This window comes from Treponema saccharophilum DSM 2985 (assembly GCF_000255555.1).
Taxonomy (GTDB): Bacteria; Spirochaetota; Spirochaetia; order Treponematales; family Treponemataceae; genus Treponema_D; species Treponema_D saccharophilum.
The window spans coordinates 1-57,671 of sequence record NZ_AGRW01000030.1 but is presented as its reverse complement, the minus strand read 5'-3'; the positions used below and the strand labels follow the sequence as shown (position 1 = coordinate 57,671).

Below are 57,671 nucleotides of genomic sequence, written 5' to 3'. Positions count from 1 at the left end.
GCGGAAGATTCGACAAAGGCTCAAAATGCCCAGGCCTATGTTCCGCCTGCGACGAGTTTTCACCCCATGGTTACGATTCTCGGTGTCTATCTTCCCAACAACGACATGATAGACTTGAAGATTCCCTACTTCATGCCTATGGTTCATGGACGTTTTTCACATAGGTTCACGGAGTTCAGGAAAAGCCCGGAACTTGAGTTCATCGCGGACGGTGAAATCGCTCCTCTCTGGCTCAGGGCGGGCGCTCAGTTCCAGTTCAAGCCACTGCCCTTCCTCACTCTGGCGGCAGGAAGCGACATCGGAACGTCGTGGGGATTGAATTTGGGATTTCTCGATTTGGATTTCATTGGGAGATACGACGGCGAAAAGAACGAGTACGAGTATTTTACGCCCTTCACCCACTGGACCTACGACTTCTGGGCGAATGCGGCGGTCAACTTCGACATCGGCTCGCTTTTCACAAAGGGAAAGCAGCATTTCATAGTCGGAGCAAGCTACAAGGCAATCTACAAGGGCATGACGGGAATCTCAAACGGAGAAATCTGGCTGGACAAGGGAATCGGAGAGAACGCGAACGGACTTTCCTATAGCGCGACCGCCAACATGAACTACATCGTTCCGAACAAGTATTTCAACTCCGTGGGATTTTCGGCCACCGCTTCGGGCTATTATTCGGAATCCTTCTTCGACGAAAAATACAGAATCTCCGACCCGACCTTCGTGGATTTGACCTTCACCTTGAACGCCTCGGCTTCAATCGGGCCAAGAAACCGCTTCCTGCTCATGCTTCCAGTTTCCGGGAAAAGGAACTTCTGCGACGAGAAGGACCTGAGGCCGATAACGGAGCCGGACGGAAGAAAATGGCAATGGGACGGAATCATTCTGACTTTCACGCACATTTTTTAGGGAAAAGCGGCAGGCAGGGGGTATAATATGGACATGATAAAGATTCTTGTAGTTGAAGACGACAATGACTTGAACAGGACGATGTGCTCTTTCCTGTCGCAGAACGGATACGAGGCGCAGGGCTGCCTTTTGGCGAACGATGCCTACAACGCCATGTACAACAAGATGTTCGACCTGATAATCTCCGACATCATGATGCCCCAAATCGACGGCTTTGAATTCGCCTCGACCGTGCGGAAAATCAACCCGACAGTCCCGATAATCTTCGTTACCGCCAGGGACGATTTTTCCGCCAAGCAAAAAGGCTTCGAGGCCGGAATCGACGACTTCATGGTGAAGCCGATTGATTTGCAGGAGCTGCTCCTTCGGATTTCCGCGCTGATGAGGCGGGCGAACATCGCCCAGAGCAAGAAAATCACGGTGGGCTCTTTTTCGATGGACGCTGACGACAGGAGCGCATCCAATTCCGGGGTGGAAATCAACCTGACGGCGAGGGAATTCAACCTGCTCTACAAGCTGCTCTCCTACCCCAAAAAGACCTTCACCCGCGTCCAGCTCATGGACGAATTCTGGGATGCGGACTCGAACGCGACACCACGGGCGGTGGACGTCTACATCACAAAACTCCGCGACAAACTTTCTGCCTGCAAGGATTTTGAGATTGTCACAGTCCACGGGCTCGGCTACAAGGCGGTCTTAAAATGAGTGAAGAAGTCGAAAGGAATTCAAAAAACAGTCCAAAAGAAAAAAAACATTTTACATTCAGCGTTTTCTCCTTCAGGAACTATGCCTTCGTTTTCCTCGGAGTCTGTATCGTAACCACGGTTTCAATCATAGTCTTTTTCTGGGACGCAGATTTGCCCTTTTCAAAAAAATTCCTCTCTGTTCGTGCGATTGCGGGCTTCATCAATGTTTTCGTAATGAGTTTCATCTTCACGCTCATAATCCGCCTTCACAGAAAAATCGAAATCGAACGGCCCATCAAGCAGCTTTTGAACGCAACGGAATCCATCCGCCAAGGGGATTTTTCGGTGCAGATTCCAAGGCGCAAGCATTTCAGGAACGAAATCGACGTTGTAATCGACAACATAAACCTGATGGCAAGGGAACTTTCGGGCGTTGAGACGCTCAGGCTGGACTTCATCAGCAACGTGAGCCACGAACTGAAGACCCCGCTCTCGGTCATCCAGAACTACGCCACCATGCTGCAGGAGCCGAACCTGCATGAGGAGACCCGCCTTGAATATGCGAAGAGCATCACCGCAGCCAGCCGGAACCTCACGACGCTCATAACGAACATTCTGCGGCTGAACAAACTTGAAAACCAGCAGATTTTCCCCGAACGAAAGGAATTCAACTTGAGCGAGCAGATAACGGAATGCCTTTTGGACTTCGAGCAAATTTGGGAAGACAAAAACATCTCCCTTGAAACCGACATCGACGACTCGATTCTGGCGAAGGGAGATTCGGAGCTGCTCTCCCTAGTCTGGCACAATCTTTTTTCAAACGCATTCAAGTTCACGCCGGACGGGGGAAAAGTTTCAGTAAGCCTCAAAAAAAGCGGCGGACTCTGCCAGATAAAAGTGAGCGACTCAGGCTGCGGCATGGGCGAAGAGACAAAAAAGCACATCTTCGAGAAATTCTACCAGGGCGACAGGAGCCACGCGCAAAAAGGCAACGGACTTGGACTCGCCCTTGTCAAGCGGATTCTCGACATCACCGGCGGCGAAGTCGAAGTGCAAAGCAAGGAAGGAGAAGGCAGCGAATTTTCAGTTTTGATATAAGGGGCCATTTTTGCCCCGCCCGCCTCACGGCAGTCAGTGCATTTTCGCATGGGCTTTTTTGCTTTCATTGACTACCAGCCCCCTTATTTGTATTATATTCCTATCTGTTTTATAGGTAAATATCTGGAGGCCTACTATGAAAACTATCGAAACTAAATCAGCACCGGCAGCAATCGGTCCTTACTCACAGGCAATCCTTGCAAACGGATTTTTATATACTTCAGGACAGATTCCTTTGAATCCTGAAACAGGCACAATCGAGGGAAGTGGCATTGAAGCACAGGCAGAACAGGCCATAAAGAATCTTGGAGAAATTTTAAAGGCAGCAGGAAGTGACTTTTCAAAAGTCGTAAAAACAACCTGCTTCCTCGCCCACATTTCAGATTTCGCCGCATTTAATGCAGTATACGAAAAGTACTTTGTCTCAAAACCTGCCCGCAGCTGCTTTGAAGTGGCAGCTTTACCAAAGGATGCCCTTGTTGAAATTGAAGCAGTGGCCGTTGTTGAGTAAAAAAAGCCAGATTTTACATCTCCGCAATTTTTCCCTGAAGTAAAGCAATGTATCTCACTTTTGTCTCCCAATCCATTCATCAAGGAACTTCATCTCTTCTTCTGTATGAAACCAGTGCTCGCCGCCCTTCATTACAGTAAGAGTTGCGCCCTGCTTTTCGGCAAAATCCTTAATCGTTTCAAGCGAAGTGAGGTTATCATTTTCGCCATATAAAATTGAAGTGGGAACCAGCCAGTTCAGAGGATGCTCCCTCACATAGCACAAATATTCCCAGGAAAGTTCTTCTCCGAAATCCGTGGGAATGATTTTTCTTTGCTCAAGTTCCGCTTCAGTCACATTTGCCCACTTCATCATATCGCAAATCAGTTTCTCCATATTCACAACCGGCGAAATGAAATATGCTTTTTCAATCAGCCTGTTCAGATTCGCATTCATACTAAAAAATGCACCGATACTGTTTGCAATCAGAATAATGCCCTCAAACTCTGTTTTGAGACTAACGACTACCTCGTGAATTTCCTTCCCCGTTTCCCAGGGAGAAAAAGTCTTACAGGGAACTTCGAAAAACTTCAGTTTTTTGAAGTTCTCACCTTTAAAATCGCGTTCAGCGAAGGCTGAACGACGGGTGTCGCGGGAAACTGACAAATTTTTTCGTGACACCCTATAATCCAGCCCAATCACTTTGCAATCTGGAAAGAGCCTTTCATAATGGGTACTTTCAGATGCATTTCCACCCTTTCCGTGGATGTATAAAACTGTTTTCATTTATTTCCTTTTCTTTGCTTCTGGCAATTCAGCATACATACCTTCCAGAAGTTCCTGAATCAAAGCCTTATCATCAAAACTATCAAATACATGCATCAGAGTTTTCGAGCCTTCATACGGATAACGCAGTTCGGAATCTGCAAGCAGTCTGTCCGATGTCGTTGTTCTCTTCAAAAACAGCTCATCACCGCAAACGTCACCTATCAGCTTTCCTTTAAAATATAAGGTATCCGCCCATCATAGATTTTATGACAATATCGCCAGCTTCAGAAAAACAGTCGCGAACATATTCATTAAACTCATTCACCATGATTTTTCCTTTTCTGCTTTAGAGCAAAAAGCAACCTTCTCTAATATCCAAAAACTTGTGGCAGTTTCTTTTGGTGAAACAGTATTTTTAATACTGTGAAACAAAGTGTTTTGTACTATGAAACAGTCTGTTTATTACTTTGAAACTGTTGACTCCCAGTTATATTCTTCTGTAAAACGGGTGTATGCCGGCTTTTCTGCAATTCCGTGTTTCTCAAAAATATTTTGAAAAATTTCCTGCTCTTTTGGCATTACAGCTACTTCTTCTCTGTAAAATCTGTAGTATTTTGTATGGCCGAATCTGGTAAGTAACTCTTTTTTTACTTCCTTTGCTATTTGATATGGCAAATCATTTAAGATATTTTTAATGCCCCAGGCAAGATTTATTTTGTTTGTACTATTAAAAAACTTGCAATCATGGTTTGCGGCAGGAAAAAGTTTTGGATTCAAAACTTTAATGGTGATATTGTCCTCGGAAATTTCCAAAAAAGAAAGATAGCGCAGACATTGCATAGATTTTTCACATTCAGAATTTGTGCATAGTGTGTAATCTCTGGGAATTGAAAGTACCATATAAATATATTTATATTTAAAAACAAAATATGCAAGTAAAATAGTTTCTTATGTGGGTAACTTATAAATAGTAATTCCCCATTTTCCTGTTAGAAATTGCAACAATTTTTATAAATCATGGCGGGAGTTTTTCCGTCTTTCATTCTGAAGCCTCGCCCTGATTTTCCGCATTGCCTTTCTGGAAGCTGTAGCCGCTCGTGTCGTGCTGGAACTGCCCGTTATGTTCGATCTGATGACGATTTTTTGCAGCTGAATGCGCCACAAAAATAAAGAAAAGCTGCAGGTATTGGAAATCGGTTCTGGTGAAAACGGTCTTTATGGACGCTCGCTTGCAACAAAGAAAAACTGACGTTAAGCATAAATAAAAACCTCCGCTTTACATGAAGTAAAACAGAGGTTTTCTTATATGAAAAACGTCCATTTGTGACAAAGAAAAACTATAGTTTTACTCCATTTGCTTAACACGTCGCTTTGCGTCGTTATTTTCTGGAATTGATTTGCTTCAGGCATGCACCCAGAGGGGATTCAATTACCATCCCATCTTTTATTTTCTGAATTCAAGAATCTGTTTAACAATCGCGACAACTTCTTTTTGCTTATCCTTTGATAAATCTTCTAATGCTTCGATAGTGGAATGATATTTTTTGAACAGTTCAATTTGATGGGATTCATCTTCTGCAGAAGCTTTTTTATCATTTTTTAGTTCTGGCAAATCAAGCAGATATTCAAGCGATACATTAAGAGCCTTTGAAATCCTAAGTGCATCAATTGCAAAAGGCTGAGAATCCCGTTCTATCGCGCGGTTGACTGTTGACATGGGAACACCGCTTTTTGCGGACAATTCTTTTCGTGTTAATCCCCTATAATCTAATTCACTTTCAATTCTTTTCCAAAAGCCCATATAAATATCATATAAATAACTGTCGCATGGTTCTTGAAATAATCGACAACTGTTTATACAATTCTTAGAACGACAAGTATTTATTTTTACTTATTTGCGACTCTTGTTACTATGGAAAAACTTATAGATTTTAACAGTTATCCAGTCTCTCTTGTCTTGGCAAGTCTTCTTAAAGACAAATCTACGGGCAAAAACATACTATTCGCCACAAATTCCTATAAAACAGCATCAGGAAAACAAATCAAAGAAACAGACCAGATTACTCTAAAACTCATAAAAAATGATTTGGCGGCAGCAATACAGCCTCGTGTGTCAAAATCTGAAGAAGAACAGGCGGTGCGCACACGTAAAAAGGCAGAAGTTTTTACGCCGGCATGGGTCTGCAACAAGATGAACAATCATTGCGATGCTGAATGGTTCGGCCGCGAAAATGTATTCAACACTGAAAAAGGACAGGACTGGATTCCGACTACAGAAAAAATTCAATTTGAAAATCCTAAGGACTGGCAGAAGTACATAAATTCAAAGCGCCTTGAAATAACTTGCGGGGAAGCACCTTATATTGTCTCCCGCTATGATGCGACTACAGGTGAAATTATTCCCATTCACAAAAGAATCGGAATCCTTGACAGAAAACTGCGAATCGTAAGCGAGAACGCACAGAATGAAGACGACTGGCTCAAATGGACTTATCGTGCCTTTCAAAGCGTGTACGGTTATGAGTTTCAGGGAGACAACCTTCTTATTGCGCGGATAAACCTCTTGAACACATTTGTTGATTACATGCAGCAACATCTGCAAAGGAATCCAGATAACAAAGAACTAAAAAAAATCGCAGGGATAATTGTCTGGAACTTCTGGCAGATGGACGGAATTACAGGAACTATTCCATTTAGAAAGCCAAATAAAGAAGACAGTCAGTTGTCTCTCTTTGATTTTGAACTTGGTCTCAACGACAGCGAACCTGTAGCCGTTGACTGCAAGATATATGACTGGACTGCTAAAAAAACACTTGCCTATAAAAGCATAAAAGGAAACAGAATATGAAATTTGATTTTTGCATTGGAAATCCACCATACAATGAAGATTTCGAAAAATCAGGGGACAACGGAAATTTTGCAAAACCTGTTTACAACATCTTTATGGACGAGGTTTTTAAGATTGCTGACAAAGTAGAGCTTGTTCACCCAGCAAGATTTCTATTCAATGCAGGCTCTACTCCAAAAGACTGGAACGAAAAGATGCTGAATGACCCTCACTTTAAAGTATTGGAATACGAAGCAAACTCTACGAAACTATTTGCAAACGCAGACATAAAAGGCGGAATTGCAGTGACATACCGTGACAGTAGCAAAGAGTTCGGAGAGATTGGAACGTTTACAGCGTTTCCTGAATTGAACGGAATTGTTCATAAATCAAAAGCAAGTTCTGAAAAAGAAAGTTTAGCTTCTATAATTTACACTCAAGTCAGATTCAATCTTGAAGCACTATTCGCAGATTATCCCGAGTTAAAAACGAACATTGGTTCTGACGGAAAGGATAGAAGATTTAGAAATAATGCATTTGAAAAAATCTCTGTATTTACAGAACAGAAAACAGAGAAATCTGACATAAAAGTAATTGGTATCTTAAAAAATAAGCGGACATGGCGGTATATAAATAGGCTTTATGTTGATATAGAACACGAAAATTTAATGAAGTGGAAAACACTTGTACCCCGAGCAAACGGTTCTGGAGCGTTAGGAGAAGTGTTATCTACGCCGTTGATTGGCGAGCCGTTGATTGGCTATACACAGTCTTTTATTGGAATAGGTTCTTTTGAGACAGAATTTGAGGCTGAAGCAGTAATGTCGTATGTCAAAACAAAGTTTGCACGAGTCCTTCTAGGTGTTTTAAAAGTTACGCAAGATAATGATCGTGGTGTTTGGAAACTCATCCCCCTCCAAGACTTCACAGCAAACAGCGACATCGACTGGACAAAATCAATTCCAGAAATTGACAAACAGCTTTACAAGAAATACAAGCTCTCAGCAGAAGAAATCAATTTTATCGAAACTCACGTGAAGGAGATGGCATAAAATGAAAGAAGCAATGAACAAACCGAACATAGAAACTTCAAAAAAAGTTGTACCGATGATTTATGCCTACACAACTCCCGGAATCACCTACCATGACGGCTACATAAAAATCGGTTACACAGAGCAGGACGTGGACGAGCGCATCAGGCAGCAGACGCATACAGCCGGAATAAAGGCTCAAAAAGAATGGTTCGGCACTGCTATTTTTGATGACGGAAGCGGAGAGACGTTCATCGACAAGCAGTTTCACGCATACCTCAGAAAAAACGGAATCAAACAGCCGCAGGACGAAGGCAACGAATACTTTGACAAAGACGATGAAAACGAATGGTTTCATATTTCGCCCAATGATTCAAAATTGCAATTCTATGACTTCCGCTCAAACCGTGGAATCGGCGGAGACATTAAGGAAGTTTCGCTCTATAAACTCAGAAAAGAACAGGAAGATGCAGTAAATCAGACGCTTGCCTACAGCAACGACAAAACTGACGGAGAATTTCTTTGGAACGCAAAGCCGCGTTTTGGAAAGACGCTTGCATCTTATGACTTTGTTCAGAAAAAAGGCGCTTCAAACGTTCTTATCGTTACAAATAGACCAGCAATAGCAAACTCATGGTATTCAGACTACGAACAGTTTTTGGGCAGAAAATCCGGCTACTATTTTGTAAGCAATGTTGACGGAATCAAAGAAAAACCTTTGGTTATAAACTACGATGAGTTTTCTAAAATCAACGAGTCAAATCCCAAACTCATAGAATTTGTTTCATTGCAGGATTTAAAAGGCTCAATCTATTTCAGCGATAACGCAAACGCAACTGACAAGCTGAAAGAACTTAAAGAAATACAATGGGACGTTCTTATAATCGATGAAGCTCACGAAGGTGTTGACACTTACAAAACAGACATTGCCTTTGACCACATAAAGCGGAATTTCACGCTTCACCTTTCGGGCACTCCGTTCAAGGCTCTGGCAAACAGCAAGTTTGAGGACAGAGCAATCTTCAACTGGACTTATGCTGACGAACAGGAAATGAAAGAAAAATGGGATAACGCACGGCAGGAAGAAAATCCTTATGCGACACTTCCAAAACTCAATCTCTTTACTTATCAGATGTCAGAGATTATCCGTGATGAGCTCAAGCAGGGCGTAGAAATTCAGGGCATAACTGAAGAATATGCCTTTGATTTGAACGAATTCTTTGCGGTAGAAAACGGAAAGTTCAAATACAATTCTTCCGTAGACAAATTTTTAGATGCGCTTACAACGCAGGAAAAGTTCCCGTTCTCTACACCGGAACTTAGGAATGAACTAAAGCACACATTCTGGCTTTTGAACAGAGTTGAAAGCGCAAGACTGCTTGCAAAGAAATTGAATGAGCATCCGACATTCAAAGATTATGAAATCGTTCTTGCAGCAGGTGACGGCAAATTGGACGACTCTGATGAAACGATGAAATCCTACGATAAAGTTAAAAAGGCTATCGCTGAAAACGACAAGACAATCACTTTGTCGGTAGGACAGCTTACAACTGGAATTACAATTCCAGAATGGACAGCCGTTCTCATGCTCAGCAACATTAAATCTCCAGCTTTATATATGCAGGCGGCATTCAGGGCGCAGAATCCTTGTCTTTTCAAATACTGTGCAGAAAGCTTTAGAAAAGAGAATGCCTACGTATTCGACTTTGACCCGGCACGCACGCTTACAATTTACGAGCAGTTTGCAAACAACTTGAATCCGTCAACAGCAACAGGCGGCGGCACAAGTGATGAGCGGGAATCAAATATCAGAAAACTGTTGAACTTTTTCCCTGTAATCGGTGAAGATGAAAACGGCAAACTAGTTGAGCTTGATGCAAGAGAAGTTCTTTCAATCCCGCGAAAAATCCGCTCTGTTGAAGTTGTCCGCCGTGGCTTTATGAGCAATTTCCTTTTTCAGAACATCAGCAATGTATTCTCAGCTCCTAAAGAAGTGCTGGATATAATAGAAAAGTTTGAGGCGATTGAAGAGCCAAATGCAAAAGTGAACCTTACTCCAGAAGTAAAGAAAGACCTTTCGCTTAACGAAAACGGCGATGTTGAACTGTCGGAAGATTTTGTTATTGGCAGGACTTTGGACGTGTTCGGTGAGAAAATCTATGACACTGCTATGGAAGAAAAGGTTGAAAATACATTTTTGCAAATTGCTGAGCAACCGACAAAAACCGACGCTGCTCTTGAAAAATTAAAGTCTTTCGTAAAAGAGAAAACCGTAAAGGGCGTTGTAGAATCAGCACAGTCCGCTTATGGCAATGACATGAGAAAATCAGACAGCAAGCAGATTGAAAGCAAACTCAATCTTGAAGTTGACCGAATGGTTGACAAGCTGCACGGAAACTACAAGATTCAGGAAAATGTTCTTGAAAAAGAACGTGTGAAGGCTCAGCAGAACAGACATGAAAGTGGAAAAACGAGCGAAGAAATAGACAAAGAATTTGCTCAGAAAAAGCAGGCGGTTCTTGAAGATTTCCAGAAAGATTTGACTAATGCAATACAAGAGTTTGTTGACACATCTGCACAGACAACAGTCCGTACTGTGGAAACAAACAAAAAGGAACGTGAAAAATCACAAATTGAATCGGGTGTACGTGACCATCTGCGCGGCTTTTCGCGCACCATTCCGTCGTTTCTTATGGCTTATGGCGATGACAGCGTTACACTTGCGACTTTTGACACGACAATTCCCGGCAATGTATTTGAAGAAGTTACAAGCATAACTCTTGAGCAATTTAAATTTCTGCGTGACGGCGGTGACTATACGGAAGCGGAAACAGGAGAGGTAAAGCATTTTGAAGGGCATCTTTTTGATGATGTTGTTTTCGATGATTCTGTAAAAGAGTTTTTGGCACTCAAAAAACGTCTTGCCGACTATTTTGACGAAAAGAGCATAGAGGATATTTTTGACTACATTCCGCCGCAGAAAACAAATCAAATCTTTACACCAAAGGATGTAGTTAAACGCATGGTGGATATGCTCGAAAAGGAAAATCCCGGCTGTTTTGATGACAAAAACAAAACTTTTATAGATTTGTATATGAAATCAGGACTTTACATCACCGAGATTGTAAAACGCCTTTACCAGAGTGAAGAGATGAAAAAGCAGTTTCCAAATGACAAAGAGCGGCTGAAGCATATCTTTGAGAAGCAGGTTTACGGACTTGCGCCGACTGAAATCATCTATAAAATTGCAACAAGTTTTATTTTAGGATTTGCAGATAATACGGATGAACTAAAGCACAATTTCAGGCAGCTGGATGCTCTTCCCTATGCAAAAGACGGAACCATGCAGCAAAAGTTGGACGAAATGTTTGGCAAGTAGGTAAGGAGTGCTGGTAGAGCAGAACATGACCATTTCTGACGGCATTTCTGTAAGCCAGACAAACGCGCTCCGCCAAAAAAAAGCCTTACTCGAGCGCTTTCAGCTTCTCTTTGTCCTCGTACATCTCTTTGTCGGCGCGCTCGAATATATCCGAAACAAAATTGTCGTTCTCAGGATTGTATTCGGCCATTCCGGCAGCTATGATTACCCCCTCGCCTTTCTTCTTGTTCTCAAGAACTTGGCGGCGCAATTTGTCCATAATCTCGTGCCTGGCTGAATAATCATTTCCGCGAAGGAATACGACAAACTCATCTCCGCCAACCCTGAACACAGGACTGTGAGCGAAAAACTCGCACAAAAGCTGCGCTGACGAACGGATATATTCATCTCCGGCAGTATGTTCCCGCGTCTTTTCCAGAGTTCAAGTCTTTTTCAGAAAGTGAAAGCCCGTAATCCCAAATGGCAAAAGTTGAAAGGTCAAGTTTTGCGCCGGTCAAGTCGCAATTATATTCCACGACGATTGCACGCGGTTTTGAGCCGTCCATTCCGATTGTGCCGATGACGCTCACGCCAACAATCGCCTCGTCCGCGCTCACGCTTTCTTTTGGTGTGCTGGCACAAGAAAAAAGCATAAGTGCTGAAAGTGCCAATGCCGTTTTTGCAAAAAATCTATTCATATTCAAAACGCTCCTATTTTGATTGGCTAAAGAGCCAGTCGCGGATTCCCTCGTAGTTGTAAGCCAGGCTCCAGGTGTACATGTGGCTTCCGCCAGCGATGACGTTGAAGCGGATGTCCGCGTCTTTTTTGAGCATTGCGCTTGTGTCCGCGTTGCGCTCATCTTCGCTTGCTTTGCCGTTCCACATACTTTCGCCGAGAGCGACCTTTGAGCCAAGATTTTCCAACAAGTCCACCGCCGCTTTCATCGCAGGATACGCTTTTTCATCGCCCTCGCAAACAACAATCCAAAGCTTTTTGTCTTTCATCGCCTTCATTTCTTCCACGTTCCACTGACCCGCTACCAAAAACTGAGCCGCAAACAAATCTGGGTGCTTGTCAGAAAGCGCAATGTTCGTCATGCAGCCCTGCGACTGTCCCGTGCCGTAAATGCGTTTTTCGTCGACGGCGTAAGTCTTGATGACGCTGTGCAGAAGGTTGTCCACCGCCGTCAGTCCGACCGTCCAGACGTATTCGTCGGTCGTGAGCGCGCCGTATTTTTTTACCACATCAAGCGGATACTGCACCGCCACGACGATAGCCTTGTGCTTTATCTGCTCGTCCTCGCTCGCCCAAATCGTGCCGCCGTTTCCCTGCGTCAAAGTTGCCGTGTCGATTGAAGTGTCCGCGCTTGCGTCTGGCACAAAAAAGACGAGCGGATATTTTTCTTCGTCGTTGTATTCTTCGGGCAGATACACGAAATACGGCAGCGTGATTCCCGTTTCGCTGTCGGTGAATGTCTTTTTCGCAAAGTCTTCTATCACGAGTTCCTTCGCCGATGTCGAAACGAAAGCCTCCGCGCTTGCCTTGAACACAGTGCCGTCAGTCGCCTTAATATCAGCTTTTTGAACGACTTTTGCGCTCAAATCCACAGGAGCACCATCATCTTCAAAACGAGGACCGTTGCCCTCTTTGGCGTTGCCTGCCTCCTTCTTTTCGCGAGGTGGCATTTTTCCGTCAGTTTTGTCCCATTTATTTTCATAGACAAGGCGGATTTTTACCGTGTTTCCCTCAAAATCCAACGCTTCGATTTTTCTTCCCTCAACGCTGTATGTTTCGAAGGTTACTGAAGAAGTGTCGATTTCTTTTGCGTATTCCAAAATGACAGCAGACACTTTCTGACCGTCACCGAAACTTTCCGCGATTGTGCTGACAAGAGGTTTTGATGTTGTTTGTGATTGATTTGATGCGCAGGAGCAGACGAAAAGCGCACAAGACAAAAGTGCCGCCGCCCCCAACAGAGTGTGTTTCATAGAGTTCTCCTAAAACGAAACGGTTGACCAAAATGATTGGGTAGCGACAGACTCCCGCAACGAGCTAAATGATGAACGTATTATAAAGGCTTTCTGTCGTTTTCGTAAATAAAAAGTTTGTTAGACAGCATTTTTTTCATTTAAAGCTCTTAACTTCAAAAGTAAAAGAAACTTGCAATCGCTACTGTTGCAACATTTGACTTGCAGAGCAAAATCCTTCTTTTATTTTGTCCGCAATCTCTTCCAAAGACTCTTCACTGTCATAATAGCAAAAAACACTTTCATCTTTTTCAATCGACAATATGTTAAAGCTCACATATCTGTACGGAGCAAAGTCTGAGCGCTCAACAAGTAGTTCTCCTGTGCATTTTTTCCATTCGACAATCGCTCTGAAGCACTCTTCATTGTCAATCAAAACTTCTTTTTGACAAGCACTCTGATATTTTTGCGTTTCGCTAAAAAAGGTGCTTTTTGCTGTTTTCAATACGCTTTGAAAATCCATATTGTCAATGTATTCCTTTATACAAAAAAAGCACCAAGCTCCGCTAAATCGCGGTTGACTTGCCTTGACGCAAGATAGCCTGGTGCTTGCAATTTCATTGTTTATCCTCGCGGACGCACACCCTCATCGTCATCGAAAGACCTGCGCGCACGAGGGCGGTGAGCCTGTGCTGTCCGTTTAGAAGCTCGCCTGTCGGTGTGATTATAATCGGAACGCCGCCTTTCTCGCGCCATCTTCCCGCGCGCATATCTTCCTCAAAATCGCGAACACGCCTTTCATCAATCGGGCGGTTCCCGTCGTTCTTGGAAAGATAGAGAAGAGCCAATTCTGGGGTTACGAGCCGATACAAAACGACTTATTCCCTGGATTCGATTTCATCATCAAGTTTTCTTGAGTAATCCTCGCAATCCATAAAAGGCTCAGTCTGTTCCTTCGAGCCGTAAATCTCAAAGAATGAGCGTCTGTCTCCCTTAAATCCCTCAAATGTCCAGTCGCTTTCGTCAATCTCGCATTCCTCGGACATAAATTCTTTCACCTCTGAAATGAACGCCCTGACGCATTCTTCCTTGTCGATGAAATCCAGGTCATCGATGTTGACAGAAACTTCTTCTCCGGACTCATAGAAGACAAGATTAGTATCTTCAATAGACTCATCATCAGAAAGATGAGAAATCAGCTGACCGCACAAAACTATTTCTCCGGTCTTTGCGTTTTTGAACATTCCGCAAAGATGTCTGTACGTTCCGTCGTCCAGATGAAAAACGGCTGAGCCGCTGTCGCGCTCATAAGGCGGGAATGTCGAGTTGTTGAACTCGTAAACTTTGTATTTGTCCTTTACCTTTCCGTCAATCCAGACTTTTTCGGTATAAGAGTTCGACCAGTCGCTTGACTCGCTATAATCTTCTTGTACGCTTGCCACAAGCCGTGCGGCATTTGCTTCTTTTGCTGCGTCCTCAAGCCAGTCTACATCGCTTGGAATAGAGGTATTTTTTATGTCCAAGCCGTCCGCATACCAGCTGTCGTTCGGAACAAACGAGTTGCCCGACAGCAAAAACGGAATGTCAGAGCCGTCGCCGTTTTCTCCGTTGAACCAGTCGTAGTTCGCCTTGCACCAGTCGTATGCATTTTTTGCCGCGCTTGAGTCCTCAGAACCGTCTCCTGTGTAAAATTCGATTCTAAAATAACCATAACCTGCACTCATATTTGTTTTCTCCTTATTTTGTCAGCATACATAATATAAACGAATTGGGCACAAAAAATTTTTTTTAAGAAAAAAAATCTTGTTGGCTTTGTTTGCGCTGTCTTCGTTTTTAATCGCCTTTGCCATTCTCCTGTTTTCGTAAATAAAAAGTTTGTTGGACAGCATTTTTTTAATTTTTGATTGTGTGCAGAATTTTTGGGAACAATACCGTTCGATACCGTTTTATTACTCCGCCAAAAGCCTTACTCAAGCGCTTTCAGCTTCTTTTTGTCCTCGTACATCTCTTTGTCGGCGCGCTCGAATATATTCGAAACAAAATTGTCGTTCTCAGGATTGTATTCGGCCATTCCGGCAGCTATGATTACACCCTCGCCTTTCTTCTTGTTCTCAATAACTTGGCGGCGCAATTTGTCCATAATCTCGTGCCTGGCTGAATAATCATTTCCGTGAAGGAATACGACAAACTCATCTCCGCCAACCCTGAACACAGGACTGTGAGCGAAAAACTCGCACAAAAGCTGCGCTGACGAACGGATATATTCATCTCCGGCAGTATGTCCCCGCGTATCGTTGATTTGCTTTAAGTTGTTCGTATCGCAAACAACAAGCGCGAAAGTCAGATAATAAAGTCCGTTGTCCATGTTTCCCTGCACAGACTCTTCAAGCTCATTGTAAGCGGTCCTGTTCTTTACGCCTGTGAGTTCATCGCGGCGAGCAAGTTCTTTGGCAGTTCTTAGTTCTTTCAGGTGTCGATTTTCTTTTTTGATTTCATCGTCCACATTTTCAACGCCGATTATAAAATGCGTTCCGTCGCTGCTTTTACGGACTGTCATTCTGGTGTACTGGGCTTTTCCCGAGGCGATTACGCGATAAGTTATGCTGCAATCTTTTCGGTTTTCCATTGAGGCAATCATGTTGTCTTTGCTTACGAAGGCGCTGACTTGCTCCCAATCTTGCTCGTGGATAACGTGCGGTATGTTTTCGATACATTCGCCGAAAAAATCCGCTCCTGTCTTGTTGATTTCCAGCTGCCCGTAGATGTTGTTGACCTGATAGCAGATGAAAGAGTTTTTTTCAATGTCCACATAGTAAATTTCGTCGTAGTTTGAGGCAAGGCTTTCGGCAATCTGTCCGAATGTGATTGTCTGCTTTTGCTTTTCTTTTTGGGCTTTTTCGGCGTTGAGCTCGTCTTCTATGTCTTTTTCATAGAAGATAAGATACTGCCCGTTGCTTTCTCGCATCATCGTAAAAAGGAAGAATCTCGGCTCGTTGTTTACCAACACCCTGTATTTGAACGAAAAAGACTTCCTTCCTTCAAGGTTTTTCAATATTGTTTCTTTGCTGTAAAAGCTTTTTGCATATTCCCAGTCGTTAGGAAAAACGCATTTCTCAATGCTTTCCAATGCGTCTTTAAAGAAATTCTTTCCGGTTTCCACCGCGTCCATGCTCCTGTATTTTTGGCTTTTTGAAAAACTCAAGTATTCACTTGTCTCTATATCGATATAAAAAATGGCTTCGTAATCTTCTGCCATAACCAAAGCGATATGGTCGTGCATCATTTTCTCTTTTTTTTCGTTTGCCTGCACAAATGTATGAACGAGGCAAATTCCAATCATAAGCCCTGTGGCATAGAACGGGAAAAAAGCATTTATAATCTGGAATGTGAGGAAAAGGCCAAGAACCATGCTTGTTGCGGCAACCGCCTTATACCTTGTTTTTTGCCATTCTGTGCTGTTGTGGGCAACGTGCAGCATATAAGCGGTGATTACAGCATAAAAGGCAATTTGAAGAAGGAACGAGAGATTTCTTCCGACTTCTCCGATATATTCGTTTTTGTCGTTATAAGAAAACATAAAATGGTAGGAGCGGTTTAATATCAGACAAACCACTCCGATTACGAACACAGCCCACACCGCATGAATCATAACCCTACTGCGCCAGCCCCTGCTGTCAAGATATGCCACCATGTATCGAGTCCACGTTAACATGGTCAAAAGCATGAACATAAAATAAAAGACGGTCAGATAATATATATACGGAAAAAAAGCCTGAACTTCTTTGTGCTCGTACAAAATTCCCCATGTCATATCCACAAGAACGTAGCAACATGAGGCAAGAAGAAACCAATTGTAACGAACCTGCACAAGATTTCGTTTGCCTTGCGTTTTATCATTAAATCCATAATTCGTGAACAATTCCCAGTTCAATATTAAATTTAATATCAGCACTGCAGCCGGGGTTATCGCATATAGCATTCGGGGTTATAACCTCCATATATTCCGAACTTTTCTGAATTATTCATACTTTTTTTAATGGGCAATTTATGTAAATTATATCATGATTCTTATTGTTTTTTTTACAAATTCAAAGGATTTCTGATGGCCGGCAGATTTTTTTCCTTTACGATTGCCAAAAACTCGTTTATCCTTGACGGCACACACCAGCAAGGGCTGCGGGAGAAACATGATTTTATATTTTTCAGCGACCGGAAATTGCAAATACGTGGCGGAAAGAATAGCGGGATTCAGGACGATGGGGCGGTCTGGAGTTCCGTCTGCCCCAGCTCCTCCATCAGCGCGACCTGCCGCCCGATTCTTTCTCGCACGAGGCGGACGAACGGCTCCGGTTCTACGGCGCGTACCATCGGGCCGAAGCTCAGCACGCGGATGACAAGCTCCGTCTCGTCCGACGCGTCGTATGTCACGGTGAGCCGGTATGTTCCGCCCGACGTTTTTGCGCACGATTTCTCGAAATGAGCGAATGCCATCATGACGCGCTCAAGGGCGTTCCGCTCGTCGCGGATTTCTAGCGTGACGCTGCACGGTTTGCTGACGATGCCGCCGGCGCTTTCCGTGCCGTTTTCCGCGATTTCGCATTTTCTGATGCGGGCGATGTTCATGGTGACGCGCGTCGAGCGGATTTTCGAGACGATTCTGAATTTGTCGTCCTTCTGCGAATATTCGATTTTGCCGGGCGCGAAGCAGAATTTCTTGACGCGTCCGTGCGCGCATTCGTACTCGACGGAAAGTTTTTTCCCGCTTCTGATGGATTCCATGACCGTGCGGAAATTCGCGGCGTACTGCTCGTCATCGTAGGGGTCTCCGTCAGAATATTTGTCGTACAGGAAGAAGAATTCGCCCAAAAAAAGCGGCTCCGTCTCCGCCAAATTCTTCCCGATTCTCGCGATGTCCTCGTCGCGGACAAAAAGGCGGAACCGTTTGTCGAGGCAAATCGACTTGAGCCACCGCCGCTGCAGTTCCGAGAGCGGCATCGTCGGCGGGAAGCGGAGCGCCGTCGTGAAATCGCTTTTTATGAGCGCCCATTTTCCTTTTTCGAGCGACGGGATTATCGTCGTGACGCTTTCCGGAAACGCCGATTCCCTTACGATTCTGAAAAGCGAATCCGGACTGAGCGTGCCTTTCTGCGCCTCGCGTATCGCAATCGACACGGTGTTGTAGTACGCGCTGTAAATTTCGCTGAAAACCATCAATCCTCCTTTCCGCCTCCGGCGTACAGGCTCATCATGTCGGCGATGTCCTTGTAGAATTTCCGCGTGACCCCGATGTCGTCGCATTTGAATTCGACAATCCGCGAGATGAACGTCCGCGCCCACGGAACAATCTCCATCGGGTCGAAAATGTCCGCGTCGAACTGCGCCGTCTGCCCGTCGGTTATCGTCACCGTCCCGCACCGCTTCTCGCGCTCAAGCCTTTTCAGGATGAATTCCTCGCCGCGGGAGAAACGGACGCGGAACATGACGTGCGAAGTTGCCCCGGCTCCTTTTCCGTTATTGCCGCGGCGGATTGCGCAGCCCCAGATGTGCTTCCGTATCGAGCTGAATTCTTCGGCACGCCCGTCGAACGCGCCGAAGACGTTCCCCGCCTTCATAGAGACGATGTAGTCGAACCGCATCGCGACGAACTGCTTTCCTTTCGGACGGAACGCCATCAGATACATGCGCCCGTCCTGAACGCTTTCGTAAATCATCATCGGCACGACCTCGCTTCTGAAAACGCGCCCGTGCGTGTTGCGCTTCTGCTCGACGAGGAGCGAGCGTTTTTCCTGTATCGCCTCGAAAACAGTGCAGACGAAATCCGATTCGATTGACGACGTTATGTAGTGGTGCTTGAACTGGAACATTCCGCCGCCTTCGTCTCCCGTTTTGTCGAGCATGAAGCTTCCGAGAACACCGCACGGCGCGATTTCCGAGAAGAACGACACCGCGTCGAGGAGCCCCGACAAGTCAGTGTCGTCCTTGCGATAATACATCATCGCCTTCCCTTCCTTTTCCGAGCCGACAAGACCGAGCTTCTCGTATTCGCGGAGCTTTTTCCGAAGCGTCGATTCCTCTGGGAGAAGCTCCTGCGAAAAGCCGTCGAGATAGCGCGCCGATATTTCATCGAGAATCGCGGAGAGCGTCTTCCGCACAAAAACTCCGCACGACTTTTCCGAAAGGATGTCCATAACAATGAAGTGGAGCGAGATGTCCATGTCCGTGAACGATTTCGCCGTGAAAATCTTGAAAAGCGGGTTTCTCTTCGTGTGCCTGCTGTCTATCGAGACGAAGCTGACTTTCCCGCATTCGTCCGTCCTGAACGACATGTAGCCGGAAAGGTAGTTCTCCAGCCTGCGCTTCGCGTCGTCGTATGTGCGCGCGCTTTTTCCGTCGAGACAGCCGCGCCCCTTGAAGCCGTAAATATAGAAGCTTCTGACATACGCGCGGATTGTATCAAGGTTCTTTATGAGTTCCGAATACGCCATTTTTTTTTCGCCTGACGGTGTGGTATTATATGGAAAAAAAGCGGAAAACGCGAGGAAAAAGAAGGAGCGGAAATGGACTGCACATTCAGCACGGCCGAAGGTAAATTCAATTACCGGGTCGGCGCGATTATCAGGAACGGGAACAAAATCCTTATGGCGCGGAACCCGAACGAATCGCGGGAATTCTATTATTCGGTGGGCGGGCGCGTCATGCTCGGCGAGACTGCGGAGGCGGCGATTTTGCGCGAGCTGAAGGAGGAGACGGGTCTTTGCTGCGAAATCGAACGGCTCGCCGCCATACACGAGAATTTTTTCGTGGACGGAAAAGGCATTCCGTTCCACGAAATATCGCTTTTCTTCCTTATAAAAATATCCGGGGAGCTTTCGGCGATTCAAAACGGGCACCATACGGACGGCGGACCTTCCGGCGAATTCCTCGAATGGCTCGACGTGTCCGGCCGCGCAGAAAAGGTCGTCTACCCGGATTTTTTCATGACGACAGATTTTTCGAAGGAACGCGGCGTCCTCCACTTCGTGACGCGGGAGATTTAGGTTCCGGGCGTCATGCCGAACGGCTTTCGCAGGAAAGCTTGTTTCGGCATCTCTTGTATTGCAAGATGCTGAAAGCATTTTCGAGCGAAGTCGAGCACTCATCGACTCCGCCCCCTCTTCCGCTATCTGTAAAAGACCCACGCAGAAAAATCGTACTCCCTGAACAAGGCGCGGTCTTCGTTGTACTGAAAATCCAAGCTCGTAAAGTAAAAGGCCGTTTTTTCGTCCGGGGTGTACCACAGGCCGTTTTTAGACTGATTCTCTTCCTGATGGTCGTCGGAAACAAGCGAAAGGAAAAATTCAGTAAGATCGTAGTCGCCGTTTTGAGTCGGAACGGAGATTTCTTTGATTTTGTGTGCGTATGTCTCCCAATTTCCAGTTTCTTCATTTTTGCCATGGGAATTGCCGTACTTGTAAATCCCGTTCATCTGCCTGAAGCCAGAGATGTCTATAGTATCTTTATCATCGCCGCCACGCATATAGAAACGCTTTATGCTTTCATCCTCGCGATTCTTTTTGATTCCAAAAAGCTCCTCAAATGAAAGCTCCTCTTTTTGCTTTCCGTTTGAAGTCTCCGCTTCCTTGAAAAACCATTCCGGCTCTGAAATCTGGCTAGTAAAACACATGTAGCAATAGCTTGAATTCAAAACCTCCCTGTCCTCGTCGGTGATTGCGCTCTCAAGGGCGGCACTGTCGTAGGAAGCGAGGCGGTCGTTCTGGAAGTCGAACAGCTCGTATTTTTTTAGGACATTCATCATCCGGCCGTACTGGCTTTTGTAAGCCATGTTTATGAGGTTGAAGGGAGTCACAGAATCAAAAAGTATCAGGGCAGAAAGAAGCAAAAGCGAATATTTCGTGAATTTTCCTTTTTTGAAGAAGGTCGAAAGAATCGTCAAAACGGAAAAAACGATGAAGAGCAGGCTCGAATATCGGTAGCCCGTGAATCCGTACGCGCCCACCCTGACAGCGTACGCGTAAATCTGAACGCAAATGAGCGGAATAAAGGCGAACGCACCGAATCTGTAGAAGAAGCGGACGGCGGGCAAATCGTCATACTCACGGAGAATGAAAAAGAAGACGATGTAGACGCACGACGCCACTGAAACGAACCAGTTGATTTGTCCGTTTGGAAGTTCCATCAAAACGAGCGCCTTCAGAAGATACGCGTACAGAATCAAAAGAAGGACTGCAAAAACCGGAAGCATTATGTAAAGCACGATGATTTTGAAAGCCCTGCCGGAAGATTCTTCGTTCCGCCTGTAAAAAAGATGGAAGACAAATGAATTTATCGCGAAAATCAAGAAACTGAACGCAAGGCAGCACGTGTAAATTTCATTTTCACTTGTGCCAAGAATCAGATTCTGCACGGCATACACAAGAAGGCAAAGTCCTCCCAAAAGCACGAGGGACATGAGAGCGCAGAAAAGGAAGTGCTTGAACACAAGGGCAAAATAAGCGCGTGGATTTTCCTTCGGAATAAAAAGAAAAAGAGAAGATGCAATCACGGCAAAGCCGATTCCAAAATAGTAAAGCTCAGAATAGACATCGTTCCCGAAGCCTTTTGACTCGGCAAAAAATCCCAAAAGTCCGCCCCCCAAAGCAAGGGCAATCTGAAAAGCGTATTTTTTTAGAGCGGAAAATCTTTTTGAAAGAAGCGTGGCAGGAATGGCAAAGACCGCGCCCATCGTAAAGCCGTAGCAAAGCTCCTCGAAAAAACCGTAGTAGATTTTGTCGGAAAACTTTTCCACATCGTAAATGTAAAGGCACTCCGAAACAAAGGCCAGGAAAGTCGCGGCGAACACGACCTTCTGTTCAGAAAGATAAACGAGCGCATCCGAAAACACGGCGCGGATTTTTTGAGCAAGGGATTTCTTTTCCATGGGGAAAGTATAGCGTTTTTTGGCGAAAAAAGCGCGGGGATTACTTGTACTTTATGAGCAGTTCCGTGCGGCGCTTCTCATGTCTTTCCGACAGAACGTCGTAGTCGAATTCCTCGTATTCTGAGACGGAGAAGCCCGACCGCGCGCTTACGAGAGCATCGTCGGCCTCAAGAAGCTTTCTGTGCTTGTCTGCGCTGTATTTGTGAGCGTACCAGTGCGGAAAGTTTCCTTTTTTCCCGGAGCGCACAAAATCGTAGCGGAGAAGGTCGTAAAGCAGTTTTTTGTCGAGAGCGCTGTTGCAAAAATCACTTTTTTCACTCTCAAGAAAATCATTCATAAGCTCAAACCAATACGATTCTTTCCGCGCCTGAACGAAAGCGTCTTTGCTTCTTGCGTAATCGACAAATGAAAAAAGGAAAGCCCACGGGCTTGTCTGGCTGAAAATATAGTTCATCGTGTATGAGAAACTTCTCTTGTTCCAGTATGCGTCCGTGACAATCTCCATGTCTTTCAAAAAAGCGATGTCGCCAAAAGACAAATGCGGTGTCGCAAACGTTTCGTAAACAGGGCTTTCCATCCATTTCCAACCGTTTTCGCTGGCGTATTTTTCCATCACAGTGCCGCCCAGGATTTTGAGAAATCCAAGTTGAAGCGCGTCTGGGCGAAGGCTCATCACAAAATCGTAGCTTTTTCCGAAGCTTTCCAAATCTTCGAACGGAAGACCCGCAATCAAATCAAGATGCTGGTGTATCGTTCTAGGAATGCGCTTTATTTTTGCGGCGAGTTCTTCCGTGTTCGCCGAGCGGTTTATGGCTTTGAGCGTCTTTTTGTTTGCGGACTGAACGCCCATCTCAAACTGCATCACGCCTTCTGGGACGTTTTGAAGAAAATCGAGAGCTTTTTGTGAAAGATACTCGGCTTCAATTTCAAAATGAAACATCGTCTTTTTGTTGTGATGTTTTAGAATGTAATCCCAGATTCCGATGTAGCGCTCCTCGTCAAGATTGTATGTCCTGTCGACGAATTTGACGAGCTTTATATTGTTGTCGAGGAAAATCTGAATCTCCTCGCATGTGCGCTCAAGGCTTTTGAACCGCACGCGCTTTTCCACGGAAGAAAGACAATACGCGCAGCTGAACGGACAGCCTCTGCTCGACTCGTAATAATAGATTTTGTGGTCTTCATCGGCTTTCCCCTCAATCATCTCAGGGTACGGGAACGGAATGTCGTCCAAGTCCTCGATAAAGGCTCTGTTTCCTGTGAAGAGTGTCTCTTTGTTTGCGCTTCGGCAATAAATGCCTTTTATCTCCGAAAGCCTTGAAAGAACGCTTCTCGCTCTTCCGCTGCTTTTTTCTATCATATCCGTGAACGTGCGTTCTCCCTCGCCAAAGACAACGAAATCCAAGTCTGCGATGGCGCTCAGGTACTTTTTTGCGCCATAGCCAAATTCTGGCCCTCCAGCGCCAAGAATGCAGTCAGGAAGAACTTTTTTGATTTCTGGAAGGAGCTTTTGCACATATTCAGCATTCCAGATATATGTCGAGAACTGAATCCAGTCTGCGTTAAAAAAAGCGATACTGCGCAAAACTTCGCCAATGGGCTGGTTTATCGTGTATTCTGCGATTTCGATTTGCGGTTTTGTCTCGCTGTCTGAAAAATATTTGTCTGCATAATTTTTCAAATCGCGTATTGCGATATTCGTGTGCATGTAGCTTGCGTTTACTGAAACAAGAAGTATTTTCACCGCAGCAGTATATCAAATATCCATGAATTTGGTATCCTACGGGACGGCGCGTTCCCCCTGAAAAGCGCCCTGAATTCCCGGAGGAAAACAATGGAGAGAAAGAAGCCGGACCCGATGACGGTTCATCCGATTGAAGGGTACGAAAAAGAGATTTACGTCAAGCCGACGCTCAAAAATCCGCAGATTACCGTCGGCGACTTCACCTACATCGCGGACTCCGACTTCGAGAGCCACGTGACGCATCTCTACGAATGGAACCGCGACCGCCTCATAATCGGGAAGTTCTGCCAGATTGCCGCGGGCGTCGAATTCGTGATGAACGGCGCGAACCACCAGATGAACGCGGTCTCGACTTTCCCGTTCTACACGCTTGAAGGATGGGGCGCGTATCCGCCGAGCAGGACGAACATGCCGCTGAAAGGGAATACCGTCATCGGCAACGACGTATGGATTGGGCAGAACGCGGTGATTTTGCCGGGGGTGCATATCGGCGACGGCGCCATTGTCGGCGCGAACGCGGTTGTTGGAAGCGATGTCGGCGCGTATTCCGTCGTCGTCGGGAACCCCGCGCGGGAAATCAGGAAGCGGTTTGACGACGAGATGATTCTCCTCCTCGAGAAGCTCAAATGGTGGGACAAAAGCGTTGACGAAATCGACCTTCTCATCCCGACGCTGACGAGCGGCGACATCCCGAACGTAAAGGACGTCATACGGCGCATCCTTTCGGAAGAAGGGAAAGCGGAAAGCGCGTTGATTTCGGCAATCAAAAGGAGGGATTTTTCGGAGGCGAAAAAGCTCATCCTTTCCGGAGCGGACTGCCTCGCGCGCGACAAATTCGGCGATTCGGTCTTGTGGAACCTGACGTTCCAGTGGAATTATTGCGGGACGGAAACGTCAAAAGAAGACGAAATCGCGCTCCTCGATTTGTTCGCCCTTGTGCTGCAGCGCGGTGGGGACGTGAACGAGGTGAGCTCATGGCAGGCGACGCCGCTCATATGGGCGACTCCCGACGGCATTGAGGAAATCCCGCTGTACGGGAAGCTGCTCAGGCTTATGCTCGGCTACAAGCCCGACATCTACAAAAGAGCCGGCTCGTTCACGTGCTTCGAAATTGCGACGCAGGACGACGACGTTCTCGGGATGCTCGCCGAAAGAGGCCTCCTGAAAAGCGGGGAAATCCCCGAATGGGCAAAGGAGCAGGCCGACGCCGTCATACGGAAAACGGAGGAACGGCGGCGGTGAATCACAAAAAGTACGTCTTCATCATGCCCTTTCCCTTCACGTCGATTTCCGTATTTTTGCTGTACTCGTAGCGGCTCATGGTCTGGACTTTCGTCATCTCCGTCACGTGGATTCTCATCGGAAGCCCCGTGCTTTCCATCCTGCTCGCGACGTTCACGGTGTCACCCCAAATGTCGTAGATGAACTTCGTCTTTCCGATGACGCCTGCGACGAGCGGGCCTGAATTTATCCCGAGCCTGATTTGGAGCTTGATGTTCGACGTCTCGTTGAACGCGCGGACGTCGCTCAGAAGCCCCTTCGCGAACCGAATCATCCTGAACGCCCCGTCGTTGAAATGCTCCAGCGTGAGACCAGCCGCCGCCATGTAGGCGTCCCCGATTGTCTTGATTTTCTCGATTCCCTCGCGCTGCGCGCGCTCGTCGAACATCGAAAACATTTTGTTGAGCATCGTGACGACTTCTTCCGCCGTCATCTCGCCGCTTATTTTCGTGAAGCCGACGATGTCGGTAAAAAGGACGGTGACGTTCGGGTATTCCTTCGCGATGGTGCTTTCCGGATGCGCCGAAAGCTCCTTCGCGATTTCCTTCGGGAGGATGTTCAGGAGAAGATGCTCCGAGCGGTTCTTTTCCGCCTCAAGCTCCCTCGTGCGCTCCTTCACGGTGCTCTCAAGCTTGCGGTTCTCCTCCTCGACGCGGATGAGCTTTCCCTCGAACAGCATGACCGTCGTCGAGATGATGAAAACGACGAAAAGCAGCGCGAGGAAAATGTCGAAGAACGTATTCGTCAGCGGCTTCAGGACGCATGAGTAGGTGAACACGATTTCCTGCGCGAGCGGCTGGTAGTCGTGCGGCGTGTACATGATGCAGCCGAACCCGAGCGTCTTCAAGGGCGTAATCCTGTAGAAATCCTCGCCGTGGATGTTCTCCTTGTCGCCTTCATGCGGTTTGTTGACGTTCAGCCTGCCGCCGGAAAGGGAGAACGTCCCGTTCCACGGGCCGGGGTCCACGGAGGAATTGTCCGGAACGGAAATCGAGAATTTCCAGTCGGTTATGATGGTGCTTTTCATGTTGTTGAAAATGACGCCGTCGTACTGCGCGCCCGTCCTTCCAATGTCATCCCCGTCAACCCATTGCTTTTCCGCGTTGCGCGAGAACGTCACGCACACCGATTTTTCCTCGTCGTTCTCGGTATACGGTTTTTCGATTGTCAGTTTTTTTTCCGGAAGCGACACGCCTTTTATCGAGACGATGACGAGGACGAAAATGATTCCCCCCAGGCACAAAGAAAGCGCCTGCCAGAAGTGGCTCCGCACGACGCGCTTTTTGGATTCGGTCGAGACGGCCTCAGTTTTGTAGACGGGGCCAGCGATTAAGGCCGAGCGGTTCTCCGAGCAGAATTCAAGCTCCAGAAGCTTCATCGAGGAATAGAACAGATGGAGCGCGCCCAACCCGAACGAAACGTTCATCCACGGGAAGCCGTAGCTGACGAGAATCAGGGCGACGCTGAGCAGCGGAAGGCTGAAATAAAGCAGGAGCGAAACGAAGACATTCAGCGCGAGCTTTTTCCTGTTCTGCAGAAGCATCGTGAAAACGATAATCTCCGGCAGGATTCCCAGAACGACGCTCAGCGGATAGAACGTGCTTCTGTGGTACAGGTTTTTGTCGTCGAAATAATAGAAAAAGTCCGTGAACTGGCTGACGACGATGAGACAGAAATTCACGGCGCACAGGCAGAGGACTATGAAAAGATGGACGGGTATCCCTTTTTTCATGGAATCCCGCGGCGCCAAAAGAATCGAGAAATTCAGGCGCGACTGCTTTATGAATTCGCAGACATAAAAACAGAGGAAAAACGACACCGACGCATTGCACACAAAAACGAAAAAATTGCTGAGGCGCACCATGTAGAATCCTACCGCGGTGGTGTTCCCCCGATAAAAGTAGGCGAGCGCATCCGACAGGAGCATGAAGCCCGTGAAAAATTCGACAAAGACGAGCGTCCGCCTGCCGTTCTGCTTCAGCTTATGCCCCGAGCACAAAAAAATTCCCGTCTGAAAGCAGAAGAACGAAATAAAAAGAAGCGATGATATGCTGATGAATCTTGTAAAGTCGGACACGTACTACAATCCCCTGATGAAAAACGCTACCGAATATTATAGTGGAAAAAAGCTACTTTTAAAGGGAAATATCAAAACGTGTTTTTCCGTTTCCCGACCTGAGCTTTTTAATTTTCAATCGGCAAAAAAATCGCTACACTATATGCAGGGAAAAATCAGTATGAGAATGAGAAGTGTTTTTTTTGCAATAACTTTGTTATGTGCAAGTGTCGTTTCGGCGTTTTCGGCGGACTCCGGGTATTTTATCGGAGACGGCGGAAGCGGTAAGAGGGTTCTTGTCTATTCGTCGAAGCTTGAGAACGGAAAAAGTTCCGATGAATGGATTGTCGAGAAAGTGAAGCGCGATTTTATCAGCGATTTCGTGAATTATTCGAACATCGACGTGATTGATTTCGGCGAGAAAGCGACGGTTATGAAGCTGCAGAAGGATTCTGAGACCGCGTATTACTCGGCGGAAAATCCGCTCGAGCTTGGAAAGGCGATTTCTGCGAAGTCGTACATAAAGCTCGTATGCACGAAAAAAGAATCCTCGTACAGTTTGGCAGCGACGCTCACGAACATCGAGACAGGACGAACAGAGGGCAGCTTTACGTCTCCGTTTTATTCGGAAGGCGACTTCGTTACGAAAGCACACGGAGAGGCTGCCGCAAAACTGCTCGAGGCGCTCGGGGTAAATCTGACCGCGGCAGGTAAAAGGCTTTTGCAGTACGGTTCTATTTCCAATTCCGTCGAGGACGCGGCGGAGAATCTTGAAACATACAAAGCCGAGCTTGCGAGGCTGGAAAAGGAGCAGGCTGCCTTGATGAAGAACCGCAGTTCCGAAATCGACAAGGAAGCCGAGAAAGCCCGCATCGAAGTTCAGAAGGCGACGCTTCTGCAGCAGAAGAAAAACGAGGAGGAGCGCCTTTCACGGCTTCGCGACGACGAGAAGCGGAAGCAGGAGGAAGCGCAGCTTGCAAAGGAGCGAAGCGCAGAATCGCAGAAGAAAATCGTCGCGCTTTCAAAGGAAATTGAGGAAAAGGCAGCGAAAATCAGGCAGCAGAAAGTCGATAACATGACCGCGCTGCAGATGATTGACGTCATCGAGGGCGAGAAGCAGGTTCTCCTCGCGAACGAGAAGTCGATAGATTCCAACATTGCCGCTTTCAATGCGGAGCAGGACAGGCTGTGCGAAAAAGAGACGAAAGAGCGGAAGTCACAAAAGCCGAGAAAAACCGAAATCAACGCGGACGGCTCGCTGAACGATGTCGGAAAGCAAATCCTTGAAAGCGACCTTGAGTCGATACGGAACAAGTACAGCAATCTGAAACAGAAAAACGAGAATCAGCTCAGAACATCCGCGATGCAGTCCGAGGAAAACCTCAAGGAAAAAATCTCTTCCGACATCAAGAACCTTGAGTCGAAGAGTTTCACGACCGATTCCATCCAAGGCTCCGACGTGTACTTCCGCGTGGGAAGCTATGACGGCTCCTCCGATGCGCAGGGCTGGAATTATACGCTTTCGTTCGTCTTTGGCGGAAAGACCATTTTTTCCACAAAAGGGCTTTTGAAATACGAGAACATCACAGGAAAGCCTGTTCCTTCATATCCGTCCGCCAATGCCTCCAACCGCGAGGCGAAAGTCAGGGCATACAACGACTATCAGGACGATGTCGAGGCGTACGACAGCTTTTTCCGAATGAACGTGCCTTATATCCGTGCCGTGCTGACGTATTCCGTGAAATCTTCAGGAGTGGACAAGCCCTCCGAGTACATCGTTTACGTCAACAGTATCAGCCTCATCAATGTCCAGAGCAATTCGCAGGTTGCCGGCGAAAAATCAAGAAACAATGTGTACGCGTATGCTCCGTCAACTTTGGTAGACTGGACTAAATTAATCGCCAACAAAATAGAAAACGGCAACATTGTCTATGAGGCTTTTAAAGGCGACAAATCACTGACCAGCGTAACCATTCCAAGCGGCGTTACGACTATCGGCGACTATGCGTTCGATGGCTGCACATCGCTCACAAGCGTAACAATTCCAGACAGCGTTACGTCTATCGGCGACAATGCGTTCCGGTACTGCACATCGCTCACAAGCGTAACAATTCCAGACAGCGTTACGTCTATCGGCGCCTATGCGTTCTTCAATTGCACATCGCTCACAAGCGTAACAATCCCAAGCAGCGTTACGTCTATCGGCTACGAAGCGTTCTATAGCTGCACATCGCTCACAAGCGTAACAATCCCAAGCAGCGTTACGTCTATCGGCGGCGAGGCGTTCAAAAACTGCACATCGCTCACGAGCGTAACAATCCCAAGCAGCGTTACGTATATCGGCTGCGGTGCGTTCTATAACCGCACATCGCTCAAAGAAATTCACTTTACCGGCACAAAGGCTCATTGGCTGGTACTTTACGGGGCTGATAGAGATGTCATCGTACATTGTTCTGACGGTGATGTCGACAAAAACTGGTATGAGAGCATAACAGATATCGTAATACCGAATGGTGTTACGTCTATCGTCGCGTGTGCGTTCGAAGGCTGCACATCGCTGACAAACGTAACTATCCCAGACAGCGTTACGTCTATCGGCTCCAATGCGTTCGATGGCTGCAAATCGCTGACAAACGTAACAATCCCAAGCAGCGTTACGACTATCGGCTACAAGGCGTTCGATGGCTGCAAATCGCTGACAAACGTAACAATCCCAAGCAGCGTTACGACTATCGGCTACAAGGCGTTCAAAGACTGCACATCGCTCAAAACCGTATACTATGCCGGAAGCAAGAAGGACTGGAAAAAAATTAAAATTGACAACGATGATAAAGGCAACAAGCCGCTTTTGAAGGCAGAAATCATCTACGGCAAAAAGTAGATTTTGAAAAAGAATCGAACCTAAGAAAATAAGAGATGACTGACCGTATTGAATCAGCCATCATCTGAAATCACATTCGCCATCGGGAACGAAGCAACTCGTTCCCGATTTGTACTATATGTTCGATGCGGCATATTACGCGACGAGCAATTCCGGAACCGACAAAGAAAGTCACAAAACAGTGAGCATAGACGAAAATACGCTTGCGTTCCTGAATACGGTGGGTATCGGCCTTCCGTTCTATGTTGACAAATCGGATGATGATTTGGTTGCGTCATGGGAATTCGACATCCGCTATACGATTGCCTTGATTCCAGGAATCGGCATGAACCATTCGATTTCCGCCGGAATTCGTTGTTGCTTTCCGAACGTAAAGATATTTGATGACTAAGCTTGTCGGGGTTGGTCAGAAAATATATGCTCTGCCTGAAAATCGGTTGATTTAATTTTGTCGTGCCGAACGGATTTCCATGAAAATCCGATTCTGCACGACAAAGCACGGGCGTTTTTTTGTTGTCACACGGATTTGCTCAGACCTAACGGTCTTCACTTTTTTGGGACAACAAGCCGGCACGACACATCGCGCTTCCACGCCCGTGCCTTTTTTCATACTTTCCGCGCCGTTCCGGCGAATCCGGCGGATTTACGTCGCGCTTATCTCCAAGAATTCCGCCTTTCCGCGAAGGCTTGGCGTTTCGCCGGCTTTCAGGAAGAAAATGTCCTCGGCCCGAAGCGCGAATTCGTCTTTCCCCGACGAGATTCCCGCGTTTTTCTCCGCCCCAAGCACGAAAAGCAGCCGGTCTTTTCCCGCGCCAGTCTCCGGCAAGCCGGATTTTCTAAGGGCGAAATACCGGCAGCTGAAATCCCCTGAAAAAGGACGGACGGAAAGCAGGCCGCCGCTTTTTATGACCTGAAGCGATTTTTCGACATGAAGCTCCCGCCCGCGGTTGTAATCGTAGAGCCGGTACGTTATGTCGCACGACTGCTGAACTTCAAGGAGCCGGATTCCGCCGCAAATCGCATGGACGGTGCCTGCGGGAATGAAAACGAAGTCGCCTTCTTTCACATTCACAAAATTCAAGTACCGCTCAAGCGTTCCTGCCTTAATTGCCGCGGAGACGTCCTCCATCCGGACATCCTTTTTGAGTCCGTACACGAGGCGCGCGTCATCTTCCGCATCGAGGACATACCAGCATTCCGTCTTGCCGCGCTCGCCCTCCCCCTCAAGCCTCATCGCCTGCTCGTCGTCGGGATGGACCTGCACGGAAAGAGAGGCATCGGCCTGTATGATTTTCACGAGAAGCGGATAGTCTTTTCCCGCCGCCGCCGCGAAATTCTCCTGGAATCCGGACGGATGGACGGAGGCAATCCAGTCCTCGTAGCCCCAGATTTTGTCAAAATGAATCGGATTCAGTCTGAGCATGTTTTCTCCCGTTTATTTTATCGTATCGTGCTTTTTTATGAATGATATCACGTCGTCAACCGTAGTGAAGCACAGCGCGGTGTTCGTGTCGGCGGCCCCATAATAGATTGCGATCCTGTTCGTCGCGGCGTCCACCAAAGCAGCGCACGGGAAGACGACGTTCGGAACGAATCCGCGCTCCTCGTACTCCTCCTCCGGAGTGAGAAGGAAATTACCGCAGCGGTGGAGGACTTTCGAAGGGTCGTCGAGGTCGAGAAGCGCCGCCCCCATCGAGTAGACGAAGCCGGAGCATGTTCCCGTAACGCCGTGATAGAACAGCAGCCAGCCTTCCTCCGTCTCTATCGGCGCGCACCCCGCCCCGATTTTTACGGACTGCCACCATTCGCCGCTTTTTCCCATGACCCACTTGTGGTTCCCCCAATGAAGCAAATCGCTGCTTTCGGAAATGAAGATGTCGCCGAACGGCGTGTGCCCGGAGTCGCTCGGACGGGTGAGGATGAGGTAGTTCCCGCCCACTTTTCTGGGAAAAAGGACGCCGTTCCTGTTGAAAGGCAGGAACCCGTTTCCCTTTGACGTGAATGTCCTGAAATCTGTCGTCGTCGCGATTCCGATTGACGCCCCGTGGAAATTCGTGCACCAGACGATGTGGTACGTGTCGCCGATTCTTATGAGCCGCGGATCATAGGCGTAGCTCGGGCTTACGTCGTTTCCGTTCTCGTCGGTGATTCTTATCGCGGAGTCGCCGAACCGCCATTCGAGCGCGTTCTCCGAGAATCCGTAGTAGAGATAGGGAATTCCGCTGCACGTCTCGGCACGGAAAACGCCGACAAATCCGCCGTCCTTCCATGACGCCACCGCGCTGTTGAAGATTCTGCTCACGTTCGGAGCCGGATTCCTGCCGATTACCGGATTTTTCGAATAGCGCCACACCGGGCTGTTCGCGTTTTTTCCCTGCGGCCTGTCCTCCCACGGCATGTTCGGAATATGCTCGCCAACCACTTTTATCATTTTCTCGCTCCTTTTTTTTCATGCCTGCCGCAAAGACAGGCACGTCTTTTTTATTAAACCGGCTTGAAACCTGAAGTTTCCGGGCCGGTTATTTTGAACTCGCCGACCTTAAGCGATAACGAAGTTATCGAACAGGTTTATTTTCCGAATTCAAGGTTCTTTTTTATGAACGCAACGCGCTGCTTCACGCAGTCAGCGCTCCGCCTCATGTCGCGCGGCGTGCTGAACACGTAATCCTCAAGTTTTTCGAGAGTCGTCGTCGCCACATGAAGACGCGTATCGCTTGACGCGTAGTAGATGTACACGATTCCGTCATGAACAACCGCCCCGTTCGTAAAAACGACGTTGCTCACGTCGCCCACGCGCTCCTCACCGAGCGGGACGAGGAAGACTCCGCCCGGCTCCGCAATCACTTTTGCCGGGTTGCGCGCATCCGTGGCGAAGCAGTAGAGAACGTACCGGAGTCCCGCGGCAGTATTGCGAACCCCGTGCGCAATGTGAATCCAGCCTCTTTTCGTCTTTATGGGAACAGCGCCCGCCCCGTTCTTGGCTTCGGTAATCGTATGATAGACGCGGCCGCTCGTTATTTTCTCCTCGTCAATCACCGCGTCCGTTATGTCGTCGCAAAGCCCGAACCCGATTCCGCCGCCGCTTCCCGTGTCGATGAAGTTGTCCATCGGCCTCGTGTAGAACGCGTATTTTCCGTCTACGAATTCCGGAAGAAGGACGACATTCCTCTGCTGCGGAGAGCGCAACGTCCTGAGGTTCGCGAGCCGCTCCCATGTCCTCAAATCTTTCGTGCGGACAATTCCCGCCTGCGCGACCGCCGCGCTCAAATCGTTCGAGGATTTGTCCTTGCTTTCAGAACAGAAAACGCCGTAAATCCATCCGTCCTCGTGCTGTGTCAGGCGCATGTCGTACACGTTCGTCTCATCAGCGCACGTGTCAGGAAGCTCCACCGGATAATCCCGGAACCGAAACCCGTCGATTCCGCTCTCGCTTTCCGCAACCGCAAAGAATGATTTTCTGTCGGCGCCCTCAACGCGCGCGACGAGGCAGAATTTCCCGTCAAGGAAAATCGCGCCGGAATTCATGACGGCATTTATCCCGAGCCGCTCCATGAAATGCGGGTTCGTCTCCGGGTTCATGTCGTACTTCCAGAAAAGGGGCACGTGGTTCCGGGTCAAGACAGGATTTTTGTACCGGTCGTAAATTCCGTTGTAGAAATCGCTTTTCTCGTTCCTGCGGGAAACCAGCTCCTCAAAACGGGCGCGCTCCCTTTTGTAGTTCCTCTCGAATTCAGTCATAGTTCTCTCCTTTTGAAAAATCCACCCTGCCCGCCGAAAATCAGGACAGGGCAAAACATATCAGCATATTCCGGACATCATCTTTTTTGTCCGCCCGATTACCTCAAAGCACATCCTTCCGTTGTGGTAGGGGCATTTCCACGGCTCGACGATAGGCTCGTCCATCGCGTTCCCGTCCTCGTCGGTGCACCAGAACCATTCGGAGCCTTCCCTTTTGTCAACCATGTGCTCCTTGATGAATTCCCAGATGTCCGCAGCAGCGGCAAGGTATTTTTCATCCTCCGATTTCTCGAATGCGTTCAGAAATCCGACGACGCTTTCCGCCTGCACCCACCAAATCCGCTTCGTGTTGTCCGTCCCGCGCTCGCATTCGTTGAGGAGGGAGTGCTTTTTGTAGGCGATTTTGTGAATCTGCGCGGCAATCGTCTCCGTAATCGGCGAGCAGAGCCTGTTGAATTCCTCCTCGCCGAGAACGGCGAGGCATTTGTCCAGCAGCCAGCTCGTCTCGATGTCGTGCCCGTATGAGTACAGGTCGATGAGCGGATTGAGGTTTCTGTCGAAGAACACTTCCTGCCGTTTCCGCTCCGGATTCCAGATTTTCGCCGCGAACTGATTCAGGATAAAGTGAAGCCGCTCCTTCACGCGATTGTCCCCGCTCACCCGGAACAAATCGGTGTACGCCTCAAGGACATGGAGAAGCGTGTTCATCGTCTTTTCCGCCATGACGCCGTTCTCGCTGAGCTTCTCGTTGCTTTCCGGCCGGAAATCGCGAGTGAACGCCTCAAGGTATCCGACGTCGTCCGTGCACTTTCCTTCTATCAAATCGAACAGCCCGAACGCAATCTCAAGAGCCTCGCGGTCGTGCGAAATCTCGTAATACGAGCTGAGGGCGTATATCGCGAACGCCTGGTTGTAGGTATGCTTCGTGCTGTCGCACACCGTCCCGTCTGCATTAAGGCTCCAGAAGACGCCGCCGTTCTCTTTGTCGAGGCAGTGATTTTTGAGGAAGTCGTAGGCATGGCGGGCATAGGGAACGATATCCTTGTCGCCGAGCGTTTTGTACGCGTTCGAGAAGAACCACAAAATCCTGCTGTTCAGGATGCAGCCCTTCACGGCATCCTTGTCGAGCTTCAGGTCGTAGCCCAAAAAACCGAAGAAGCCTCCGCGCTCCTCGTCCCTCATCTGCTTCCAGAACGGAAGGATATGCCCCGCAAGCTCCGCCCTGCACTCCCCGCCCAAAACGGCGAGCATCATCATCTCGTTTTTATTCATATTTCTGACTCCTAACCGACCTGTTCTGAAAATGAACTTTCCGAACAGGTTTAACCATTCTTGCTTGCAAAAATCGCTGTTCCGGACGCGTTTCGGAAATCCCAGCGCCTATTCCTTTACGGAGCCGGTCACCATGCCGCCGTAGATGTACCGCTGCATCGCGATGAACGCTATCAGCGTGGGGATGACGGCAATCACGACGCCGGCGCATATCACGGGCCAGTTTGTCCCGAACGGCCCCTTGAACTTGTAGAGCGAGGTCGAAATCACCATGAGGCTCTGCTTCGGCATGTAAAGGAGCGGATTATAAAAATCGTTGTACAGGTTGATGCATTTGAGAATCAGAACCGTCACCGTCGCCGGCTGCAGGAGCGGGAATATTATCGTCGTGAACACCTGCCAGTAGCTCGCACCGTCGATAATCGCGCTCTCGTCAAGGGAATTCGAGATGTGGTTCAGGAACTGCAGGTAAATCATGATGCCGATGATGTCCGTTCCCATCGAAAGGATGATGCAGGAAAGCCTCGTGTTGTAAAGCCCGAGCTTGTAGACAATCTGGAACGTGGCGACCTGCGTGGTGATTGTCGGGATGAGCGCAATCCACAAAAACGCCGTGTACACGAGCTTCTTCCCCTTGAATTTGAAGCGGCTCAGTACGAACGCGGTCATGCTTCCCGTGAGGACCGTTCCGAGCCCCGAGAAGAAAATCAGTATGAGCGTGTTCAGAAACCCGCGGAGCATGTTTCCCTTCGAGAATGCCGTCACATAGTTTCCAAGGAAAAACCCTTCGAGGACTTTGACGCGCCGCACCGTAATGTTCTCGCCCGAGATGGAAAAACCGTTTTCCCGCACGCTTTTCCACGCCGATTTCGGGATGGCGATGGTGATTTCGCTTTCCCCGATGATTCCCTCGCCCGTTCCGACTTCCGCGCCCTCCGAGTCCGAGATGACGGCGAAGCTGTTTTCCGCCTCCACAGGGTCAATGACAAGCGTGACTTTCCTTGCCTCGTGGTTTTCGAGCATCTTTCCGGTTATTCTCAGCCGGCTTTCCGTGCCGAGCGTCTTCGCGCCTTTCCATATTTCCGTGTTCGACGTGAACGAGGGAAGCTCGAACGGCCGCGAGCGGTTGAATTCCTCGCTCGTCTTGAACGAGCCCAGGAACACCACGACAATCGGGAGCATGACGCTGAGCGTCGCAAGCAGCAGAAGAAGGTACTTGCAGTTCCGTACGAGCATGCCGTCCTGGCACAAATGTCCCGCCCGTTTTTCCCTTGTATTCCTAATCATGATATTCCTCCTTCTGAATTCCTGAACATGCGGTTCTGTATTGCCGAGACGACCAGCACGATGACCGTCAGGACGATGGCCATCGCCGAGGCAAGGCCGATTTTGTTGAACTTGAAAGCCGTGTCCATCGTGCGGATGACGAATGTCGACGAGCCGTTTCCACCGCCCGTCATGATGTACGGAATCTCGAACACGCTGACGGCGCCCTTCACCGCCAGAATCATGTTTATCTGAATCATAGGGGCGATTCCCGGAAAGGTGAGATACCAGAACTGCTGCCAGGCGCTCGCCCCGTCAAGGTTCGCGGCCTCGTACATGTCCGACGGAAGCGACTGGATTGCCGCCACGAACATCACGACGTTGAATCCCATGTACCGCCATATCGAAGTGAACGTAAGCGAGTAGTTGACCATCCCGGGATCCGTCAGCCAGAGAACCTTCCCCTCAAGCCCGAATACCTTGAGCACCTCGTTCAGCGTTCCCGTATCCTTGAAGAAATAAAGGAAGATGAATCCGATTGCGACGCCGTTCACGAGGTTCGGGAAAAAGAGGACGCCCTTGAAGAAATTCTGCGCCCGCATCTTTGACGAAAGAATGACCGCGAAAAGAAGGGCAAGCGCAAGCTGCACGAGCGAGCCGACAAAATAATAGATGCTCACGCCAAAAACGCGCAGGTTTTCCTGCCTTGAGAAAAGCTCGATGTAGTTTTTGATTCCGATGAACGTTTTCTCGCCGATTCCGTCCCACTGGAGGAAACTGTAGAAGAACATATTGAGGATTGGCAGAAACCCGAAAACCAGAAGCAGAATCACAGGAAACAGCAGAAACGTAAAGACGACAAGCTTTTGCTGGCTCGCATATGACATTCTGTTTTTCATAAGCAGACTCCTAAAAAAGAAACTAAAGAGAAATCGGTTTCTCTTTAGTTTCAGTATATTTGTTATTTCTTTCTTGTCAAGAAAATTTTTCAGTTGCTGATTTTTTTTTGCATTCCCGCAGGACTCGCCCGCCGGAAGCCGGAGCCTAATACAAGGCAGGCAGGCTCTCTTTTGTCACGACTTTTTCGGAACCGTATATCCGCCGCAAAAAGGATAAATCGTTGTACTGCTCGCTCAGGCAGAATTCATGGCTCCACGTCATGAAGCTTGCCCAGCCGATTCCGTCCTCAATCGCCTTCTCCGCATCCGGCATCGTCCCGCATTCCCCGAGGAGGGCAATCTTTTTCTGCGCCGTGACATCAACAAGCTCACTGAATTCACGGGCAAACGGCGAATGCTCGTGCGGCGTCCCGTAAATGTCGCGGGAAATTATGTCAACGACATCGTCGCCCGGATAGCACGAAGGCTCATGCGAATTCCATACCCAGATGAGATTGTCAAGATGATGGACGTTGACGAAGCGGTCGTACAGTATCCGGTAGATTTTTTTGAGCGCGTCCCCGCCCTTTGCGCCCCACCAGAACCAGCCGCCGTCCCCTTCGTGCAGCGGCCTCCAGAGAACCGGTATTCTCGCGTCGCAAAACGGCCGCAAAATTCCCGCCATAGCGTCGATGTCGGAAATCATCGCGCGGTTCTCCTCCGTACCCTCCGCTGCGGCTTTCTCCGCGTCGAAGCTGGTGTTTTTCGAGTAGAAGGATTTCGAATGCCCGCCAAGCGGCGAGAACCAGTGCCAGGTGAACGTAATCAGCCCCTTCTGAGCAGCCCAGTCCCACGCCCTGCTGAGCGTGCCGTAATTCTGCCGGATTTCCTCCATGCACTCGTCGTCCGTGTCGAAATAGTTTATGTTCGGCGAATACGAAAGAAGCTCGAACCCGAGCAGCGCGGGCTTTTTTCCCGTTACCTCCTCGATGAAATGAAGCTCTTCCTGCGCCAGGCTCTGCGTGTGCTGGCCGCTTATGACTTTCCTGAAACTTATTTCCGAAAGATAGCGCAGGACGTTCCTCACACAGTCCTGTGCGTTCGGATTTGACGGATTTATACAAAGCCCGCTCATATCTCCTCCTGAAAAACACTGCCTCGGCGATTTCCCGTGCGGAACGTCAGAGTGTCCGCAAAAATTCCCTGAGAAGCGCGTAAATGCGCTCATGTCCCGAATCGTTCGGATGAAGCCCGTCCGGCGCGTACCGCTCCCTCAAGAACGGGACGTCCGGCTGGATTCCGCTCAGCGAATACAAATCGAGGACGGGAAGCGCGTAATGGCGGGCGACCTCCTTTATAATCCGCACGTAATCGGAAAGCGTGCCGACATTGCGCACGCCCGCTTCGTTTACGAGGCAGTTCTCGCGCTCGCGGTGAAGCGGCGTCATCACGACAATCCGCGCTTCGGGATATTTTTGAAGAAGCGCAAGGAAGAGGCTGTGGAGCGCGCCGTAAAAAGTCGAGTCCGTCCTGTCGTCAAAAGAGCCGAGCGGCGCGTCGCCGTGCCCGTAATCGTTCGTCCCGCCAAAAACGACGACGCAATCCGCCCCGTTTTCCATCTCGCCGACGCGCGAAACGAAATTCCGGTCATATTTCGGCTCGCACGACGGGACAATCTGCCGCGCGATTCGCGTTCCGCCTATTCCGTACGCCCTCACGGCCGCCCCGTCAACGGAAGAGAGCAGCGACCAGTACGTTTTTTCGATTGAGGAAGCTCCCCAACCTTCGGTGATGCTGTCACCGAGAAACAGAATTTTCTTTCCTTTTAAATCCACAGCTGGTTCTCCTTTTTTTCAGCTTTCGAGAATTTCTATGTCGAAGAGGGAAAGCGACGGCGGCGTCTCCTTGTCGATGAGCTGGAAGAGATTCCGCGCGTCCTGAGCGCCCATCTGCCGGATGGGCTGCCTTCCTGAAATAACCGGGAACGGAAGGAACCCGAACGAGCGGCACTCGTCGAAGACAGCGATGCCGAATTTTCCCATATCGACGTTCCGCTCCTTGAGCACCTCGAAGACGTAGAACGCGAATTCTCCGCCCGCCGCAAGGAAGAGCGCGTCGATTGCCGGATGCTCATCAAGGAATTTCCTGACATTCTCCTTCGTCGTCGATTCGGAATAGAGGGTGCCGATTATCATGTCGCAGTCGAGCGACGACTCCGCGAGCGCCTTTTTGAATCCCGATATTCGCTCCTGCGTGTACAGGAACGAATCAGGCCCCGTGACGCATCCGATATGGCGGAACCCCTTCTCGACGAGCCGCTTCGTCAGCCGGAACGCCCCGTCCTCGCTCCGGACGTCAACGCAGCAGTGGTTGGCGAACGGCGCGCGCCCCTGAATGACGAACGGCATGTCGGACGCGGAAAGCATGTTGTATTCCTGCACTGTCAGAAGCTCCGACGGAAAAATCAGCCCGTCAGCGCTCTGCTTGAGTATCGCGTCCTCAAGGGTCTTGAGCGGATTTTCCTTGTTGAGCGTCATGAGAAGAAGGTTGTACCCGCGCTTCGATGCCTCTTCAGCGACAGAAGCGATTATGACGGACCAGTACACGCCCGAAAGCGTGTAATCGACATCCGCGGGAATGACGAGCCCTATCGTCTCGGTCTTGCGCTTCGCAAGGGCGCGGGCGGCAAGGTTCGGGCGGTAGTTCATGTCGCCGACAAGTTTCAGTATCTCCTGCCTTTTCGCCTCGCTCACGCCTTTCTGTCCGTTCAGCGCCTTCGAGACGGTGCTTTTCGCGACGTTGGCCATCTTCGAAATTTCAGCAATCGTGTAATTCATGATGCGATTATATCCCCTTCGCTCCCCAAATTCAAGAAACGAAAGGGAAACCGTTTTTCTTTCCGAAAAACAGCCGAAACAGGCGCGCCCTCCCCCGATGCTATTTCCACAATTCGGGAAGCTCGTCGAGCGTTATGACGTTCCCGCTTCCGTAAACCTCCTTGCGGTGGGAAAGCGTGTTGTGGTTCTCGCAGCTCCAGAAGCACTGGCTTTCGTCGGATGAATGGTCGTTCCAGGTGGTGAAGTACGCCCATTTCCCGCTCATCGAGGAAACGTCCGGAATCGTCCCGTTCTCGCCGAGCGCGATGATTTTCTTCCCGCCGCTCACGCTCCTGAGCATCTCGTACTGCGTTCCGAGCTCGCCGAGCTTGTAGTTGTCATACGCGACGACATCGACAAATTCGTCGCCCGGATACCAGTCCGCATTCTGCGCGTTCCAGACCCAGATGAGGTTGTCCAGCCCCTTCTCCTTCGTGAGGAACCTGTGCATGTACTTGTAGAGGGCAAGATACGCTTCCCGCCTGTTTCTGCCTTTCCCGTCAGCGCTTCCGCATCCGGCGCCCCACCAGAACCACGCGCCGCCCCAGTCATCCTTGTTTCCGTACGCCTCGTGGAGCGGCCGCCACAGGACGGGATACCCTGCGTCCCGTATTCTCTGAAGCTCGGCCGCAATCCGCTCAAGGTCGGATGCTATCATCGCGAAATCCTCGCTCGATTCGTCGAGACCGCTTTCCGAATCAGCCTTGTAGGGAATCCTGAACGCCGTCTTCTCCGAGTTGAATTCGATTGTCTTCCCGCTCGGGTCGCGCCAATGCCAGCAGAACGCGGCGATTCCGCCTTTTTTGAGGAATTCCAGCGCCTCCTCGGTCTGATGCTGCCCCGAGCCGCCCGAAACCTGCGTGTAGTTCATGAAATCGAATCCTGCGATTGCAGGATATTTTCCCGTGTCGCCGAACACTTTCTGAAGCTGCCCGTAGCTGTCGTCCCACGTCAAATCCTGCTGCCCTGAAAGCACCGCCCCGCTCGCGCGGCAATCCGCAATGTACCGCATGAGCGCGCGCGCTCCGGCAGATTTTCCCTCCGGTATTTCGACCGGCGATTCTTTTTCCGGCATGTATGTTCCTCCCTCCTGTCCTGAAATCCCGCTTCCCGCGCCTGACGTCTGGCATGACTGCAGAAGCATGAGCGCAGCCGCAGCCGCGCAAAAAACGGCGATGAATGTCCGTCTCATAGTCCCCCCAAAAAAAACGATTCTCAAAAAAATCAAAAACGGGGAAGGAAAAGGCCTGCCAAAATTCCTTCCCCGAAAAAAAGGAAAACGGAGTTTTCCCTACAGCCGCACGTCGAACCGGCAGGTCAGGCAGCCTTTGTCGCGCAGATTGTCCTTCCCCTCCAAATCCCATATCACGTCCGCGCGCTCATAGCGCACATCTATGCTGAACATGGCGCAGGGATTCACGATTGCGCCGATGCGGGTGTCCAAATCGTATTCACGGGTCAGGTATCCGTCAGAATCGCGCTGCTGGATGAGACGCCCGAACAGATACGGCTTCACGCCGACCGTCTTGTTCCCCCCAGCCGGAACGCCGAGCTGGTACTCAAGCTGTCCCGCCAAAAAGAACGCGCTGTCCTTCTTCCAGTCCTTGCCCTCCGCCGCAGCGCCTTTCTCGTCGCGGTCGCCCGTGCGGAACATGTTCACCATCTCGAATTCGAGGAATCCGCCGAGGTTCGGGATGAGCGCGCCCGCATCGGGCTTCTCGTACACCGAGAACACGAGGTTCGCGATTCCGTTCTGGTCGGAATTGACGCCGAGGGAAACGCCGACGGGAAACTGCCTTCCCCAGCTGTCAAGGGTCGCGTTGTTGTACTTGAAATTCTTCCCGCGCCAGTAATACGCGATGCCGAGCCCTCCCTCAAACTGCACGTCCGTCCTGTCCTTTCCGCCGTTGAACGCGTCGTCGTCCGCGCAAAGATAGCGGAAGTCGAATCCCGCGTAAGGGCAGAGCGTCCCTGCGGCAAGCGCGCGGTCGTACTCCACGGAAATGCCGCCGGTGTATATATCATAGGGAACGCCGTCCGCGCTGTCGCCGTAGACAGCCGACGCGGCAGCCTGGTCGTCAGCCTTCTTCCTGAAATTCACCGTCGCGAGCGCGTCCGCCTTTACGAGAATATCATCCGACGGCATGAATTCCCCGCCGAGCTGGAAAACAGCCTTGTTCTCCGCGTTTGGCTTTTGGTACGCCTTGCCCTGCTTGATGTTCTTCGGCGTCTCGTCGTTCGCGGAAATCCACGAGCCCGGCGTTCCCGCAGAGAATGCCGCGTTCCATTTGTCGAACCGCACCCCCGCGGAAACGACGCCCGTAATCCCGTAATTCCCGCGCCCGAGATAGTTGTTCGAGTCGCGGATTCCGTTGTAATAGAGGATTCCGATGTTGTCGTCCTTCACGCTGTCGAATATGCGGAAATTCGTGAAGTCATCGAAAATCGATTTCAGGCTCGCGTTGTCGAACCCTATCGGGCAGCCGTTCTCGTAGTCGTACTTGTAGAAATTGAGGAACATATTGCGCCATTTGACCTCGGAAACGATTCTGTCGTAGACGAAATAGTTCGAATCCTTGTCGTCCGCCGTTCCCGGCCGCTCGCGCCACCCTGTCGTCTTCCCGAAATCGCCGCCGGCGTTGTAGTCCCCCTGCGTGTTGCCGTCCTCGTACGTTTTCTTCTCGTTGTAGAATTTGAACGCGTACCGCAGCCCCTCGATTCTCACCGAAGCCGAAAGCGAGTCGCCGTCGCCCTCCCCCATGCCGCGCGTGGCAGACGGAAGGAATTCCCACCAAACCTGCGCCTGGTCAACAGACGACTCCATTCCGAAGATTTTCTCCTCAAGATTGTAGCCGATTGTCGTGTGCGTCTTCAAATCGAACCATGCGTTCGTCCTGATATCCTCGTTGCCGGCAGCAAGAGGAAGCGCGGATGCGATGCCGCAAGCGAGCGTTCCCGCCATAAACTTTTTCATTTTTCTCTCCTTGAAATCATGTGCCTGTCCAACATTTTTTTTCATCGATCCGATTCGGCGGCAGCCGAACGTTCCCGGCGCCCGTGCCACAACACCATCATGTCCATATTGCTCCTCCTTATTTTTTTGCCCGGCCCGGATTTCCGGCGGGCGCATGACAAAATCCAAGCCAGCCGTTTTTTTCAGGCAGAGCGATTTTTTAGTTTTTACGAAACCGTTTTCTCTCTTGTGCGCTCAGTATCCGGCCACTTTTCTCATTTGTCAAATGAAAAATTTACAAATTTTGATTTTTTCGCAGATTTTTTGATATTTTTCGCGCCAAAATAAGGTAATTTTCGCGCTGTTTTTCATTTTTGAACCGCAAATAAAAAATCTTGACAAGGCGGAAAGAGCGCATATAATAAAAATTACGAAACCGATTTTCTTTTTCTTTTTCCGGATTCGCCAACCGACAAAGCCGAATCCGGCAGGAAAACAAACAGGAACACAAAAAAAGGAGGATTCTATGTTTTCTTTGACTTTGAAAAGGCTTGCAGAAGCTGCGCTGCTCGCCTTCGTTCTCGCCTCATGCGAAAAAAAAGGCCCGGCAAATGCATCCGGAATCGGCGGGAAAATAATCGTGCTCACGAACAGGACCGACGTCGTAGACACGAAGCTTCAGGAATACAAGGACGCGTTCGAAAAGAAATATCCGGGAACGGACGTCGAATTCGAGGCGATAACGGACTACGAGGGCACGGTCCGCACGAGGATGTCGACGAAGGAATACGGCGATGTTCTGTGCAGGCCGTCCATCCAGACGGTCGATTATCCGAAATACTTCGAGCCGCTCGGCACAATCGAGGAATTCAAGGAGAAATTCAACTTCACGCAAGGCTCCAACGCAATCGACTACCAGGGAAAGGCATACGCCTATCCGGTCATGGGCGTCGTCGGAGGAGGAATCGTCTACAACAAGAAGGTGTTCGAAAAAGCCGGGGTCCAGATTCCCAGGACGCAGGATGATTTTTACGGCGCGCTTGAGACGATAAAGCGGAAAACGGATGCCGTTCCGATTTTCATGAACTACCCCGCGGGCTGGACGCTCGTGCAGTGGGAGGGAGGCGCGACGGCATTCACCGGCGATCCCGAATACAAGAACAAAATGGTCCACGAGGATACGCCGTTCGTGCCGGGCGCGCCTCATTTCGAGCTTTACAAAATAATGTACGAAGTCGTAAGGCGCGGGCTTTGCGAGCGCGACCTGCTTTCGTCGGACTGGGAAATGAGCAAGCAGGAACTCGCCGACGGAAAAATCGGCTGCATGGTCCTCGGAAGCTGGGCAATTCCGCAGATAAAGGAACTCGCCTCGAACCCGGACGACATCGGCTACATGCCCATGGTCGCGGAAGTAGACGGCAGGAAATACGCGGAGGCGACGCTCGACATGCCGCTTTGCATAAACGTGAATTCAAAGAACAAGGCCACGGCGCGCGCCTGGATAGAGTTCATCGTCCACGATACGGACTGGATCGAATTCAACGAGTCGATTCCGGCAGTCAAGGGAGGGGCGTATCCTGCCGTCCTTGACGCGTTCAAGAAAGCCGGCGTCACCTACTTCGAGATGAACAAGCCCCCCGTCGGCGAGGAAAGCTTCTACGACGTGCTCGACAAGGATTCCGAGATTGGATTCTGGAGCGACCCCGAAAAGAAGCGGATAATCGACGCGGCAATGGGAACGACAAGCGAGACGTTCGAGCAGATTATGGACGACTGGAACAAACGCTGGGCGACGGCGCGGAAAAACCGCGGCATAAACTAGCGCCCCCGCGTGCCGCCGAACGCCCGTTCCGACGCACAACGCCTAGGACGCGCACTGACCTCACGGGGCGCAACAACAGGCGGCACGCGTCCCGCGTGCCGGCGAACGCCCGTTCCGACGCACAACGCCTAGGACGCGCACTGACCTCATGGGGCGCACAACGGAGGCACGCCACGCGTGCCGCCGAACGCCCGATAAAATGCACAACGCCTAGGACGCGCACAGATTCACGGGGCGCAACTACGGGCGCACGCGAATGAGCGTGATTTTTCCGCTTCGTGAGAAGAGGAGACGGCTCTCTTCTTCGGGAAGGACTCTCGTCGGGAACGTGCGCTCCGTTCCGTCGCTGAAAACGACGTTCATCGCGTCCGTCATGTTCCTGTCGTATTCTATCGAAGTGCCGCACCAGCTGAAGCAGATTTTTCCGGACTCGTCGAAGTCGCCCTTCTCAAGGTACGACGGCGCGAACGACGCTTTTCCGCACTGCATGCCGAGCCCGAGCTCCATCCAGCGGCCGAGGATTTCCTCCTTGACCTGACCCGTCATTCCGGGCTGCTGTGCTCCGCGCTTGTACGGCGTGTGCGAGTACGGGTCGCAGGGGAACGCGCCGTAATCAGCCGGCTGCTTCGCGCTTCCTAGCCCGTTCTTCACGTCCTTGTAGAACGAGAAGAGCGGATCCCTGCTGTTCGAGATGTTCTCCTGCACCGCGATGAGGAGCTTCGACACCATGTGCCAGTAGATGCTTCCGAGACCTTCGTACGCATAGAACGTGCCCGACCGCCCCGTGAACGTCCGGTGGTGGAACACCTTCTCGTACAGCTCAAGGAGCGCCTTCCGCTCGTCCGCGCCCGGCTGCTCCTCCTGCGGAAGATGGTCGAGATATTCCGTCATGCAGGCGGCATTCCTGAACAAGTGGTTGAAGTGGAACGTCCCGTTCCTGTCCTCCACGAGAACCATGCCGCACTGCCTTGTCGCGAACCGCTCAAGACCTTTCATCTCGTCCCTGGAAATCCTGTTCTTCTCCTTGAATTTCGGCAGGCGCTCGTTGGGATAGAGAAGGTACGAGCGCTGGTTCTCCTCGTAGAGCGCGCTTTTGTGCAGGGCGGCGCACATCGTCTTCTTCTCGTTCTTCGTGAGGAGCGAGCACCCGAGTGCGGCGACCTGGCCTTCGAGCATGAGCTTGAGCCGCTCGATTTTTATTCCGTCGTCGGATATGACTATCGAGTTGTATGAATGGAAAAGCCCGTCGTCGCGCATGTTCTCCGCAATCGACCTCTTTATCCCGTCGCGGAAAAGCCTCATGTACGTCGCGATTTTCTTTCCCGAAATCTTGTCGAGCCCGTTCCCGAACCCCCTCTCGTAAAGCGCGTTCCGCTCCCGCTCGAAGAGAAGCCCCGCCGCGTCGGCGAACGACTTCCGCTTCTTGTCGTCCATCGCTGCGCTCTCGTCGAGGCTGAACTGGCGGTATATCTCCGCGGCGTCGTTGAGACAGCCGGCGACAGTCGAATCGACCATGACGTCGCCCGCCGTGTCGAACAGCTTCGCGAGGAACGAGAGCATCCGCTCGAGGTGGCACATAGTGACGACCGACGTCCCGTATCCCGCAAGCGCGTTGTTCGCGTCGTTCCACTCGGGGCGCTGCGTGTTCATCCAGATTCCCGCGCCGGGGATGTGGTTGAGGACTTTCGCGAGGATGAGCTGGATGAGCTTGGTCGAGAGCGTCGTCAGCTGCAGCGAGCCGTCCCACTCGACGATTGAGCGCGCGTCCGTGCCGAATTCCTTCTCACGCGCGCGCACCGCGCTGTCGATGGCGTTGTCGAACCGGAGCGAGTGCCTCGGGTCGGAGAGAATCTCGTTGTAGCCCTTGAGCCTGTACGGGATGTCCGCCGTCGAGAAAATCCGCTCGCTCATCATGGAAAGAAGCTCGCCCCTGTCGAAATTCCACAGGAATTCGATTATGCGCTGGAGGTATACGACCTGATGGTCGCCCCAGTAGCCGAACTGCGCCCAGGGATTCCCCGGCTCGGGAACTTCCCAGTCGATTCCGCGGCGGCTTATCCTGTACGGGTTGAAGCCGTCCACCGTCATCGCGTCGACGAAGACCGCGACGACGTTCGCCGAGTATTCGGGATACGACCAGAGAAGCGACTCCCAGTTCTGGAAAATGTCGCGCCAGTTCCCCTCGTAGTTTATCTTGTCGGAGCCGTCGAGAGAGCGCACGTCTATGTCGAACTTGTTCCACGGACGGCTCGGGTCGCCGTGCCTGCGCGAGAACGTCAGCGGGAGGTACTCGAAGAAAAGCCGCGTCATCTGCGGGTTTTCCTCCGCCTGAATCACCGACTTGAGCTTGTCTCGCGATATTTTCGCTGTCGCGGCAAGCCCCGCGTTCGCAAGCACCCCGCGCATCTTCCATCCGAGCGAGACGTTCCGCTTCTCCGCGAAGTCGATGAAATCCGCGACGGGAATCCTTCCGCCGTCGGTGAAGATTCCCCCGCGCATGATGTTGAACATGACGTTCGTCCGGTGGTGAAGGTCGGCAATCGGGTTCCCCGAGCGCTGGATTCCGTCGGCCGCGGCAATCTTCGCGGTGAGGCGCGCGTCAGTCTCGCGGATGTCGTCCTCAAGGATTTTCCACGCCTTTCCCCGGTCCCCGATTTCCGCCTCAAGCTCCGCCAGACGCGCGCTGTCGTATCCGACGTCGAAAACCTGCTCCCAGCATTCGGCGCTGCGCCCGGAAAGCGTGCTCCGGTGGATGATGTAGCATTCGCCGCGCTTTCCGTTCAGCTCGCCTTCCTGCGCGAGGAGGAGGTCGGTCTTGTCCTCCATGAAAAGCTCCACGGCGCGGTCGGAGACGACGACCGGGTCGTTCGTCGTGAACCAGCTGACGTTCGTCGTGAGCGACTCGCTCGGCTCGGCCATGTCCGTGACCGTCGAGGAGAGCGTGAAGAGCGCGATGTTCGCGTCCGCGTCGACCTCGCCCTTCCGGTACGCGTCGAGCAGGACGCTCCGCTCGTTCTGCAGCGTCGACGGGCAGGGAGACGGCATAATGTTGCGGCATCCGTCGAGGACTGACAAATCGACTTTCCTGTCGGTGAGGTTCTCGATGCGGAAAAGGCGGACGAGACCGTATTTCGCGCTCGATGTCCATCCGTAGCGGCATGAAAGCCCCGCGACGAAGTTCACCTCCTCGAACCAGACCTTGCTGCCGTTCATGTTCTTGTAGATGTTGCGCTGGATTCCGATTCCGTCCTCATACCGTTTCGCGCCCGTGCTGAAGAGGTTCCCGAACGGCTGCCAGACGATGGACCGCTTTCCGTCGCCCTTTATCTTTATTATCGAGACGGGGCCGGTGCATCCTTTCGTGTCCTTGATTTTGTCGCTCGTGCAGTAGGGAAAAATCGGAAGCTCGCAGTTCCTTCTTCCTGCAGAAATTCCGCCCTGCGCCCAGCAGAAATTCCATACGTCGCTTGAGCTGGCGATTGTCATGAAAAAATCGTTCATGGCATCGAAATTCTCTATCTTGTAGAATTCCTCTCCGTCCATCGTGACCATGCTTCCTGACACATTCTTCTTCATTGTAGCTGTCTCCTTTGAGATTGTTGTTGCGTGCGGCGGCTCTCCACAAAAACTTCATGCACACACGTAAATATCGTTTCCGAACCGCCCCCGCATACGCCCGCTTTCCTGGGGAATGCTAGACATTCAAGAATCCGTTTTGGAATTCCAGATGGGATTCAGTATTACCGCAAAATTACGGAAAAAATATCAAAAACATTTCCGTCATGTCGAATTCTTGCATATCATACGCATATAATGAGCGTTTTTTCTCACCTGCTTGCAAAACAGTGGCATTCTCATCATTATCAATCCCATGCAAATCAAACTTGACAATTTAAGGAAAACGTATTTTTCCGGCGGGAAGGACGGCGGGCGGAAAATCGAGGCTGTTTCCGGCGTCTCGCTCGTCATCCCGGAGAATTCTATATTCGGCATAATCGGGAAGAGCGGCGCGGGAAAGTCGTCGCTCGTCAGGCTGATGAGCCTTCTTGAGCAGCCCGACTCCGGCGCCGTCTATTATGGAAAGAAACGCGTGGACAACCTCACGAAGCGCGAGCTTGTCCTGATGAGGCGGACAATCGGCATGATTTTCCAGAACTTCAACCTGTTCAGCTCCCGGAACGCGTGGATGAACGTGGCGTACCCGCTTGAGATTTGCGGGAAGCCCGAAAAGGAAAGAAGGCGGCGCGCGGAGGAGCTTCTCGACCTCGTGGGGCTCGGCGACAGGATTGACGCGCCAATAAGCACGCTGAGCGGCGGGCAGAAGCAGCGCGTCGCCATCGCGCGGGCGCTCGCCACGAATCCGGGAATCCTTTTCTGCGACGAGGCGACGAGCGCGCTCGACCCGAACACGACCCGCTCGATTCTCTCGCTCATCCGCGAAATCCAGCGCAAGATGAACCTGACCGTCGTCATGATAACGCACCAGATGGAGGTGGTCCGCGACGCGTGCGAGTCGGTCGCCGTCATCGACGGGGGAAAAGTCGTCGAATGCGGCTCCGTGCGCGACATTTTCGCGAACCCGGGGACGGAGACGACGAAGGAATTCATCCGGAGCGTACAGAATTCGCACGGCGACGTCGTCCAGTGGTCGTCGCGGGCGGGCGCATACGAGCTGCGGTTCGTCGGCTCATCGACGGAATCTCCCGTCCTGAGCGAGGCGACGCGGAAATTCGGCGTCTCGTTCAACATCCTCGCGGCAGGAATCAACAGGCTCATAGACGGCGAGGTCGGCTACATGGAGGCGGACATCTCCGGAAGCGACGGCGAGATTGATGCCGTCATCGCGTGGCTGAACGACAACGGGGTCCTCGTGCAGAAAAAAGGCGCGGGCAGTTTCGGAGGTAAGTGAAAAATGGAACAGATTCTCATACTCGTGGGAACATCGACGCTGCAGACGCTCGCGATGGTTTTCTTCTCCACGATATTCGCCGTAATAATCGGGTTCCCGCTCGGCATCCTGCTCAACGCGACTGCCGAGCGCGGAATAACGCCGCATCCCATGCTGAACATGGTTCTGAGCCGCGTCATAGACGTTTTCCGCTCGTTCCCGTTCGTAATCCTAATGATTGTGATGCTTCCGTTCACGAGGCTCGTCCTCAAAACCGTCGTCGGAACCGCGCCGACGATAATCCCGCTGTCGTTCGCGGCGGCACCTTTCATCGCCCGCGTCACCGAATCGGCGCTCAACGAGGTTCCCGAGGGAATGGTGCAGGCTGCCCGCGCCATGGGCTCGACGAACTGGCAGATAATAAGGAAGGTTCTCGTGCCGGAGGCGCTTCCGTCCATCGTGTCGGGGCTGACGCTCACCGTCATAAACCTTGTCGGCTGCTCCGCGATGGCGGGAACGCTCGGCGGCGGCGGTTTGGGCGACCTTGCCATCCAGTACGGGTACCTGCGCTTCCGCACCGACGTCATGATTGCCGCCGTCGTCGCGATAATCATCATGGTCGCGCTCATCCAGTTCGCGGGGACGAGCATATCGAACCGCATGATGAGGAAGCGCTAGGCATATTGTTGACAATATTACTCGGAAATATTGACATAAATTGCCGTAAGTCGTATAAAAGCAACTCATAAAAATCGCCGGAAACGGTAAGGAGAAGACAAAATGAAAAAAATCGCAGCAGCAGCAGCAATAGCGCTCGGCTTTTTCACGCTCAACGCGCAGACAGTGCTCAAGGTGGGAGCGACGCCCGAACCGCACGCCGAAATACTCAACCTCGTCAAGGATGACCTTGCGGAGAAAGGGATAACGCTCAAGGTGATGGAATTCACCGATTACGTCACGCCGAACGACGCCGTAGAATCGGGCGACCTCGACGCGAATTTCTTCCAGCACATCCCGTACCTTGAGTCGTTCAACAAGGAGAAGGGATACCATCTCGTCAACGCGGGCGGAATCCACGTCGAGCCGTTCGCGCTCTATTCAAAGAAGGTGACGGATATCTCCCAGCTCACGAAGAAGAAGAAGGCGAAAATCGCAATCCCCAACGACCCGACGAACGAGGCGCGCGCCCTTCTCCTCCTTCAGGAGGCTGGCCTCATAACTCTCAAGAAGAACGTCGGAATCACGGCGACGACGCTTGACATCGCGAAAAACCCGTTCAAGCTCAAGTTCAGCGAGATTGGGGCCGCCACCCTCCCGCGCGTCCTCGACGACGTCGATGCTGCCGTCATCAACGGCAACTACGCGATTCCCGCAGGACTGAGCGCGAAGAAGGACGGCCTTTTCGTCGAAGGCTCGTCATCGCCCTACGTCAACGTAATCGCCGTCAAGGCGGGCAACGAGAACCGTCCGGATATTCAGGCGCTCGTCGAGGCATTGAAAAGCGAGAAAGTCCGCGAATTCATCTCCCAGAAATACCCCAACGGCGAGGTCGTCGCGGTATTCTAAAAAACGCGCCTTTCCGGTCAATATGCCTGTTCCGAAACTCTGTTTTCCGAACAGGCATATCATCAGGATTGAAATCCTTCGCATAGAGACAGAAGGCAGTTTATAGCGCACCATTGGACGGGGCACATACAACAACTATCAATCAGGCAGCTCAAGATAATAGAAGAAACCTTGATTGATTTCCTTCCGCATGACGCTTTCCAAGTCAATCGGCTTATAGTAGAATGAATGGCAGAAAGCATTGTTCCGGGAGACCTGCATTTTTGACGTGCGGGTCTCCTTTTTTTTGTCCGGCTTTGTGCGCGATTTTGTCCCGAATTTGCGCCTTTTTATGCGTATTTATCGGGGTTTTTCGGGGATTTTATGCGGATAAAACCGGTGCGCTCATCCGTATAAACGGAACTGTTTGTGCGGATGAGCGCGGGGCGCCCGTGCGGATTAACAGGGAGAGGACATCGGGATGAAATTTCCGATGCGTGCGGACTTTTCTCTGCCGACGTTTTATGCGCCAGAAGCAGCGAGGCACGCGGACTATTGTTCACCGCTTCTTGTTATTCGCAAAGCCAACGGGTCGTACCGCAGCAGCTTGCCCCGCTGTCGGCTACGAACCTTTGTTATGTGTGAGTTTACTAAGCATCTTGACTTTTTATAATGGATTATTTATATTTTCCTTATGGAAACAAATAAGCAGTACCTCTCGGTAGAGGATTTATCTATTAAATTAAATTGTACACCACAATATACAAGGAAACTTATCAGAGATGGAAAAATACCAGCAGAACAAGTGGGAAAAACATGGGTTATAAATCCCGAAGTTTTAAATGATAATGAAACAATGTTTAAATTGAGTAAGGATATACCAGATCAAATTTGCAAAACTTCTGAACTTCCAGATATTGTCGCGTTGAGTTTTTTCTCTGGAGCAATGGGCTTGGATTACGGAATAGAAAAAGCTGGAATTCATCCTCTTTTAGCTTCAGAAATTGAACCGAATGCAAGAAAAACTATTTTATTAAACCGTCCGAATATCGGACTTATCGGCGACATAAATAATTACAGCGCAAAAGACATTAGAAAATTTGCAAATATTTCAGAGAATCAAGAAATTGATTTGGTTATAGGCGGACCTCCATGCCAGGCTTTTAGTACCGCAGGTCAAAGAAAAGGTTTCCAAGATAAACGTGGAAATGTATTTTTAACTTTTATTGACAGAATACTGGAACTCCGTCCCAAATTTGCAGTAATTGAAAATGTAAGAGGAATTTTATCTGCTCCTTTCGAATGTGAAGAAATGGAAAAACGTTTCGGTTTTGCACCTAAAACACCAGAAGAAAAAAAAGGCGGAGCTTTGCTTTATATTCTGCATAAACTGGAAGAAGGCGGTTATACAGTGACCTTTAATCTTTACAATGCTGCAAATTATGGTGCTCCGCAAAAACGAGAGCGTGTTGTATTTTTCTGTTCTCGGGATGGTCAAAAAGTTCCATATTTGTCACCAACAAATGATGAATTTGGAAATTTTGGCTTACCAAAATGGCGAACAGTAAGAGAAGTTATTTCTGACTTAAAAGAAGATGAACAGAAAGCAATGAAATTTCCAGAAAAGCGTTTGAAGTATTTTAAAATGCTCAAAGCTGGACAATATTGGAAACATTTACCACAGGAAATTCAGTATGAAGCTATGGGGGAAAAACTCAAACTCGGTGGCGGAAAAACTGGATTTTTCCGCCGTGTAGGTTGGGATGAACCTTCTCCAACTCTTGTAACAGACCCAACAATGCCTGCTACGGATTTATGCCATCCAGAAAAAGACAGACCTCTTAGTATCCAAGAATATGCTCGAATACAAGAATTTCCAGATGATTGGAAATTCTTTGGAGAAATGAAGGATGTTTACAAACAAATTGGTAATGCAGTTCCAATTAGCTTAGGTTGTGCAATAGGCAAGCAGATTGTAAAACTTGTTACAAATCAACCGTTAGATTTGCCACCTATCGATTTTCCTTTTTCGCGTTACACATATACGGATGATGTTTCAATAAAAAAGCTTATGGAAAAACGATTGAAAAAATCAGAACAACCAGATTTATTTGCTTCTGCTGTATAAAGAAAAAAGTCGTGAAAACTTGATTTTCACGACTTTTTTATCCTAATTTCCTTTTCCTAGATTTATATTTTTCTTCAAATATTGTTCTACGAACTTTTTAAATCCTTCCTCTGAAAGATTCATTCCTTTCATAGGTTCGGGAACATTATTCCACATTGTTTCGCCAGTTTTTGCTTCAGTTCGATACCATTTATGAATTGAAGTACCTTCTCTGATTTTACTGCTTGAAGAATTTTCTGTATTACTTCTATTTTTTATTTGCAATTCAAACCAAACTCCATTGTCAAATTTTATAAAGTCGATAGCTTTTACAAAATTTCCACAACACCAAGCCCAACCTTTTTCTCGTAAAACAGAATCCAAATATCTTTCCAAAAGAGCTCCAACAGCATTTTCCGAAGCCATTGATTCCAAATGTGTTATTTTTATTTCTTCTGTTTCCTGTTTTGAATGATTAAAAACAATTTCCATTATGAAACTTACCATTTCATCTGGTACAGTCTGAGGCAGTTTCGGAACTGTAGAAGAATGAAACCCATTAAAATACGAAACAGCCAATTGTTCTATTCCTTCTTTTGTTTTTACATCAGGAATATTATTTTTTGAACGAACTGAAAGATTTTCCGGGAATTGATTTAAATATTTTATAACTGTGATAAAAGCATTTCTCAAAGACTGTTCTATATCGTAGCAAGGATTAAGTTCATCAAGAACTTCATTACATACTTTCTCAATATCCATTTTATACCTCAGTTATAAATCGGCATATTTTTATATTTCTTAATACAAGCGCCCCAGTGTGGGCGTCCACATAACAACTGGTTGTACCGCAGCGGGCTTGACCCGCTGTCGGCTACGAACCTTTGTTATGTATTTTTATTTCATCGCGCCGGCTTTTTTCTGGTGCTCCGCCATGATTGGATTCCAGTAGTCGTGGTACTGCTGCTCGTATTTTGAGTTTTTTGCGGAAACGCCAGATTTTATAAGTTCCTCGACAAGATTATCTTCCGTCAAATCTTTCCAGACTGATTCTTTGTATCTGCAGGGAACTCCGTTCCATCTCCAGTAATCATTAAAATATATTTCATTCATCACCGCAAAGTAATTCGTAAAATACAAACCTGGCGAGTCAAAAAAGATATTTGCGTTAATAACTCCCAATCCGTCAACGCTTTCTTTGCATTTCCATTCTAAATGACAATCCGTATTGCATAAATCATGGGCATATGTTTCAAAACCGTAGTCATCAATGCTTGTGATAAAAAATTTTACATTGTCATTTGCTGAATATTGATTCAAAGACTCAAATTCATTTCGAGAATTGAGTTTAACTGTGTTTTCCCACATATCATTAGGTTTCATACGAAATTGTACAGTATCGTCTTTCAAGTCCAGAAACACATGATTATTCAGTCTTTCTATCCATGCTGAAGTGGTAAACACTGAGTGGGTTTTAAAATAAAACTCAAGTTGTTCTTTTGTCATGGGCTTTACGAACTTTGGTCGAGTTTCGCTCAGATACCCTCCGAACACCCAGCCATATTCAGGCTCTTCATTTTTCCACTCGTAGCGGGGAATCAGAATCTCAACCCACGGAGCCGTTATGCCGTCAATCGTCTCTTCTTTTCCAATCGCCACGACTTTAATGGGCAGCCTGTGCTGGAGTCCGCAAAGACGATTTGACTTTAGCGAAGGATTATCCCGGACGCGCAAACCTTCCGCCGAATCAACATACATCGTGTCGATGACCTTGCCGTCTTGGTAAAACCGGGATTTGTCCGCGAAAGCAGCTGTCAGTATAAAAAACAATACAAAAGCAGGCAGAATGCTTTTTCTGCAATTCTCAAACTTCTTCATCGTTTTCTCCAGTTTATAATCTGCTCCGCCATATTCTTTGCGTCTGAAAATCCCTGTTCCGTAAGTTCAGTCGCGGAGTCTTTCAGGGCTTTTTCAAATCTGACTTCAAGCTCGTCATAAATCTTCATTGCGATTTTTGAGCCAAGACCGCAGTTTTTCGCCTCTGCCTCAAAATCGCTTCGCGAAATCTGATTTATGTTCAGTTTGCCGTTTATGCTCAAAGACATCTCGTCTGTGCAGCCCTCATACAGCTGAGTGCAAATCACATCATAGCAGGGTGCGAGCCGAACAGAAGCTAAATCCTTGCTGTACAAAATAGACGCGTTTTTTATGTGATTGTCCGTGTTTCCAATCAAATAATTGAAAACAGCTCTTCGCCACAAGCGCAGGGAATCTTCTATCGGGTTTGAGCAAAACTTCCGTATAAGCCCAAACATTTTTTGCAAATATTCTTCGCCGTCTTTTTCATATTTTCGCTCGGACTTTATCCCCAGAGCCTGTGCAAAATCTTCCTGATGCAATCGGTACGGAAGTCTAAAGCCACTAATGATTTTTGAATCAGAATCGAAAACTCGGTCAAAACGACTGGTGGCAAAAAGAACATTCTCGTCGTCTGTTTTTTCTTTTTGGGCTTGAATGATAAAACTTACTGGAACTTCGATTCCCAATTTTTGAGCCGCAAGAAGACAAAGTTGCTCGTTCAAAACGATGTTTTTGTAGCGGACATGACTCTGCTTTATGATGTGAGTGCTTGGCGAAAGCCCTTGTGGTTTGAACCACTTTTTGTTTTTTTCGTCATAGTAAAGCCCGACTTTTCCAGAAGCTCCTGTCAATGAAAGGTGGCTTTTTATCACGATTTCGGCAGATTTTCCCGCGCCCTCTTTTGCGAGTGCCTTGATTTCATCTAGTGAAACTTCATTGTAGCCACCTGCTTCAAGCGGATTTTCTTCATCGACGATTTGAATTTCGCCAAGACATTCGCTTCCAAGTTCCCTCAAAATTGAAATATAATCGTCCGAGTCCGAATGAATGTTGTTCGCAACGCACTGTCGGGTAAAACCTTCGGGCAAAAGTCCGTCAAAAAATATTTTTGTCGATTCCGAATCGAATTCTTTTTGAGAAAGAGGAAAGCTCAAGGAAATTGCCCTTGCGTTCGGGACTGAAAGAAATGAGTCCGCGTAGGAAAAAACTGCGTCGCGGGAACTCGTGCCAGAAATCTGTCCTGCAAGAACAAAACGCCCGTTAATTTCAATCAGGACTTTCAGGCAGAACTTTTTCATCTAGCTCCGAGCCTCCACATTCAAATCAAGCCCAAGAAGATTTATGAGGCTGAGCGTTTTTCCGATTTCGCAGGTGGGCTTTCCGTTCTCAAGGTCGGACAAAAAACTTACGCTGAATCCCGTGATTTCAGAAATGTACTGCTGAGTGTATTTCAATTCTTTTCGACGCTCGCGAATTGCGTTCCCCAGCTCTTTTGAATCGCTGATTTTCATAAGGCTCCCAGATTTAGCCGAACGGCTTATTTTTGCTAAAAAAAACACAAACTTAGCCGTTCGGCTTTATTCTTACTTTTTAACTATAATTTAGCCGTTCGGCGTTGTCAATGAGACTACTCCATGCTGTTGGCATCATTTAGTCATCCAATTCAAGCAATTCCAGCCATTCTACTTCAACCAAAGCAACTTGTGAAACATGAGGAAAGAACGAGAAGAGACAGTATTGCGATGATTGTGAATCCGATTTGCTTGGCAAGCGATTTCATTTCCTGCTACTCCAGTCCGTTGGCCTTTTTCCAGGCGGTGATGAACGGTTCTTCACTTGTTATATGTACTTCTCTTCTAAAATCCTCTTCTGTCCAGTCACGATAATTATTAAACTTGCTCAAATAGAGGAATACGGCCACAGGATTCTTAATATCATCTACATATAATTTCTTCTCAAATTTAGAATAATATTCAGAATGGAATTCGTCCAAATAAAAAAGAAGAGTCACATTATATTCAGGCTCTAGTGCTGAATACAATTTTTTTACCATAGGCAGAATTATCGGTGCATAGTATTTTCTGTTAGATTCATGGTCAAAACTTTTTTGAGGCGGCAACTTAATATAAATCCATGTCTCAAAATCATTTGTTTTCTTATATTCTTCATAAGTTGAATCTTTTGACCATTTGTTTATATCCCTGTCCATTCCACGGAATTCCAATATGTCATATTTCATTCCGATGTCGTCAAGGATTTTCTCGACATCAGCTTTGAGTTGCTTCTCAAACATACGGACATGAGCCTGTGTTTTGAAAGTTCCAGTTTCATTGCAGACTGTATAATCGGTATAGAGATTATATTTCTTATACTCCTCACTATAATCAACAGGACGCAAATTACCATAAAAACCGTAATCCCAACCTAAAGCCATTGTCGCTTTACTTCCATCAAG

At 49.1% G+C, this 57,671-nt stretch carries 49 protein-coding genes and 1 pseudogene; 16 read left to right on the top strand and 34 right to left on the bottom strand.

Annotated features, from left to right (window positions below; translation table 11 throughout):
- Positions 1-66: 66 nt before the first annotated feature.
- From TRESADRAFT_RS01845 to TRESADRAFT_RS01830, 4 genes are all read left to right on the top strand, one after another.
- The gene (locus tag TRESADRAFT_RS01845; protein ID WP_040842098.1) at positions 67-906 is read left to right on the top strand and encodes a hypothetical protein; all 840 of its coding nucleotides are present in this window, start codon (positions 67-69) and stop codon (positions 904-906) included.
- Positions 907-939: 33 nt separating this feature from the next.
- Positions 940-1,611: a response regulator transcription factor gene (locus tag TRESADRAFT_RS01840; RefSeq protein WP_040842137.1), complete on the top strand. Its 672-nt coding sequence runs from the start codon at positions 940-942 to the stop codon at positions 1,609-1,611.
- 152 nt (positions 1,612-1,763) lie between these two features.
- Complete coding sequence (locus tag TRESADRAFT_RS01835) at positions 1,764-2,690, top strand: HAMP domain-containing sensor histidine kinase (protein ID WP_217169645.1); 927 nt, start codon at positions 1,764-1,766, stop codon at positions 2,688-2,690.
- Between the two features lie 136 nt (positions 2,691-2,826).
- Entirely contained in the window at positions 2,827-3,201 is a 375-nt protein-coding gene (locus tag TRESADRAFT_RS01830; protein ID WP_002702319.1) for a RidA family protein, read from the top strand.
- Between the two features lie 54 nt (positions 3,202-3,255).
- On the opposite strand, the gene TRESADRAFT_RS16575 is transcribed toward TRESADRAFT_RS01830, so the two are convergent.
- From TRESADRAFT_RS16575 to TRESADRAFT_RS01810, 4 genes are all read right to left on the bottom strand, one after another.
- Positions 3,256-3,966 (bottom strand): alpha/beta hydrolase, encoded by a 711-nt coding sequence (locus TRESADRAFT_RS16575; protein ID WP_002701587.1) that lies wholly within the window; start codon positions 3,964-3,966, stop codon positions 3,256-3,258.
- Positions 3,967-4,140: a hypothetical protein gene (locus TRESADRAFT_RS16570; protein ID WP_245534318.1), complete on the bottom strand. Its 174-nt coding sequence runs from the start codon at positions 4,138-4,140 to the stop codon at positions 3,967-3,969. It abuts the gene before it with no gap.
- Between the two features lie 270 nt (positions 4,141-4,410).
- Positions 4,411-4,848 carry a DUF6078 family protein gene (locus TRESADRAFT_RS01815; RefSeq protein WP_002702317.1) on the bottom strand — a complete coding sequence of 146 codons (438 nt, stop codon included), beginning with the start codon at positions 4,846-4,848 and terminating at the stop codon, positions 4,411-4,413.
- 544 nt (positions 4,849-5,392) lie between these two features.
- Entirely contained in the window at positions 5,393-5,749 is a 357-nt protein-coding gene (locus TRESADRAFT_RS01810) for a helix-turn-helix domain-containing protein (protein WP_081478453.1), read from the bottom strand.
- Between the two features lie 111 nt (positions 5,750-5,860).
- Here TRESADRAFT_RS01810 and TRESADRAFT_RS01805 point away from each other — a divergent pair, with 111 nt between their 5' ends.
- Genes TRESADRAFT_RS01805 through TRESADRAFT_RS01795 form a run of 3 tightly spaced genes read left to right on the top strand, consistent with a single transcriptional unit; the run spans position 5,861 to position 11,185 of the window.
- Positions 5,861-6,796 (top strand): hypothetical protein, encoded by a 936-nt coding sequence (locus tag TRESADRAFT_RS01805; protein WP_002702315.1) that lies wholly within the window; start codon positions 5,861-5,863, stop codon positions 6,794-6,796.
- Positions 6,793-7,827 (top strand): Eco57I restriction-modification methylase domain-containing protein, encoded by a 1,035-nt coding sequence (locus TRESADRAFT_RS01800; RefSeq protein ID WP_002702313.1) that lies wholly within the window; start codon positions 6,793-6,795, stop codon positions 7,825-7,827. The genes TRESADRAFT_RS01805 and TRESADRAFT_RS01800 overlap by 4 nt, the downstream gene beginning before the upstream one ends.
- 1 nt (position 7,828) lies before the next feature.
- Positions 7,829-11,185 (top strand): DEAD/DEAH box helicase family protein, encoded by a 3,357-nt coding sequence (locus tag TRESADRAFT_RS01795; RefSeq protein ID WP_002702311.1) that lies wholly within the window; start codon positions 7,829-7,831, stop codon positions 11,183-11,185.
- A gap of 85 nt (positions 11,186-11,270) precedes the next feature.
- On the opposite strand, the gene TRESADRAFT_RS15555 is transcribed toward TRESADRAFT_RS01795, so the two are convergent.
- From TRESADRAFT_RS15555 to TRESADRAFT_RS01755, 9 genes are all read right to left on the bottom strand, one after another.
- On the bottom strand, positions 11,271-11,543 hold the full coding sequence (locus TRESADRAFT_RS15555) for a GGDEF domain-containing protein (protein WP_245534317.1): 273 nt from the start codon (positions 11,541-11,543) through the stop codon (positions 11,271-11,273).
- Positions 11,544-11,568: 25 nt separating this feature from the next.
- Positions 11,569-11,862, bottom strand: coding sequence for a hypothetical protein (locus TRESADRAFT_RS01790; protein WP_002702307.1), 294 nt, complete (start codon positions 11,860-11,862; stop codon positions 11,569-11,571).
- A gap of 13 nt (positions 11,863-11,875) precedes the next feature.
- Positions 11,876-13,153, bottom strand: a complete 1,278-nt coding sequence (locus TRESADRAFT_RS01785; protein WP_002702306.1) for a hypothetical protein — start codon at positions 13,151-13,153, stop codon at positions 11,876-11,878.
- Between the two features lie 181 nt (positions 13,154-13,334).
- Positions 13,335-13,655 carry a hypothetical protein gene (locus TRESADRAFT_RS14825; protein WP_050985002.1) on the bottom strand — a complete coding sequence of 107 codons (321 nt, stop codon included), beginning with the start codon at positions 13,653-13,655 and terminating at the stop codon, positions 13,335-13,337.
- Between the two features lie 94 nt (positions 13,656-13,749).
- Entirely contained in the window at positions 13,750-13,980 is a 231-nt protein-coding gene (locus TRESADRAFT_RS01775) for a ParB N-terminal domain-containing protein (RefSeq protein WP_040842093.1), read from the bottom strand.
- A 30-nt stretch (positions 13,981-14,010) separates the two neighbouring features.
- Positions 14,011-14,856, bottom strand: a complete 846-nt coding sequence (locus TRESADRAFT_RS01770; protein ID WP_002702302.1) for a hypothetical protein — start codon at positions 14,854-14,856, stop codon at positions 14,011-14,013.
- Positions 14,857-15,098: 242 nt separating this feature from the next.
- Complete coding sequence (locus tag TRESADRAFT_RS01765; RefSeq protein ID WP_159100017.1) at positions 15,099-16,823, bottom strand: GGDEF domain-containing protein; 1,725 nt, start codon at positions 16,821-16,823, stop codon at positions 15,099-15,101.
- 557 nt (positions 16,824-17,380) lie between these two features.
- Complete coding sequence (locus TRESADRAFT_RS01760) at positions 17,381-18,343, bottom strand: WYL domain-containing protein (protein WP_002702299.1); 963 nt, start codon at positions 18,341-18,343, stop codon at positions 17,381-17,383.
- On the bottom strand, positions 18,343-19,617 hold the full coding sequence (locus tag TRESADRAFT_RS01755; protein ID WP_002702297.1) for a WYL domain-containing protein: 1,275 nt from the start codon (positions 19,615-19,617) through the stop codon (positions 18,343-18,345). The genes TRESADRAFT_RS01760 and TRESADRAFT_RS01755 overlap by 1 nt, the downstream gene beginning before the upstream one ends.
- A gap of 72 nt (positions 19,618-19,689) precedes the next feature.
- Between TRESADRAFT_RS01755 and TRESADRAFT_RS01750 the strand changes: the two genes are divergently transcribed.
- Positions 19,690-20,169 carry an NUDIX hydrolase gene (locus TRESADRAFT_RS01750; protein ID WP_002702296.1) on the top strand — a complete coding sequence of 160 codons (480 nt, stop codon included), beginning with the start codon at positions 19,690-19,692 and terminating at the stop codon, positions 20,167-20,169.
- Between the two features lie 122 nt (positions 20,170-20,291).
- Here TRESADRAFT_RS01750 and TRESADRAFT_RS01745 read toward each other — a convergent pair whose 3' ends face one another.
- Together TRESADRAFT_RS01745 and TRESADRAFT_RS01740 are read right to left on the bottom strand one after the other, a co-directional pair.
- Positions 20,292-22,049 (bottom strand): DUF4153 domain-containing protein, encoded by a 1,758-nt coding sequence (locus tag TRESADRAFT_RS01745; RefSeq protein ID WP_002702294.1) that lies wholly within the window; start codon positions 22,047-22,049, stop codon positions 20,292-20,294.
- Positions 22,050-22,089: 40 nt separating this feature from the next.
- Entirely contained in the window at positions 22,090-23,793 is a 1,704-nt protein-coding gene (locus TRESADRAFT_RS01740) for a B12-binding domain-containing radical SAM protein (RefSeq protein WP_050985001.1), read from the bottom strand.
- Between the two features lie 90 nt (positions 23,794-23,883).
- Between TRESADRAFT_RS01740 and TRESADRAFT_RS16775 the strand changes: the two are divergent.
- Positions 23,884-24,468 (top strand): annotated as a pseudogene (locus TRESADRAFT_RS16775) (CatB-related O-acetyltransferase); the annotation flags it as partial.
- A 568-nt stretch (positions 24,469-25,036) separates the two neighbouring features.
- Here the strand turns inward: TRESADRAFT_RS16775 and TRESADRAFT_RS14820 are convergent.
- Positions 25,037-27,151 carry an adenylate/guanylate cyclase domain-containing protein gene (locus tag TRESADRAFT_RS14820; RefSeq protein WP_002702289.1) on the bottom strand — a complete coding sequence of 705 codons (2,115 nt, stop codon included), beginning with the start codon at positions 27,149-27,151 and terminating at the stop codon, positions 25,037-25,039.
- Between the two features lie 166 nt (positions 27,152-27,317).
- On the opposite strand from TRESADRAFT_RS14820, the gene TRESADRAFT_RS16455 reads away from it, so the two are divergent.
- Entirely contained in the window at positions 27,318-30,011 is a 2,694-nt protein-coding gene (locus tag TRESADRAFT_RS16455; protein ID WP_217169643.1) for a leucine-rich repeat domain-containing protein, read from the top strand.
- A 118-nt stretch (positions 30,012-30,129) separates the two neighbouring features.
- Positions 30,130-30,402, top strand: a complete 273-nt coding sequence (locus TRESADRAFT_RS01720; RefSeq protein ID WP_002702286.1) for a hypothetical protein — start codon at positions 30,130-30,132, stop codon at positions 30,400-30,402.
- Positions 30,403-30,654: 252 nt separating this feature from the next.
- On the opposite strand, the gene TRESADRAFT_RS01715 is transcribed toward TRESADRAFT_RS01720, so the two are convergent.
- The 11 genes from TRESADRAFT_RS01715 to TRESADRAFT_RS01665 form a co-directional block, all read right to left on the bottom strand.
- On the bottom strand, positions 30,655-31,434 hold the full coding sequence (locus tag TRESADRAFT_RS01715) for a type I phosphomannose isomerase catalytic subunit (protein ID WP_002702284.1): 780 nt from the start codon (positions 31,432-31,434) through the stop codon (positions 30,655-30,657).
- A 12-nt stretch (positions 31,435-31,446) separates the two neighbouring features.
- Positions 31,447-32,442, bottom strand: coding sequence for a glycoside hydrolase family 130 protein (locus TRESADRAFT_RS01710; RefSeq protein WP_002702282.1), 996 nt, complete (start codon positions 32,440-32,442; stop codon positions 31,447-31,449).
- Between the two features lie 137 nt (positions 32,443-32,579).
- Entirely contained in the window at positions 32,580-33,749 is a 1,170-nt protein-coding gene (locus tag TRESADRAFT_RS01705; RefSeq protein ID WP_002702280.1) for a glycoside hydrolase family 130 protein, read from the bottom strand.
- A gap of 60 nt (positions 33,750-33,809) precedes the next feature.
- Entirely contained in the window at positions 33,810-35,021 is a 1,212-nt protein-coding gene (locus TRESADRAFT_RS01700; protein WP_002702278.1) for an AGE family epimerase/isomerase, read from the bottom strand.
- 108 nt (positions 35,022-35,129) lie between these two features.
- A complete protein-coding gene (locus TRESADRAFT_RS14810; RefSeq protein ID WP_002702276.1) occupies positions 35,130-36,308 on the bottom strand; it encodes a carbohydrate ABC transporter permease in 1,179 nt (392 codons plus the stop codon).
- Entirely contained in the window at positions 36,305-37,186 is an 882-nt protein-coding gene (locus TRESADRAFT_RS01690) for a carbohydrate ABC transporter permease (protein ID WP_002702274.1), read from the bottom strand. Before TRESADRAFT_RS01690 ends, TRESADRAFT_RS14810 begins: the two co-directional genes overlap by 4 nt.
- 145 nt (positions 37,187-37,331) lie before the next feature.
- A complete protein-coding gene (locus tag TRESADRAFT_RS01685) occupies positions 37,332-38,300 on the bottom strand; it encodes a glycosyl hydrolase (RefSeq protein WP_002702273.1) in 969 nt (322 codons plus the stop codon).
- 46 nt (positions 38,301-38,346) lie between these two features.
- The gene (locus TRESADRAFT_RS01680; protein ID WP_002702271.1) at positions 38,347-39,000 is read right to left on the bottom strand and encodes an SGNH/GDSL hydrolase family protein; all 654 of its coding nucleotides are present in this window, start codon (positions 38,998-39,000) and stop codon (positions 38,347-38,349) included.
- An 18-nt stretch (positions 39,001-39,018) separates the two neighbouring features.
- A complete protein-coding gene (locus TRESADRAFT_RS01675; protein ID WP_002702268.1) occupies positions 39,019-40,002 on the bottom strand; it encodes a LacI family DNA-binding transcriptional regulator in 984 nt (327 codons plus the stop codon).
- Positions 40,003-40,102: 100 nt separating this feature from the next.
- The gene (locus TRESADRAFT_RS01670; protein WP_002702266.1) at positions 40,103-41,233 is read right to left on the bottom strand and encodes a glycosyl hydrolase; all 1,131 of its coding nucleotides are present in this window, start codon (positions 41,231-41,233) and stop codon (positions 40,103-40,105) included.
- A gap of 99 nt (positions 41,234-41,332) precedes the next feature.
- Complete coding sequence (locus tag TRESADRAFT_RS01665; RefSeq protein ID WP_002702264.1) at positions 41,333-43,015, bottom strand: hypothetical protein; 1,683 nt, start codon at positions 43,013-43,015, stop codon at positions 41,333-41,335.
- Between the two features lie 505 nt (positions 43,016-43,520).
- Here TRESADRAFT_RS01665 and TRESADRAFT_RS01660 point away from each other — a divergent pair.
- A complete protein-coding gene (locus tag TRESADRAFT_RS01660) occupies positions 43,521-44,816 on the top strand; it encodes an ABC transporter substrate-binding protein (protein WP_002702261.1) in 1,296 nt (431 codons plus the stop codon).
- 240 nt (positions 44,817-45,056) lie between these two features.
- On the opposite strand, the gene TRESADRAFT_RS01655 is transcribed toward TRESADRAFT_RS01660, so the two are convergent.
- A complete protein-coding gene (locus TRESADRAFT_RS01655) occupies positions 45,057-48,392 on the bottom strand; it encodes a hypothetical protein (protein ID WP_002702259.1) in 3,336 nt (1,111 codons plus the stop codon).
- Between the two features lie 295 nt (positions 48,393-48,687).
- Here TRESADRAFT_RS01655 and TRESADRAFT_RS01650 point away from each other — a divergent pair, with 295 nt between their 5' ends.
- The 3 genes from TRESADRAFT_RS01650 (at position 48,688) to TRESADRAFT_RS01640 (ending at position 51,270) form a co-directional block, all read left to right on the top strand.
- On the top strand, positions 48,688-49,725 hold the full coding sequence (locus TRESADRAFT_RS01650; RefSeq protein WP_002702257.1) for a methionine ABC transporter ATP-binding protein: 1,038 nt from the start codon (positions 48,688-48,690) through the stop codon (positions 49,723-49,725).
- Between the two features lie 3 nt (positions 49,726-49,728).
- The gene (locus TRESADRAFT_RS01645; protein ID WP_002702255.1) at positions 49,729-50,382 is read left to right on the top strand and encodes a methionine ABC transporter permease; all 654 of its coding nucleotides are present in this window, start codon (positions 49,729-49,731) and stop codon (positions 50,380-50,382) included.
- 102 nt (positions 50,383-50,484) lie between these two features.
- A complete protein-coding gene (locus TRESADRAFT_RS01640) occupies positions 50,485-51,270 on the top strand; it encodes a MetQ/NlpA family ABC transporter substrate-binding protein (protein WP_002702253.1) in 786 nt (261 codons plus the stop codon).
- 138 nt (positions 51,271-51,408) lie between these two features.
- On the opposite strand, the gene TRESADRAFT_RS16670 is transcribed toward TRESADRAFT_RS01640, so the two are convergent.
- The gene (locus tag TRESADRAFT_RS16670; RefSeq protein WP_281054619.1) at positions 51,409-51,531 is read right to left on the bottom strand and encodes a hypothetical protein; all 123 of its coding nucleotides are present in this window, start codon (positions 51,529-51,531) and stop codon (positions 51,409-51,411) included.
- A 412-nt stretch (positions 51,532-51,943) separates the two neighbouring features.
- Here TRESADRAFT_RS16670 and TRESADRAFT_RS01635 point away from each other — a divergent pair, with 412 nt between their 5' ends.
- Positions 51,944-53,377 carry a DNA cytosine methyltransferase gene (locus TRESADRAFT_RS01635; RefSeq protein ID WP_002702252.1) on the top strand — a complete coding sequence of 478 codons (1,434 nt, stop codon included), beginning with the start codon at positions 51,944-51,946 and terminating at the stop codon, positions 53,375-53,377.
- A 42-nt stretch (positions 53,378-53,419) separates the two neighbouring features.
- On the opposite strand, the gene TRESADRAFT_RS01630 is transcribed toward TRESADRAFT_RS01635, so the two are convergent.
- From TRESADRAFT_RS01630 to TRESADRAFT_RS01610, 5 genes are all read right to left on the bottom strand, one after another.
- Entirely contained in the window at positions 53,420-54,118 is a 699-nt protein-coding gene (locus tag TRESADRAFT_RS01630) for a SinI family restriction endonuclease (RefSeq protein ID WP_002702249.1), read from the bottom strand.
- 135 nt (positions 54,119-54,253) lie between these two features.
- Positions 54,254-55,234 carry an SH3 domain-containing protein gene (locus tag TRESADRAFT_RS01625; protein WP_002702248.1) on the bottom strand — a complete coding sequence of 327 codons (981 nt, stop codon included), beginning with the start codon at positions 55,232-55,234 and terminating at the stop codon, positions 54,254-54,256.
- The gene (locus TRESADRAFT_RS01620; protein WP_002702246.1) at positions 55,231-56,514 is read right to left on the bottom strand and encodes a HipA domain-containing protein; all 1,284 of its coding nucleotides are present in this window, start codon (positions 56,512-56,514) and stop codon (positions 55,231-55,233) included. Before TRESADRAFT_RS01620 ends, TRESADRAFT_RS01625 begins: the two co-directional genes overlap by 4 nt.
- On the bottom strand, positions 56,515-56,727 hold the full coding sequence (locus tag TRESADRAFT_RS01615; protein WP_002702244.1) for a helix-turn-helix domain-containing protein: 213 nt from the start codon (positions 56,725-56,727) through the stop codon (positions 56,515-56,517).
- A gap of 275 nt (positions 56,728-57,002) precedes the next feature.
- Positions 57,003-57,671, bottom strand: a 669-nt coding sequence (locus TRESADRAFT_RS01610) for a hypothetical protein (RefSeq protein WP_040842088.1), incomplete at its 5' end; no start/stop codon positions are given.

Bases quoted from the DNA above. Each gene is read 5' to 3' on its own strand.
- TRESADRAFT_RS01845 (WP_040842098.1), top strand. From the start codon at position 67: ATGGTTACGATTCTCGGTGTCTATCTTCCCAACAACGACATGATAGAC.
- TRESADRAFT_RS01840 (WP_040842137.1), top strand. From the start codon at position 940: ATGATAAAGATTCTTGTAGTTGAAGACGACAATGACTTGAACAGGACG.
- TRESADRAFT_RS01830 (WP_002702319.1), top strand. From the start codon at position 2,827: ATGAAAACTATCGAAACTAAATCAGCACCGGCAGCAATCGGTCCTTAC.
- TRESADRAFT_RS16575 (WP_002701587.1), bottom strand. From the start codon at position 3,966: ATGAAAACAGTTTTATACATCCACGGAAAGGGTGGAAATGCATCTGAA.
- TRESADRAFT_RS01815 (WP_002702317.1), bottom strand. From the start codon at position 4,848: ATGGTACTTTCAATTCCCAGAGATTACACACTATGCACAAATTCTGAA.
- TRESADRAFT_RS01810 (WP_081478453.1), bottom strand. From the start codon at position 5,749: ATGGGCTTTTGGAAAAGAATTGAAAGTGAATTAGATTATAGGGGATTA.
- TRESADRAFT_RS01805 (WP_002702315.1), top strand. From the start codon at position 5,861: ATGGAAAAACTTATAGATTTTAACAGTTATCCAGTCTCTCTTGTCTTG.
- TRESADRAFT_RS01800 (WP_002702313.1), top strand. From the start codon at position 6,793: ATGAAATTTGATTTTTGCATTGGAAATCCACCATACAATGAAGATTTC.
- TRESADRAFT_RS01795 (WP_002702311.1), top strand. From the start codon at position 7,829: ATGAAAGAAGCAATGAACAAACCGAACATAGAAACTTCAAAAAAAGTT.
- TRESADRAFT_RS01790 (WP_002702307.1), bottom strand. From the start codon at position 11,862: ATGAATAGATTTTTTGCAAAAACGGCATTGGCACTTTCAGCACTTATG.
- TRESADRAFT_RS01785 (WP_002702306.1), bottom strand. From the start codon at position 13,153: ATGAAACACACTCTGTTGGGGGCGGCGGCACTTTTGTCTTGTGCGCTT.
- TRESADRAFT_RS14825 (WP_050985002.1), bottom strand. From the start codon at position 13,655: ATGGATTTTCAAAGCGTATTGAAAACAGCAAAAAGCACCTTTTTTAGC.
- TRESADRAFT_RS01770 (WP_002702302.1), bottom strand. From the start codon at position 14,856: ATGAGTGCAGGTTATGGTTATTTTAGAATCGAATTTTACACAGGAGAC.
- TRESADRAFT_RS01765 (WP_159100017.1), bottom strand. From the start codon at position 16,823: ATGGTGGCATATCTTGACAGCAGGGGCTGGCGCAGTAGGGTTATGATT.
- TRESADRAFT_RS01760 (WP_002702299.1), bottom strand. From the start codon at position 18,343: ATGGTTTTCAGCGAAATTTACAGCGCGTACTACAACACCGTGTCGATT.
- TRESADRAFT_RS01755 (WP_002702297.1), bottom strand. From the start codon at position 19,617: ATGGCGTATTCGGAACTCATAAAGAACCTTGATACAATCCGCGCGTAT.
- TRESADRAFT_RS01750 (WP_002702296.1), top strand. From the start codon at position 19,690: ATGGACTGCACATTCAGCACGGCCGAAGGTAAATTCAATTACCGGGTC.
- TRESADRAFT_RS01745 (WP_002702294.1), bottom strand. From the start codon at position 22,049: ATGGAAAAGAAATCCCTTGCTCAAAAAATCCGCGCCGTGTTTTCGGAT.
- TRESADRAFT_RS16455 (WP_217169643.1), top strand. From the start codon at position 27,318: ATGAGAAGTGTTTTTTTTGCAATAACTTTGTTATGTGCAAGTGTCGTT.
- TRESADRAFT_RS01720 (WP_002702286.1), top strand. From the start codon at position 30,130: ATGTTCGATGCGGCATATTACGCGACGAGCAATTCCGGAACCGACAAA.
- TRESADRAFT_RS01715 (WP_002702284.1), bottom strand. From the start codon at position 31,434: ATGCTCAGACTGAATCCGATTCATTTTGACAAAATCTGGGGCTACGAG.
- TRESADRAFT_RS01710 (WP_002702282.1), bottom strand. From the start codon at position 32,442: ATGATAAAAGTGGTTGGCGAGCATATTCCGAACATGCCGTGGGAGGAC.
- TRESADRAFT_RS01705 (WP_002702280.1), bottom strand. From the start codon at position 33,749: ATGACTGAATTCGAGAGGAACTACAAAAGGGAGCGCGCCCGTTTTGAG.
- TRESADRAFT_RS01700 (WP_002702278.1), bottom strand. From the start codon at position 35,021: ATGAATAAAAACGAGATGATGATGCTCGCCGTTTTGGGCGGGGAGTGC.
- TRESADRAFT_RS14810 (WP_002702276.1), bottom strand. From the start codon at position 36,308: ATGATTAGGAATACAAGGGAAAAACGGGCGGGACATTTGTGCCAGGAC.
- TRESADRAFT_RS01690 (WP_002702274.1), bottom strand. From the start codon at position 37,186: ATGAAAAACAGAATGTCATATGCGAGCCAGCAAAAGCTTGTCGTCTTT.
- TRESADRAFT_RS01685 (WP_002702273.1), bottom strand. From the start codon at position 38,300: ATGAGCGGGCTTTGTATAAATCCGTCAAATCCGAACGCACAGGACTGT.
- TRESADRAFT_RS01675 (WP_002702268.1), bottom strand. From the start codon at position 40,002: ATGAATTACACGATTGCTGAAATTTCGAAGATGGCCAACGTCGCGAAA.
- TRESADRAFT_RS01670 (WP_002702266.1), bottom strand. From the start codon at position 41,233: ATGAGACGGACATTCATCGCCGTTTTTTGCGCGGCTGCGGCTGCGCTC.
- TRESADRAFT_RS01665 (WP_002702264.1), bottom strand. From the start codon at position 43,015: ATGAAAAAGTTTATGGCGGGAACGCTCGCTTGCGGCATCGCATCCGCG.
- TRESADRAFT_RS01660 (WP_002702261.1), top strand. From the start codon at position 43,521: ATGTTTTCTTTGACTTTGAAAAGGCTTGCAGAAGCTGCGCTGCTCGCC.
- TRESADRAFT_RS01655 (WP_002702259.1), bottom strand. From the start codon at position 48,392: ATGAAGAAGAATGTGTCAGGAAGCATGGTCACGATGGACGGAGAGGAA.
- TRESADRAFT_RS01650 (WP_002702257.1), top strand. From the start codon at position 48,688: ATGCAAATCAAACTTGACAATTTAAGGAAAACGTATTTTTCCGGCGGG.
- TRESADRAFT_RS01645 (WP_002702255.1), top strand. From the start codon at position 49,729: ATGGAACAGATTCTCATACTCGTGGGAACATCGACGCTGCAGACGCTC.
- TRESADRAFT_RS01640 (WP_002702253.1), top strand. From the start codon at position 50,485: ATGAAAAAAATCGCAGCAGCAGCAGCAATAGCGCTCGGCTTTTTCACG.
- TRESADRAFT_RS16670 (WP_281054619.1), bottom strand. From the start codon at position 51,531: ATGCAGGTCTCCCGGAACAATGCTTTCTGCCATTCATTCTACTATAAG.
- TRESADRAFT_RS01635 (WP_002702252.1), top strand. From the start codon at position 51,944: ATGGAAACAAATAAGCAGTACCTCTCGGTAGAGGATTTATCTATTAAA.
- TRESADRAFT_RS01630 (WP_002702249.1), bottom strand. From the start codon at position 54,118: ATGGATATTGAGAAAGTATGTAATGAAGTTCTTGATGAACTTAATCCT.
- TRESADRAFT_RS01625 (WP_002702248.1), bottom strand. From the start codon at position 55,234: ATGAAGAAGTTTGAGAATTGCAGAAAAAGCATTCTGCCTGCTTTTGTA.
- TRESADRAFT_RS01620 (WP_002702246.1), bottom strand. From the start codon at position 56,514: ATGAAAAAGTTCTGCCTGAAAGTCCTGATTGAAATTAACGGGCGTTTT.
- TRESADRAFT_RS01615 (WP_002702244.1), bottom strand. From the start codon at position 56,727: ATGAAAATCAGCGATTCAAAAGAGCTGGGGAACGCAATTCGCGAGCGT.